The organism is Streptomyces sp. NPDC005576 (genome assembly GCF_042871745.1).
Classification (GTDB): Bacteria; Actinomycetota; Actinomycetes; order Streptomycetales; family Streptomycetaceae; genus Streptomyces.
Window position 1 is genome coordinate 312,842 of the sequence record NZ_JBIAJC010000007.1, and the last position, 56,203, is coordinate 369,044.

At 71.7% G+C, this 56,203-nt stretch carries 51 protein-coding genes and 1 tRNA gene (1 of these 52 only partly in view); 24 read left to right on the plus strand and 28 right to left on the minus strand.

The annotated features are described in order from the left end of the window. Window positions 1–272: 272 nt before the first annotated feature. The 3 genes from ACFYPN_RS15020 to arc all read right to left on the minus strand — a co-directional run bounded on the left by ACFYPN_RS15020 (window position 273) and on the right by arc (window position 4,156). A complete protein-coding gene (locus ACFYPN_RS15020) occupies window positions 273–491 on the minus strand; it encodes a ubiquitin-like protein Pup (RefSeq protein ID WP_266702617.1) in 219 nt (72 codons plus the stop codon). 128 nt (window positions 492–619) lie between these two features. Further along, window positions 620–2,131 carry a depupylase/deamidase Dop gene (gene dop / locus ACFYPN_RS15025; protein ID WP_358759129.1) on the minus strand — a complete coding sequence of 504 codons (1,512 nt, stop codon included), beginning with the start codon at window positions 2,129–2,131 and terminating at the stop codon, window positions 620–622. A gap of 258 nt (window positions 2,132–2,389) precedes the next feature. Further along, complete coding sequence (arc, locus tag ACFYPN_RS15030; RefSeq protein ID WP_358759131.1) at window positions 2,390–4,156, minus strand: proteasome ATPase; 1,767 nt, start codon at window positions 4,154–4,156, stop codon at window positions 2,390–2,392. Window positions 4,157–4,398: 242 nt separating this feature from the next. On the opposite strand from arc, the gene ACFYPN_RS15035 reads away from it, so the two are divergent. Next, a complete protein-coding gene (locus ACFYPN_RS15035; protein WP_358759133.1) occupies window positions 4,399–4,710 on the plus strand; it encodes a ferredoxin in 312 nt (103 codons plus the stop codon). Between the two features lie 20 nt (window positions 4,711–4,730). On the opposite strand, the gene ACFYPN_RS15040 is transcribed toward ACFYPN_RS15035, so the two are convergent. The 3 genes from ACFYPN_RS15040 to ACFYPN_RS15050 form a co-directional block, all read right to left on the minus strand. Continuing rightward, window positions 4,731–5,315, minus strand: coding sequence for a hypothetical protein (locus ACFYPN_RS15040; protein WP_358759135.1), 585 nt, complete (start codon window positions 5,313–5,315; stop codon window positions 4,731–4,733). Window positions 5,316–5,603: 288 nt separating this feature from the next. Beyond that, window positions 5,604–6,545 carry a tRNA (adenine-N1)-methyltransferase gene (locus ACFYPN_RS15045; RefSeq protein ID WP_358759137.1) on the minus strand — a complete coding sequence of 314 codons (942 nt, stop codon included), beginning with the start codon at window positions 6,543–6,545 and terminating at the stop codon, window positions 5,604–5,606. A 69-nt stretch (window positions 6,546–6,614) separates the two neighbouring features. Next, window positions 6,615–7,859, minus strand: a complete 1,245-nt coding sequence (locus ACFYPN_RS15050; RefSeq protein ID WP_358759139.1) for a site-2 protease family protein — start codon at window positions 7,857–7,859, stop codon at window positions 6,615–6,617. A 104-nt stretch (window positions 7,860–7,963) separates the two neighbouring features. On the opposite strand from ACFYPN_RS15050, the gene ACFYPN_RS15055 reads away from it, so the two are divergent. Beyond that, on the plus strand, window positions 7,964–8,875 hold the full coding sequence (locus ACFYPN_RS15055) for a RecB family exonuclease (RefSeq protein WP_358759141.1): 912 nt from the start codon (window positions 7,964–7,966) through the stop codon (window positions 8,873–8,875). A 10-nt stretch (window positions 8,876–8,885) separates the two neighbouring features. Further along, window positions 8,886–9,560 carry a response regulator transcription factor gene (locus ACFYPN_RS15060; protein ID WP_358759143.1) on the plus strand — a complete coding sequence of 225 codons (675 nt, stop codon included), beginning with the start codon at window positions 8,886–8,888 and terminating at the stop codon, window positions 9,558–9,560. A 103-nt stretch (window positions 9,561–9,663) separates the two neighbouring features. Here the strand turns inward: ACFYPN_RS15060 and ACFYPN_RS15065 are convergent, their stop codons facing one another. Then, on the minus strand, window positions 9,664–10,365 hold the full coding sequence (locus ACFYPN_RS15065) for an HAD family phosphatase (RefSeq protein ID WP_358759151.1): 702 nt from the start codon (window positions 10,363–10,365) through the stop codon (window positions 9,664–9,666). Window positions 10,366–10,542: 177 nt separating this feature from the next. Further along, window positions 10,543–14,067, minus strand: a complete 3,525-nt coding sequence (metH, locus tag ACFYPN_RS15070; RefSeq protein ID WP_358762049.1) for a methionine synthase — start codon at window positions 14,065–14,067, stop codon at window positions 10,543–10,545. 248 nt (window positions 14,068–14,315) lie between these two features. Here metH and ACFYPN_RS15075 point away from each other — a divergent pair, with 248 nt between their 5' ends. The 6 genes from ACFYPN_RS15075 to ACFYPN_RS15100 all read left to right on the plus strand — a co-directional run bounded on the left by ACFYPN_RS15075 (window position 14,316) and on the right by ACFYPN_RS15100 (window position 21,343). Then, window positions 14,316–15,080 carry an IclR family transcriptional regulator gene (locus ACFYPN_RS15075; RefSeq protein ID WP_358762047.1) on the plus strand — a complete coding sequence of 255 codons (765 nt, stop codon included), beginning with the start codon at window positions 14,316–14,318 and terminating at the stop codon, window positions 15,078–15,080. Between the two features lie 355 nt (window positions 15,081–15,435). Next, window positions 15,436–16,227, plus strand: coding sequence for an MIP/aquaporin family protein (locus ACFYPN_RS15080; protein WP_358762046.1), 792 nt, complete (start codon window positions 15,436–15,438; stop codon window positions 16,225–16,227). A gap of 58 nt (window positions 16,228–16,285) precedes the next feature. Continuing rightward, window positions 16,286–17,818, plus strand: coding sequence for a glycerol kinase GlpK (gene glpK, locus ACFYPN_RS15085; RefSeq protein WP_358762044.1), 1,533 nt, complete (start codon window positions 16,286–16,288; stop codon window positions 17,816–17,818). Window positions 17,819–17,822: 4 nt separating this feature from the next. Next, window positions 17,823–19,430: a glycerol-3-phosphate dehydrogenase/oxidase gene (locus tag ACFYPN_RS15090; protein ID WP_358762042.1), complete on the plus strand. Its 1,608-nt coding sequence runs from the start codon at window positions 17,823–17,825 to the stop codon at window positions 19,428–19,430. Window positions 19,431–19,517: 87 nt separating this feature from the next. Continuing rightward, a complete protein-coding gene (locus ACFYPN_RS15095; RefSeq protein ID WP_358762040.1) occupies window positions 19,518–20,576 on the plus strand; it encodes an LLM class flavin-dependent oxidoreductase in 1,059 nt (352 codons plus the stop codon). Window positions 20,577–20,671: 95 nt separating this feature from the next. Next, entirely contained in the window at window positions 20,672–21,343 is a 672-nt protein-coding gene (locus tag ACFYPN_RS15100; RefSeq protein ID WP_358762038.1) for a FadR/GntR family transcriptional regulator, read from the plus strand. A gap of 52 nt (window positions 21,344–21,395) precedes the next feature. Here ACFYPN_RS15100 and ACFYPN_RS15105 read toward each other — a convergent pair whose 3' ends face one another. Together ACFYPN_RS15105 and ACFYPN_RS15110 are read right to left on the minus strand one after the other, a co-directional pair. Next, window positions 21,396–22,175: an SDR family oxidoreductase gene (locus ACFYPN_RS15105; RefSeq protein ID WP_358762036.1), complete on the minus strand. Its 780-nt coding sequence runs from the start codon at window positions 22,173–22,175 to the stop codon at window positions 21,396–21,398. Then, a complete protein-coding gene (locus ACFYPN_RS15110; RefSeq protein ID WP_358762035.1) occupies window positions 22,172–23,512 on the minus strand; it encodes an enolase C-terminal domain-like protein in 1,341 nt (446 codons plus the stop codon). Before ACFYPN_RS15110 ends, ACFYPN_RS15105 begins: the two co-directional genes overlap by 4 nt. Before the next feature lie 263 nt (window positions 23,513–23,775). Between ACFYPN_RS15110 and ACFYPN_RS15115 the strand changes: the two genes are divergently transcribed. Continuing rightward, window positions 23,776–24,876: a PAC2 family protein gene (locus tag ACFYPN_RS15115; RefSeq protein WP_358762033.1), complete on the plus strand. Its 1,101-nt coding sequence runs from the start codon at window positions 23,776–23,778 to the stop codon at window positions 24,874–24,876. Between the two features lie 99 nt (window positions 24,877–24,975). Here the strand turns inward: ACFYPN_RS15115 and mshC are convergent, their stop codons facing one another. From mshC to ACFYPN_RS15135, 4 genes are all read right to left on the minus strand, one after another. After that, a complete protein-coding gene (gene mshC / locus ACFYPN_RS15120) occupies window positions 24,976–26,205 on the minus strand; it encodes a cysteine--1-D-myo-inosityl 2-amino-2-deoxy-alpha-D-glucopyranoside ligase (protein ID WP_358762031.1) in 1,230 nt (409 codons plus the stop codon). A 192-nt stretch (window positions 26,206–26,397) separates the two neighbouring features. Next, a complete protein-coding gene (locus tag ACFYPN_RS15125) occupies window positions 26,398–27,231 on the minus strand; it encodes an SCO1664 family protein (RefSeq protein ID WP_358762029.1) in 834 nt (277 codons plus the stop codon). Further along, complete coding sequence (locus ACFYPN_RS15130) at window positions 27,195–27,785, minus strand: DUF3090 domain-containing protein (RefSeq protein WP_358762027.1); 591 nt, start codon at window positions 27,783–27,785, stop codon at window positions 27,195–27,197. Before ACFYPN_RS15130 ends, ACFYPN_RS15125 begins: the two co-directional genes overlap by 37 nt. Before the next feature lie 121 nt (window positions 27,786–27,906). Then, window positions 27,907–28,629 (minus strand): histidine phosphatase family protein, encoded by a 723-nt coding sequence (locus ACFYPN_RS15135; RefSeq protein ID WP_358762025.1) that lies wholly within the window; start codon window positions 28,627–28,629, stop codon window positions 27,907–27,909. A 75-nt stretch (window positions 28,630–28,704) separates the two neighbouring features. Here ACFYPN_RS15135 and ACFYPN_RS15140 point away from each other — a divergent pair, with 75 nt between their 5' ends. Then, window positions 28,705–29,700, plus strand: coding sequence for a magnesium and cobalt transport protein CorA (locus tag ACFYPN_RS15140; protein ID WP_358762023.1), 996 nt, complete (start codon window positions 28,705–28,707; stop codon window positions 29,698–29,700). A 48-nt stretch (window positions 29,701–29,748) separates the two neighbouring features. Here ACFYPN_RS15140 and ACFYPN_RS15145 read toward each other — a convergent pair whose 3' ends face one another. Both ACFYPN_RS15145 and ACFYPN_RS15150 read right to left on the minus strand, forming a co-directional pair. Continuing rightward, window positions 29,749–30,537 (minus strand): ferritin-like domain-containing protein, encoded by a 789-nt coding sequence (locus ACFYPN_RS15145; RefSeq protein ID WP_358762021.1) that lies wholly within the window; start codon window positions 30,535–30,537, stop codon window positions 29,749–29,751. A 236-nt stretch (window positions 30,538–30,773) separates the two neighbouring features. Then, window positions 30,774–31,826 carry an LLM class F420-dependent oxidoreductase gene (locus tag ACFYPN_RS15150; protein ID WP_358762019.1) on the minus strand — a complete coding sequence of 351 codons (1,053 nt, stop codon included), beginning with the start codon at window positions 31,824–31,826 and terminating at the stop codon, window positions 30,774–30,776. A 140-nt stretch (window positions 31,827–31,966) separates the two neighbouring features. Between ACFYPN_RS15150 and ACFYPN_RS15155 the strand changes: the two genes are divergently transcribed. Then, window positions 31,967–32,950, plus strand: a complete 984-nt coding sequence (locus tag ACFYPN_RS15155; RefSeq protein ID WP_358762017.1) for an aldo/keto reductase — start codon at window positions 31,967–31,969, stop codon at window positions 32,948–32,950. Further along, the gene (locus tag ACFYPN_RS15160; protein WP_389298477.1) at window positions 32,947–35,331 is read left to right on the plus strand and encodes a helix-hairpin-helix domain-containing protein; all 2,385 of its coding nucleotides are present in this window, start codon (window positions 32,947–32,949) and stop codon (window positions 35,329–35,331) included. Before ACFYPN_RS15155 ends, ACFYPN_RS15160 begins: the two co-directional genes overlap by 4 nt. Window positions 35,332–35,494: 163 nt before the next feature. On the opposite strand, the gene ACFYPN_RS15165 is transcribed toward ACFYPN_RS15160, so the two are convergent. Continuing rightward, complete coding sequence (locus ACFYPN_RS15165) at window positions 35,495–36,187, minus strand: hypothetical protein (protein ID WP_389298479.1); 693 nt, start codon at window positions 36,185–36,187, stop codon at window positions 35,495–35,497. Window positions 36,188–36,234: 47 nt separating this feature from the next. Here ACFYPN_RS15165 and ACFYPN_RS15170 point away from each other — a divergent pair, with 47 nt between their 5' ends. Beyond that, the gene (locus tag ACFYPN_RS15170) at window positions 36,235–36,423 is read left to right on the plus strand and encodes a DUF5703 family protein (protein ID WP_266702672.1); all 189 of its coding nucleotides are present in this window, start codon (window positions 36,235–36,237) and stop codon (window positions 36,421–36,423) included. Window positions 36,424–36,627: 204 nt separating this feature from the next. Here the strand turns inward: ACFYPN_RS15170 and ACFYPN_RS15175 are convergent, their stop codons facing one another. The 3 genes from ACFYPN_RS15175 to ACFYPN_RS15185 form a co-directional block, all read right to left on the minus strand. Further along, window positions 36,628–37,395, minus strand: a complete 768-nt coding sequence (locus ACFYPN_RS15175) for a chaplin (protein ID WP_358762011.1) — start codon at window positions 37,393–37,395, stop codon at window positions 36,628–36,630. 138 nt (window positions 37,396–37,533) lie between these two features. Further along, window positions 37,534–37,767 carry a chaplin gene (locus ACFYPN_RS15180; protein WP_358762009.1) on the minus strand — a complete coding sequence of 78 codons (234 nt, stop codon included), beginning with the start codon at window positions 37,765–37,767 and terminating at the stop codon, window positions 37,534–37,536. 165 nt (window positions 37,768–37,932) lie between these two features. Beyond that, window positions 37,933–39,276, minus strand: a complete 1,344-nt coding sequence (locus ACFYPN_RS15185; RefSeq protein ID WP_389298482.1) for a M20/M25/M40 family metallo-hydrolase — start codon at window positions 39,274–39,276, stop codon at window positions 37,933–37,935. Between the two features lie 258 nt (window positions 39,277–39,534). Here ACFYPN_RS15185 and ACFYPN_RS15190 point away from each other — a divergent pair. After that, window positions 39,535–39,622: transfer RNA gene (locus tag ACFYPN_RS15190), tRNA-Leu, on the plus strand. An 85-nt stretch (window positions 39,623–39,707) separates the two neighbouring features. On the opposite strand, the gene ACFYPN_RS15195 is transcribed toward ACFYPN_RS15190, so the two are convergent. Next, a complete protein-coding gene (locus ACFYPN_RS15195) occupies window positions 39,708–40,598 on the minus strand; it encodes a helix-turn-helix domain-containing protein (protein ID WP_389298484.1) in 891 nt (296 codons plus the stop codon). Between the two features lie 341 nt (window positions 40,599–40,939). On the opposite strand from ACFYPN_RS15195, the gene ACFYPN_RS15200 reads away from it, so the two are divergent. After that, window positions 40,940–41,878 (plus strand): pseudouridine synthase, encoded by a 939-nt coding sequence (locus ACFYPN_RS15200; protein ID WP_389298486.1) that lies wholly within the window; start codon window positions 40,940–40,942, stop codon window positions 41,876–41,878. Window positions 41,879–41,894: 16 nt separating this feature from the next. On the opposite strand, the gene ACFYPN_RS15205 is transcribed toward ACFYPN_RS15200, so the two are convergent. The 3 genes from ACFYPN_RS15205 to ACFYPN_RS15215 all read right to left on the minus strand — a co-directional run bounded on the left by ACFYPN_RS15205 (window position 41,895) and on the right by ACFYPN_RS15215 (window position 44,429). Next, window positions 41,895–42,524 (minus strand): MBL fold metallo-hydrolase, encoded by a 630-nt coding sequence (locus ACFYPN_RS15205; protein WP_358762001.1) that lies wholly within the window; start codon window positions 42,522–42,524, stop codon window positions 41,895–41,897. Further along, window positions 42,524–43,609, minus strand: a complete 1,086-nt coding sequence (locus ACFYPN_RS15210; protein WP_389298488.1) for an S-(hydroxymethyl)mycothiol dehydrogenase — start codon at window positions 43,607–43,609, stop codon at window positions 42,524–42,526. The genes ACFYPN_RS15205 and ACFYPN_RS15210 overlap by 1 nt, the downstream gene beginning before the upstream one ends. 118 nt (window positions 43,610–43,727) lie before the next feature. Beyond that, a complete protein-coding gene (locus ACFYPN_RS15215; RefSeq protein ID WP_358761997.1) occupies window positions 43,728–44,429 on the minus strand; it encodes an FCD domain-containing protein in 702 nt (233 codons plus the stop codon). Window positions 44,430–44,667: 238 nt separating this feature from the next. Here ACFYPN_RS15215 and ACFYPN_RS15220 point away from each other — a divergent pair, with 238 nt between their 5' ends. Together ACFYPN_RS15220 and ACFYPN_RS15225 are read left to right on the plus strand one after the other, a co-directional pair. Beyond that, complete coding sequence (locus ACFYPN_RS15220) at window positions 44,668–45,177, plus strand: gluconokinase (protein ID WP_389298491.1); 510 nt, start codon at window positions 44,668–44,670, stop codon at window positions 45,175–45,177. A 12-nt stretch (window positions 45,178–45,189) separates the two neighbouring features. Beyond that, window positions 45,190–46,587 (plus strand): gluconate:H+ symporter, encoded by a 1,398-nt coding sequence (locus tag ACFYPN_RS15225; RefSeq protein WP_358761994.1) that lies wholly within the window; start codon window positions 45,190–45,192, stop codon window positions 46,585–46,587. Window positions 46,588–46,844: 257 nt separating this feature from the next. On the opposite strand, the gene ACFYPN_RS15230 is transcribed toward ACFYPN_RS15225, so the two are convergent. Next, window positions 46,845–48,500, minus strand: a complete 1,656-nt coding sequence (locus ACFYPN_RS15230) for an FAD-binding dehydrogenase (RefSeq protein WP_358761992.1) — start codon at window positions 48,498–48,500, stop codon at window positions 46,845–46,847. 240 nt (window positions 48,501–48,740) lie between these two features. On the opposite strand from ACFYPN_RS15230, the gene ACFYPN_RS15235 reads away from it, so the two are divergent. From ACFYPN_RS15235 to ACFYPN_RS15250, 4 genes are all read left to right on the plus strand, one after another. Next, a complete protein-coding gene (locus ACFYPN_RS15235; RefSeq protein ID WP_358761990.1) occupies window positions 48,741–49,649 on the plus strand; it encodes a DMT family transporter in 909 nt (302 codons plus the stop codon). Between the two features lie 115 nt (window positions 49,650–49,764). After that, window positions 49,765–50,325 carry an NUDIX domain-containing protein gene (locus ACFYPN_RS15240; protein WP_389298493.1) on the plus strand — a complete coding sequence of 187 codons (561 nt, stop codon included), beginning with the start codon at window positions 49,765–49,767 and terminating at the stop codon, window positions 50,323–50,325. Between the two features lie 56 nt (window positions 50,326–50,381). Continuing rightward, window positions 50,382–50,777, plus strand: coding sequence for a DUF202 domain-containing protein (locus ACFYPN_RS15245; protein WP_358761986.1), 396 nt, complete (start codon window positions 50,382–50,384; stop codon window positions 50,775–50,777). Then, the gene (locus tag ACFYPN_RS15250; RefSeq protein ID WP_358761984.1) at window positions 50,774–51,109 is read left to right on the plus strand and encodes a DUF202 domain-containing protein; all 336 of its coding nucleotides are present in this window, start codon (window positions 50,774–50,776) and stop codon (window positions 51,107–51,109) included. The genes ACFYPN_RS15245 and ACFYPN_RS15250 overlap by 4 nt, the downstream gene beginning before the upstream one ends. Window positions 51,110–51,506: 397 nt before the next feature. On the opposite strand, the gene ACFYPN_RS15255 is transcribed toward ACFYPN_RS15250, so the two are convergent. From ACFYPN_RS15255 to ACFYPN_RS15265, 3 genes are all read right to left on the minus strand, one after another. Beyond that, window positions 51,507–52,004 (minus strand): DUF3291 domain-containing protein, encoded by a 498-nt coding sequence (locus ACFYPN_RS15255; protein WP_358761982.1) that lies wholly within the window; start codon window positions 52,002–52,004, stop codon window positions 51,507–51,509. A gap of 32 nt (window positions 52,005–52,036) precedes the next feature. Continuing rightward, window positions 52,037–52,726 carry a helix-turn-helix domain-containing protein gene (locus ACFYPN_RS15260; protein WP_358761980.1) on the minus strand — a complete coding sequence of 230 codons (690 nt, stop codon included), beginning with the start codon at window positions 52,724–52,726 and terminating at the stop codon, window positions 52,037–52,039. A gap of 178 nt (window positions 52,727–52,904) precedes the next feature. After that, entirely contained in the window at window positions 52,905–54,203 is a 1,299-nt protein-coding gene (locus tag ACFYPN_RS15265; RefSeq protein WP_358761978.1) for a glucarate dehydratase family protein, read from the minus strand. 186 nt (window positions 54,204–54,389) lie between these two features. Here ACFYPN_RS15265 and ACFYPN_RS15270 point away from each other — a divergent pair, with 186 nt between their 5' ends. Beyond that, entirely contained in the window at window positions 54,390–55,412 is a 1,023-nt protein-coding gene (locus ACFYPN_RS15270; RefSeq protein ID WP_358761976.1) for a phosphotransferase family protein, read from the plus strand. Window positions 55,413–55,420: 8 nt separating this feature from the next. Next, window positions 55,421–56,203 carry the 5' portion of an acyl-CoA dehydrogenase family protein gene (locus ACFYPN_RS15275; protein WP_358761974.1) on the plus strand. Its footprint extends 432 nt past the window's final position, so the window shows 783 of its 1,215 coding nt (coding positions 1–783); the start codon lies at window positions 55,421–55,423; its stop codon lies off the right edge, out of view.

Sequence of the window (56,203 nt, forward strand, 5' to 3'; positions counted from 1 at the left end):
CGGGGTCGGGGTGGACGCCCGATGCGCCGATGGCCGGTGTGCGGTTGAAGCACGGTACGTCACGGACCCTACCCGCCCGGTGGCGGTGATCCACCTGTCCGGGTGAAGCGGCCGGCGGAGGTATCCGTCGCCCGGCCGCTCCCCCCGCGACGGCCTCGCCGCCGCCGGTGACCTCCCGGTCAGCGGCGGCGAGCGTGCGGCAAGCCGGTCCGGTGGTTCAGGGCGCCGGGCGCCCGTTCACCGCCGGTGGCCGGAGCCGGTGTGCGCGCGGACTACTCCCCGCCCTTCTGCACGAAGCTCCGGACGAAGTCCTCGGCGTTCTCCTCCAGGACGTCGTCGATCTCGTCCAGGACCGAGTCGACGTCGTCGCTCAGCTTCTCCTGGCGCTCCTTGAGGTCCTCCGAAGCCTGCGCCTCCTGCGCCTGCTCCTCGGTCTCCTCGGTGGAGCGCGTCGCCTTCTGCTGTCCGCCGCCGGTGTCCTTGGTCGCCATCTAGCTCACCCCGCTCGGTTCGAAGCATTCGAAGCTCTTGATCAGACCCTACCCACGGGGTCCGACATCGGCCCGGTACTTTTCCAACGTCCGGGCCCTGTCCCGATCATTCCCCTCCGGCGGCCCGTTCAGCCGCCGGAAAGCACCCGGACCAGCTCCTCCGCCGTGCGGCACCGGTCCAGGAGGCTCTCGACGTGCTCCCGCGTCCCGCGCAGCGGCTCCATGGTGGGCACCCGTTGCAGAGAGTCATGGCCCGGCAGGTCGAAGATGACCGAGTCCCAGGAGGCGGCGGCCACGTCGTCCGCGTACTGGTCCAGGCAGCGGCCCCGGAAATAGGCCCGGGTGTCCTCCGGAGGCTTCGTACGGGCACGGGAGACGTCGTCCTCGTCCAGCAGGCGCTTCATCCGCCCGCCGGCCACGAGCCGGTTGTAGAGCCCCTTGTCGGGCCGTACGTCCGCGTACTGGAGGTCCACCAGGTGCAGGCGGGGGGCGTCCCACTCCAGGGCGTCCCGGCGGCGGTAGCCGTCCATGAGGGCCCGCTTGGCCACCCAGTCCAGCTCCCCCGACAGGCTCATCGGGTCGTTCTCCAGACGGTTGAGCGTGTCCTCCCAGCGCAGCAGGACGTCCCGGGTCTGCTCGTCGGCGTCGGCGCCGTACCGCTCCTCGACGTACTTGCGCGCCAGCTCGAAGTACTCCATCTGAAGCTGCACCGCGGTGAGTGTCCGGCCGCTGCGGAGCGTGATCAGGCGCTGGAGGGACGGGTCGTGCGAGACCTGGTGCAGGGTCCGCACGGGCTGGTCGACGCCGAGGTCCACGTTGATGAACCCGTCCTCGATCATGGAGAGGACCAGGGAGGTGGTGCCGAGCTTCAGATAGGTCGAGATCTCGGAGAGGTTGGCGTCGCCGATGATGACGTGGAGCCTGCGGTACTTCTCCGCGTCGGAGTGCGGTTCGTCGCGGGTGTTGATGATGGGGCGCTTGAGCGTCGTCTCCAGCCCCACCTCCACCTCGAAGTAGTCGGCGCGCTGGCTGAGCTGGAAGCCGTGGTCGCGGCCGTCCTGCCCGATGCCGACCCGTCCCGCCCCGGTGACGACCTGGCGGCTGACGAAGAACGGGGTCAGGTGGCGCACGATGTCCGAGAAGGGGGTGTCCCTCCTCATCAGGTAGTTCTCGTGCGTGCCGTAGGAAGCGCCCTTGTTGTCGGTGTTGTTCTTGTAGAGGTGGATCGGCTGGGCGCCGGGAATGGCGGCGGCCAGTTCGGCGGCCTCGGCCATGATCCGCTCGCCGGCCTTGTCCCAGAGGACGGCGTCCCGGGGATTGGTGATCTCCGGGGAGCTGTACTCGGGGTGCGCGTGGTCGACGTAGAGGCGGGCGCCGTTGGTCAGGATGACGTTGGCCAGGCCGATGTCCTCGTCGGTGAGCTGGCTGGAGTCGGCGGTCTCGCGGGCGAGGTCGAAGCCTCGCGCGTCCCGCAGCGGATTCTCCTCCTCGAAGTCCCAGCGGGCACGGCGCGCCCGGTGCATCGCCGCCGCGTAGGCGTTGACGATCTGGGACGAGGTGAGCATGGCATTGGCGTTGGGGTGGCCGGGGACGGAGATTCCGTACTCCGTCTCGATGCCCATTACTCGCCGTACGGTCATGCGGCCCTCCTTGCCCGGCGTCGTCCCCTGCGGGAACGACGCTCAAGTACCGCTGCTTCTCCGGTGGCGTGCGCGGTCGTCCGGCCCCGCACTGCGCGGTCGGCGGTACGTCAGAGCCTAGAGCGCCTCCGCCCCGGTGGGGAGATCCATTACGTCATTGTTCGGATGCGGCGCGAATGAGGCGCGGATACGGCGGTCACTCCGGGAAAAACAGCCGGCTGCGAATGCCCGGTGGGGCAGCCGCAGCCGGTCCGCTCGTTACAGGTACTGCCCGGTGTTCGCGACCGTGTCGATGGACCGGCCGGTGTCCGCGCCCTGCTTTCCGGTGACGAGCGTGCGGATGAAGACGATCCGCTCGCCCTTCTTTCCGGAGATCCTGGCCCAGTCGTCCGGGTTGGTGGTGTTGGGCAGGTCCTCGTTCTCCTTGAACTCGTCCACGCATGCCTGGAGGAGGTGGGAGACGCGAATGCCCTTCTGGCCTTCTTCGAGGAATGCCTTGATTGCCATTTTCTTCGCCCGGTCGACGATGTTCTGGATCATCGCGCCGGAGTTGAAGTCCTTGAAATAGAGGACTTCCTTGTCACCGTTGGCGTAGGTGACTTCGAGGAAGCGGTTCTCCTCGGACTCCGTGTACATCCGCTCCACCACGGACTGGATCATGGCGTGGGCGGCGGCCGGCTTGGAGTCGGCGTGCTCGGCCAGGTCGTCCGCGTGCAGCGGGAGCGTCGCGGTGAGGTATTTCGCGAAGATGTCCTTCGCGGCCTCCGCGTCCGGACGCTCGATCTTGATCTTCACATCGAGACGGCCGGGCCGGAGAATGGCCGGGTCGATCATGTCCTCGCGGTTGGAGGCGCCGATGACGATGACGTTCTCCAGCCCTTCCACACCGTCGATCTCGGCGAGCAGCTGCGGGACGATGGTGTTCTCCACGTCCGAGCTGACGCCGCTGCCGCGGGTGCGGAAGAGGGATTCCATCTCGTCGAAGAAGACGATGACGGGGGTACCCTCGCTCGCCTTCTCCCGGGCACGCTGGAAGACGAGGCGGATGTGCCGCTCGGTCTCACCGACGTACTTGTTGAGGAGTTCGGGGCCCTTGATATTGAGGAAGTAGCTCTTCCCCGTGGGCTGGCCGGTGACCTCGGCGACCTTCTTGGCGAGCGAGTTGGCGACGGCCTTGGCGATGAGCGTCTTGCCGCAGCCGGGCGGACCGTAGAGCAGGATGCCCTTCGGCGGACGGAGTTCGTGTTCCTTGAAGAGGTCGGGGTGGAGGTACGGGAGCTCGACCGCGTCGCGGATCAGTTCGATCTGGTCGCCCAGGCCGCCGATCTTGTCGTAGTCGATGTCCGGGACCTCTTCGAGGACGAGTTCCTCGACCTCGCTCTTGGGCACCACTTCGTAGACGTAGCCGGACCTGGGTTCCAGCAGGAGGGCGTCGCCGGGGCGGATGGTGATGTCGAGCAGCGGCTCGGCGAGTCGCACCACCCGTTCCTCGTCGGTGTGCCCGACCACCAGGGCGCGCTCGCCGTCCTCAAGGATCTCCTTGAGGGTGACGATGTCCCCGGCCCGCTCGAACTCCATGGCCTCGACCACGTTGAGCGCTTCGTTGAGCATGACTTCCTGGCCTCGACGGAGACCTTCGAGCTCAACGCTGGGACTGACGTTCACCCGGAGCTTGCGGCCCCCGGTGAAGATGTCGCAGGTACCGTCCTCAATGGCCTGCAGGAACACGCCGAAACCGGCGGGCGGCTGCGCGAGCCTGTCGACCTCCTCCTTGAGGGCCACGATCTGGTCGCGGGCCTCGCGGAGCGTATGGGCGAGCCGTTCGTTCTGTGCGGTTACACCGGACAGACTGGTCTGCAACTCGACGACCCGCTCTTCGAGAATTCTCGAATGACGCGGAGAGTCGGCGAGCTTGCGTCGCAGGACGGCGATTTCCTGCTCAAGATAGGCGACCTGGCCCGACGGGTCTTCTGACCCCCGCCCGGGCCGGATGCCGCGGTTGATGTCGTCGTCGTGGGCTGCCACGGTCCTCACCTCCTCCAAGGGGAGCTGGACGCTTCCTGACCCTACCTGCGTGGGTGGTGATTGAAACCCCTAGATCACAAAGACCGCGGGGTGTGTCCGATCTTCACCCTTGCTCTCCCCCTCGTGCCCAAGGGAATACCCACCCTTGGGCACCCGAAAGCAGCCAGTTGTATCGTCGAACCGTTCAACACCCGTCAGGGCCGGCTTCAATTGGTTGAGATACGCAGGGATCGGCAGGACATATGACCGTGCAGCAGGACTCGCCGGGCGCGAGCGACACCGAGGATCTGGAGGTCTGGATCGACCAGGACCTGTGCACCGGCGACGGGATCTGCGTCCAGTACGCCCCCGAAGTGTTCGAGCTGGACATCGACGGGCTGGCCTACGTGAAGAGCGCCGACGACGAGCTGCTCCAGGACCCGGGCGCCACCACACGGGTCCCGCTGCCCCTGCTGACGGACGTGGTGGATTCGGCCAAGGAGTGCCCCGGCGACTGCATCCACGTGCGGCGGGTTTCGGACAGCGTCGAGGTCTACGGCCCGGACGCCGCCTGACGGCTGCGGCGCGGGACTTGTCAGGTGCCGGCGTCGGGCCGCGCGACGGACCGTACGAAGGCTCCGCCCGACCAATGCCAGGTGGTCTCCTCCCGCTGGTCGGGGCAGCACTGGGGCACCTCGTCCGAGGAGTAGCCGAGCGTGGTCGCGGAGACGACGGCGTTCCGCACGGCGAGCGCACCGACCGTCATGCGCAGAGCGGGGTCCACCAGGGTCGCCACGACCCGGGGTGCGGCCCCGCTTCCGTGTGTCAGGACGTAGACGCCGTCCGGCGGCGTGCCCGAGCCGGCCGCGCAGTGCACGGCCACCACGGTCTCGGGTTTCCCGTCGCCGTCCAGGTCGCCGCGGGCCTGCCGTCCGACGGTCTGGCCCACGCTCCCGCAGACGAGCGGGAAGACCACACCGGCCGGGTCGGGGGCCTCGGCGGTGACCCGGGGGACCCCGGCGCCGCCCGGTGCGGCGGACGCGATCGAGGTCGCGGCCGGATCGCCGGGCTGCAGCACGCCGGCGACGGCGACGGTCGCGAACACCGCCGCGGCGGTGGCGAGCCAGTGCATCGTCCTGGAGTCGTTGTGCGCGAGGTCCGGGAGCGCGGAGGGCTGCACGCGGTCTGTCTCCTGATGTTTCCGGGGAGCGTGTGGAACGTCCCCGCCGGGCATCGGCGGCAGGGGGTGGCCAGCATCGTGCCACACCTCACACGGGCGGGGAACAGCGGGGTGCGCGGTGGCCACCGCGCACAACCGGCGGACGCGGACGCCGGTTTCCCGCGGGGACACGCGATGGGCGCCGCCGCCCCGCCTGCCCGGGTCGGTCCGGGAGGGCGGGGCGGCGGCGCCCATCGCTGCACCGCGAGCGGTTCGTGGTGGTCGGTCACCACGGGCCGGACGCGGTCGTCAGTCGCGCACTTCGGCGCTGTCCTCGGTCCCGGCCGTGCGGTCGGCGGAGGTCTTCCGGCCGCCGGGGCCGTCGTAGTCGTCGCCGTAGGCGCCCTTGGAGGGGCGGCGGCGGCGCATCGGGGGCTCGACGCCGTCGGCCAGACGGCGGGCGGTCACCAGGAAGCCGGTGTGCCCGATCATCCGGTGGTCGGGGCGGACCGCGAGACCCTCGACGTGCCAGTTGCGGATCATGGATTCCCACGGCTGCGGCTCGGCGAAGCAGCCGATCTCGCGGAGGGACTCGACCGTCCGCGAGAGCTGGGTGGTGGTGGCGACGTACGCGCAGAGGATGCCGCCGGGCACCAGCGCCTTGGAGACGGCCTCCAGGCACTCCCACGGGGCGAGCATGTCCAGGACGACCCGGTCCACCTCGGTGTCCGAGAGGTTGTCCTGGAGGTCGCCGACGGTGAGCTGCCAGGCCGGGTGCGGGCTGCCGAAGTAGCGCTCGACGTTCTGCTGGGCGATCTCGGCGAAGTCCTCGCGGCGCTCGTAGGAGTGCAGCATGCCCTGCTCACCGATGGCGCGCAGCAGGAAGGTCGAGAGCGCGCCCGATCCGACGCCGGCTTCCACGACGCGGGCGCCGGGGAAGATGTCGGCGAAGGCCAGGATCTGCCCCGCGTCCTTGGGGTAGACCACGGCGGCGCCGCGGGGCATGGAGAGGACGTAGTCGGGGAGCAGGGGGCGCAGCGCGAGATAGGCGACGTTTCCCGTGGTACGGACAACACTGCCCTCGGGAGCACCGATCAGCTCGTCGTGCGGGAAAGAACCCTTGTGGGTGTGGAAATTCTTTCCGGCTTCGAGCGTGAAGGTGTGGTGGCGTCCCTTGGGATCGGTGAGCTGTACTTGGTCCCCGACCTTGAAGGGCCCACGTCGGCGGGCGGCACCGGTCGGTTCAGACATGTGACCAGGGTACCGGTGTTTCCCGGGCCGGCTTCCGCCGGTGGGAGGCCGTCGCTCCTCGCGCGGTCCTCAGGAGCCGGGGCGCGTCATGGCGGCGAGGAAGGCGCGTTCGACGTCGGTCGTGGAGAGGACGCCGTAGACCGCGCCGGTCTCCTCCACGACGAGGTACTCGGTCGCGGGGGTGGCGCGCAGCCGGTCGAGCAGTTCCTCGCCGGCGAGTTCGGCGGGGACCCGCATGCCCTCGTTGAGGTCCTGGGCGAGGCCGCCGACGGCGATCCAGGGACGGCGGTGCTCGGGCACCTGGCCGATGGCGGACTCCCGGACGACGCCCTTCGGCGTGCCCTCGGGGTCGACGACGACGAGGGCGCGGGCCCCCGCCTCGTTGGCCCGGCGCAGCGCCTCGGAGAGGGGGGTGGCGGACTCCACCGGCACCGCGCGGCGGGTGAGGGTGCGGGCCCGGAGCTCGGGGAGGTGTTCGCGCAGGCGCGCCATGCGCAGGCTGTTGCCGGCGCCCGTCCAGATGATGCCCGCGAGGATGGCGGCGAGCAGGGCGTCGGTGACCGTCTCCATGCCGCCGGTCTCGGCCGCGGAGTCACCGGTGCGCGTCAGCAGCGGCAGGCCGATGAGCACGGCGACGGCGAGGCCGCGGCCGACCCAGGCGGCGACGACGGTGCCGCTCATCGGCTTTCCGGTGATCTTCCAGACGACGGCGCGCAGCATGCGCCCGCCGTCGAGGGGCAGGCCGGGCAGCAGATTGAAGACGGCGACGATGAGGTTGGAGATCATCAGTCCGGCGAGCAGGACGCCGGGGACGGTACCGGGCTCCACGAACTGCATGGAGAGATAGAACACGCCGGCCAGGACGAGGGAGAGGAGCGGCCCCACGAAGGCGAGGACGAACTCGCGGCCCGGGGTCTCGGTCTCCTTCTCGATCTCCGAGACGCCGCCGAAGAACTGCAGCTGGATGCGGCGCACGGGCAGCTTGTACCGCAGGGCCACGACCGTGTGCGCGAGTTCGTGCACCAGGACGGAGGCGTAGAAGACGACGGCGAAGAAGAGGGCGACGAGGTAGCGGACCGCGCCCAGCTCGGGCAGTACGCGGTCGAGCTGTCCTCCGAAGACCCAGGTGATGAGCGCCGCGACGACGAACCAGCTGGGGGCCACGTACACGGGCACGCCGAACGGGCGGCCCATCAGCAGGCCGCCACCGGGTCCGGCGGGGCGACGCCGACGGTCCTTTCCCGGTCCGGGGTCCGTTCCCCCCGCACCGGGCTGCGGGCGCCCGCTGTCGCCGCTGTCGTCGCTCTCGTCCACTGGGTCCTTCCGTCCGGGGCGTCTGAGTCGATCATGCAGTGCCCGAGGCTTTGCCGTCGATGGTATGCCGCCCGCTGTCGGTGGCGGGTCGTAGGGTCTGGGGCATGACCTCCGCACCTCGGCCCCCCGCGCCGCCGTCCTCCCTGTCGCCGTCGCGGGCGAACGACTTCATGCAGTGCCCTCTGCTCTACCGCTTCCGGGTCATCGACAAACTGCCGGAGAAGCCGAGCGAGGCGGCCACCCGGGGGACCCTGGTGCACGCGGTGCTGGAACGGCTCTTCGACGCGCCCGCGGCGGAGCGGACGGCGCCGAGGGCGCGGGCCCTGGTGCCCGGGCAGTGGGACCGGCTGCTGGAGTCGAAGCCGGAGCTGACGGAGCTCTTCGCCGAGGACACCGGGGGCGAGCGGCTGGCCGGCTGGCTCGGCGAGGCGGAGCGGCTGGTGGAGCGGTGGTTCTCGCTGGAGGACCCGACGCGGCTGGAGCCGGTCGAGCGCGAGATGTTCGTGGAGACGGAGCTGGAGTCGGGGCTGCGGCTGCGCGGGGTGATCGACCGCGTCGACGTCGCGCCGACGGGCGAGGTCCGGATCGTCGACTACAAGACGGGGAAGGCACCGCGTCCGGAGTACGCGGAGGGCGCGCTCTTCCAGATGAAGTTCTACGCGCTGGTGGTCTGGCGGCTCAAGGGTGTGGTGCCCCGCCGGCTCCAGCTGGTCTATCTCGGCAGCGGCGACGTCATGACGTACGACCCGGTCGTCGCGGACCTCGAGCGGGTGGAGCGGAAGCTGCACGCGCTCTGGGACGCGATCCGGCTGGCGACGGAGACCGGCGAGTGGCGGCCGAGGCCGACGAAGCTCTGCGGTTGGTGCGACCACCGGGCGGTCTGTCCGGAATTCGGCGGGACTCCCCCGGTCTATCCGCTCCCCGTTGTGCTGCCGGAACCCCGCGAGGATGGGGCGGGCAGAATGGGCCAGGTGGGGGCCGACGCCGGTCGGTCCCTGTCCCCGGACGGTTCCTGAGGAGTTCTTCGTGGCAATCCGCGTCCTGCTGGTCGACGACCAGCCACTGCTGCGCACCGGCTTCCGGATGATCCTGGAGGCCGAGGGCGATCTCGCGGTGGTCGGTGAAGCCGGTGACGGGCTCCAGGCCATCGACCAGGTCCGGGCGCTCCAGCCGGACGTGGTGCTGATGGACATCCGGATGCCGCGGATGGACGGTGTGGAGGCGACCCGTCAGATCACCGGACCCGACCGGGACGGTCCGGCGAAGGTGCTGGTGCTGACCACGTTCGACCTCGACGAGTACGTCGTGGAGGCGCTGCGCGCGGGTGCCAGCGGCTTTCTGCTCAAGGACGCCCCGGCGAACGAGCTGGTGCAGGCGATCCGGGTGGTGGCCGCGGGCGAGGCGATGCTCGCGCCGAGCATCACCCGGCGGCTGCTCGACAAGTACGCCGACCACCTCCCGTCCGGCGAGGAGCCGGTCCCGGACGCGCTGCACCGTTTGACCGAGCGCGAGCTGGAGGTGCTGAAGCTGGTGGCGCGCGGTCTGTCGAACGCGGAGATCGCGGCGGACCTCTTCGTCAGCGAGACGACGGTCAAGACGCATGTCGGCCATGTGCTGACCAAGCTACAGCTGCGCGACCGGGTGCAGGCCGCGGTGTACGCCTACGAGAGCGGGCTGGTCCGGCCGGGGGCGCAGCAGTAGCTGACGGGGCGTCCGCCCGGCCCGTCGGTGCGGGTCCGGGACGTCCGTGCGGTGTCCGGGACGTCCGTGCGGTGTCCGGGACGTCCGTGCGGTGTCCGGGACGTCAGTGCGGGTCCAGGACCAGTCTGCGCAGGAATGCCAGGTCGACGTCCTCCAGCGAGCCGACGACCACGCGTCCGGCGGCCGGTGCGATGGGCGCCACCGAGGGGACGGCCACGACCCGGCAGCCGGCGGCTTCCGCCGAGGCGACACCGGTGGCGGTGTCCTCGATGACGGCGCAGCGGGCGGGGTCCGCTCCGAATCCGGCGGCGGCGGCGAGGTAGGGGTCGGGGTGCGGCTTGGTGCGCGCGACCTCGTCACCGGCGATGGTCAGCGCGAAGTGGTGGTGGCCCACCGAGTCGAGTACCCGGTCGATGATCCTGCGGTGCGAGGCGGAGACGAGGGCGGTCGGCACCGCGTGTGCGGAGAGTTCGGCGAGCAGCCGGGCGGCGCCGGGCATGAGGGGCACACCCCGTCCGATGCGCTTCTCGAAGCGGTCGTTCAGCAGGACGGTGAGCTCCTCCAGCGCGATGTCCGCGCCGGTCACGTCGATGAGGTAGCCGGCACTGCGGGTCATCGGCCCGCCGACGACCACCTCGCGCCAGGAGTCGTCCAGCCGGTGGCCGAGGTCGGCGAACACCTCCACCTCGGTGTCCCACCAGAAGCCCTCCGAGTCCACCAGGGTGCCGTCCATGTCGAGAAGGACGGCCTGCAGGGTGGCGCCGTCGGCCGTGCGGGTCAGGGACGCGGGGACCGTACTGGTCATGCGGCACACCTTCCGGGAGGGACGAGAAGGCCGGTCGCCCTTCCGGAGAAGGGCGACCGGCCTGCACTGGACCGACAAGTCTACGACTCGTCCGGCGTTCGCGCGGTGAACGGGTTCCGGCGTTTTCCCGGCCGGTGGACGTCGGGCCGGGGTGCCGCGACCCGCGGGTGACGTGCCTCAGCGCGCGTTGAAGTACTTCGCCTCGGGGTGGTGGATGACGATCGCGTCGGTGGACTGCTCCGGGTGGAGCTGGAACTCCTCGGAGAGGTGGACGCCGATGCGCTCCGGCCGGAGCAGCTCGGCGATCTTCGCGCGGTCCTCCAGGTCGGGGCAGGCGCCGTAGCCGAGGGAGAAGCGCGCGCCGCGGTACTTGAGCGCGAACATGTCCTCGACGTGGTCCGGGTCCTCGCCGGAGTAGCCGAGTTCGGAGCGGACCCGGGCGTGCCAGTACTCGGCGAGGGCTTCGGCGAGCTGGACGGAGAGGCCGTGCAGTTCCAGGTAGTCCCGGTAGGCGTTGGCCTCGAAGAGCTTGGCGGTCTCGGTGCCGATCTTGGAGCCCACGGTGACGACCTGGAGGCCGACGACGTCCCTCTCGCCGGAGTCCTCGGGGCGGAAGAAGTCGGCGAGGCAGAGGCGGCGGCCCCGGCGCTGGCGGGGGAAGGTGAAGCGGGTGCGCTCCGAGCCGTCCTCGTTCAGCAGGATCAGGTCGTCGCCCTTGGAGACGCAGGGGAAGTAGCCGTACACCACGGCGGCTTCCAGCAGGTTCTCGGTCTGGAGCTTGTCGAGCCAGCCGCGCAGGTGCGGGCGGCCCTCGGTCTCCACGAGCTCCTCGTACGTCGGTCCGTCGCCGGCGCGGGCCTGCTTGAGGCCCCACTGCCCCTTGAAGAGCGCGCCCTCGTCGAGCCAGGAGGCGTACTCCTTGAGCTGGATGCCCTTGACGACGCGGGTGCCCCAGAACGGCGGGGTGGGCACCGGGTTGTCGGTGGCGACGTCGGACCGGACGCCGGTCTCGGGCTCGGTGACCTCCAGGACGGCGGTGTCGCGCTTGGGCACCCGGCGCTGCTTGAGTTCGGGGAGGACGGCTCCGGGGACACCGCGCTTGACCCCGATGAGGGCGTCCATCAGCCGCAGGCCCTCGAACGCGTCGCGGGCGTAGCGGACTTCGCCCTCGTAGATCTCGTGCAGGTCCTGCTCGACGTAGGCCCGGGTGAGGGCTGCGCCGCCGAGGATCACCGGGTAGCGGGCGGCCAGCTTGCGCTGGTTCAGCTCCTCCAGGTTCTCCTTCATGATCACGGTGGATTTCACCAGGAGACCGGACATGCCGATGACGTCGGCGCGGTGTTCCTCGGCGGCTTCCAGGATCGCGGAGACCGGCTGCTTGATGCCGATGTTGACGACGTTGAAGCCGTTGTTGGAGAGGATGATGTCGACGAGGTTCTTGCCGATGTCGTGGACGTCGCCGCGGACGGTGGCCAGCACGATGGTGCCCTTGCCCTCCGCGTCGGACTTCTCCATGTGCGGTTCCAGGTGGGCGACCGCTGTCTTCATGACCTCGGCGGACTGGAGCACGAACGGCAGCTGCATCTGGCCGGAGCCGAACAGTTCGCCGACCACCTTCATGCCTTCGAGCAGGGTGTCGTTGACGATGTCGAGGGCGGGGCGGGAGGTCAGTGCCTCGTCGAGGTCGGCCTCCAGACCGTTCTTCTCGCCGTCGATGATGCGGCGCTGGAGGCGCTCGTCGAGGGGCAGGGCGAGGAGTTCCTCGGCCTTGCCGGCCTTCATCGACTTCATGTTGACGCCCTCGAACAGCTCCATCAGCCGCTGCAGCGGGTCGTAGCCTTCGGCACGGCGGTCGTAGATGAGGTCGAGCGCGACCTTGACCTGCTCTTCCTCCAGGCGGGCGATCGGCAGGATCTTCGACGCGTGCACGATGGCGGAGTCGAGTCCGGCCTTGACGCACTCGTCGAGGAAGACGGAGTTCAGCACGACGCGGGCGGCCGGGTTGAGTCCGAAGGAGATGTTGGAGAGGCCGAGCGTGGTCTGGACGTCGGGGTGCCGCTTCTTCAGCTCGCGGATGGCGCCGATGGTGGCGATGCCGTCCTTGCGGGACTCCTCCTGACCGGTGCAGATGGTGAAGGTCAGGGTGTCGATGAGGATGTCCGACTCGTGGATGCCCCAGTTGCCGGTGAGGTCCTCGATCAGGCGCTCGGCGATGGCGACCTTGTGCTCGACGGTCCGGGCCTGGCCCTCCTCGTCGATGGTGAGGGCGATCAGCGCGGCGCCGTGCTCGGAGGCGAGCCGGGTGACCTTGGCGAACCGCGACTCGGGGCCGTCGCCGTCCTCGTAGTTGACGGAGTTGAGGACGGCCCGGCCGCCGAGCTTCTCCAGGCCGGCCCGCAGCACGGGCACCTCGGTGGAGTCCAGCACGATCGGCAGGGTGGAGGCGGTGGCGAAGCGTCCGGCCAGCTCCTCCATGTCGGCGACCCCGTCGCGGCCGACGTAGTCGACGCAGAGGTCGAGCATGTGCGCGCCCTCGCGGATCTGGTCGCGCGCCATCTCCACGCAGTCGTCCCAGCGGGCCTCCAGCATGGCCTCGCGGAACTTCTTGGACCCGTTGGCGTTCGTACGCTCACCGATGGCGAGGTACGAGGTGTCCTGGCGGAACGGGACGGTCTGGTAGAGCGAGGCGGCGCCGGGCTCGGGATGGGGGTCGCGGACGGTGGGGACGACGCCGCGCACCCGCTCGACGACCTGGCGCAGGTGTTCCGGGGTCGTCCCGCAACAGCCGCCGACCAGGGAGAGGCCGTACTCCTGGACGAAGGTCTCCTGTGCGTCGGCGAGACCCTCGGGATCGAGCGGGAAGTGCGCGCCGTCCTTGGTGAGGACGGGCAGACCGGCGTTGGGCATGCAGAGCAGCGGGATGCGGGAGTGCCGGGTGAGGTAGCGCAGGTGCTCGCTCATCTCCGCGGGGCCGGTGGAGCAGTTCAGGCCGATCATGTCGACGCCGAGTGGTTCGAGCGCGGTGAGCGCGGCCCCGATCTCGGAGCCGAGCAGCATGGTTCCGGTCGTCTCGAACGCGAGCGAGACCAGCAGCGGGAGGTCGCTGCCCAGCGCCTCCAGCGCCCGGCGGGCTCCCAGGATCGCGGCCTTGGTCTGGAGGAGGTCCTGCGTGGTCTCGACGATGAGCGCGTCCGCGCCACCGGAGATCAGCCCTTCGGCGTTCTGCTGGAAGCCTTCGCGGAGCTGGAGGTACGGGGCGTGGCCCAGGGTCGGCAGCTTGGTGCCGGGGCCCATCGAACCGAGCACCCAGCGCTGCTGCCCGGTGGAGGCGGTGAACTCGTCGGCGACCTCACGGGCGATGCGCGCGCCGGACTCGGAGAGTTCGTGGATGCGCTCGGGGATGTCGTACTCGCCCAGGGCGGAGGAGTTGGCCCCGAACGTATTGGTCTCCACACAGTCCACTCCGACCGCGAAGTACTCCTCGTGGACGGAGCGCACGATGTCGGGGCGGGTGACGTTGAGGATCTCGTTGCAGCCCTCGAGGTCCTGGAAGTCTTCGAGCGTGGGGTCCTGGGCCTGGAGCATGGTGCCCATGGCTCCGTCGGCCACGACCACACGGGTGGCGAGTGCTTCGCGGAGTGCGTCGGCCCTGCTCGGGCTGGCGGCGGAAGGGGTCGGCGAAGGGGTCGGCAACGAGGCCATGGATGATCTCCCAGGGATGCGACGGCTGTCGGCTTTGCGCACTTCCGGCAGAAGGCGCACCGGGCCAGCGTAGCCCGCCGGCAGCTACCCCTGTGTGAGCGTCCCACCGACCGGACTGCATGCTGTGGCGGAAAAGACGCGGCGGAAGCTCCGGCGGAACACCGCCCCACACCCCGCGCGGAGGTCGGCATCGGCCGATAGTGTTCAGCATTGTCGAACCGAGCGGACGAGTGGAGGAGAACGGCGCGATGGCCAAGAACATCCAGTCGCTGGAGCGGGCGGCGGCGATGCTGCGCCTGCTGGCGGGCGGCGAGCGCCGGCTCGGCCTCTCCGACATCGCCTCCTCCCTGGGGCTCGCCAAGGGTACGGCCCACGGCATCCTGCGCACCCTCCAGCTGGAGGGCTTCGTCGAGCAGGAACCGGCATCCGGCCGTTACCAGCTGGGCGCGGAACTGCTGCGCCTGGGCAACAGCTATCTGGACGTGCACGAGCTGCGCGCCCGGGCCCTCGTGTGGACCGACGACCTGGCCCGGTCGAGCGGCGAGAGCGTCCATCTCGGCGTGCTGCACCAGCACGGGGTCCTGATCGTGCACCACGTCTTCCGGCCGGACGACAGCCGCCAGGTGCTGGAGGTCGGCGCGATGCAGCCGCTGCACTCCACGGCCCTGGGCAAGGTGCTCGCCGCGTTCGACCCGGTGGCGCACAGCGAGGCGCTCGACGGCGAGCGGCGCCCCTTCACCGCGCGCACGGTCACCGCGCAGGACGCGTTCGAGGAGACGCTGTCGCTCACCAGGGCGCGCGGCTGGGCCGACGACACCGAGGAGACCTGGGAGGGGGTGGCGGCGGTCGCGGCCCCCATCCACGACGGCCGCCGGATGCCGGTCGGCGCGGTGGCGGTGACGGGCGCGGTGGAGCGGCTGCGCCCGGGGGGCGAGTTGCGGCCGGAGCTGATCGCCGCGGTACGCGACTGCGCCCGGGCCGTCTCCCGCGACCTGGGGGCCGGCCGCTTCTGACCCGGGGTGCCCCCGACCCCGGGCAGGGCGGGGGCGTACCGGCGTGACGCCCGCACCGCCGAGCCCGCCCGCGTCCCCCTGACCGGGCGGGCTTTCGCGTGCCCGATTGCGACACGGGGTCCGAGTCGTAGGCCACACCCTCTTGACGCCCGCCTCCGTCGGGCGAAACACTGCCGTTCACCGGTCGGCATTGTCGAACGCTCAACGACGATAGGCGTTAGGGTGTGGCAATGCCGAGGGCCGGTCAAGCCCTTGCAGGTGACGCCTCCTCCCGGAGGAGGCGTCACCTGGGGCGTGTACTCCCGGAGGGACCCGGGGGTATGCATTCCCCTGGACGAAGGACAAAGGAGTCACGGTGTCCAGCTCCGACATCTTCATCGGCGAGACCATCGGTACCGCCGTACTCATCCTGCTGGGCGGTGGAGTCTGTGCCGCCGTCACGCTCAAACGCTCCAAGGCCAAGGACGCGGGCTGGGTCGCCATCACCTTCGGCTGGGGCTTCGCGGTGCTCACCGGCGCGTACCTGGCGGGCGGTGTGTCCGGGGCCCATCTCAACCCGGCCGTCACCATCGGCCTCGCCATCCAGGGCGGTACCCCGTGGAGCGAGGTGCCCCTCTACCTCGGATCGCAGCTGCTCGGTGCCGCCATCGGAGCGGTGCTGGTCTGGGCCGTGTACTACGGGCAGTTCCGGGCCCACCTGACCGACCCGGAGATCATCGGCACCGCGAACCCCGCCGAGGGCATGGTCGACCAGACCTCCGCCCCCGACGCGGGACCGGTGCTCGGAATCTTCTGCACCAGCCCGGAGATCCGCAACGCCGTGCAGAACGTGGTCACCGAGGTCATCGCCACCGTCGTGCTGGTGCTGGCGATCCTGACCCAGGGCCTCAACGACGACGGCAACGGACTCGGCACGCTGGGCGCGCTCGTCACCGCCCTGGTCGTGGTCGGCATCGGACTCTCGCTCGGCGGTCCGACGGGTTACGCCATCAACCCGGTCCGCGACCTCGGCCCGCGTATCGTGCACGCACTGCTGCCGCTGCCGAACAAGGGCGGCTCCGACTGGGGCTACGCCTGGGTACCCGTCGTGGGACCGCTCATCGGCGGCGCCCTCGCCGGACTCCTCTACAACGTCGCCTTCGCCTGATGCGAAGCGCCCGGCAGACGCCTCCACCCACACCACCACAGATCCCGGGGAGCACACCGTGAACGACGCACACACCGCCGGCCCGTTCATCGCGGCCATCGACCAGGGCACCACCTCGACCCGTTGCATCGTCTTCGACAAGGACGGCCGGATCGTCTCCGTCGAGCAGAAGGAGCACGAGCAGATCTTCCCGAAGCCCGGCTGGGTCGAGCACGACGCCACCGAGATCTGGGAGAACGTGCAGGAGGTGGTGGCCGGAGCCGTCGTCAAGGCCGGTGTCACGGCCGACGACGTGAAGGCCATCGGCATCACCAACCAGCGCGAGACCACACTGATGTGGGACCGGCACACCGGTGAGCCCGTCCACAACGCCCTCGTCTGGCAGGACACCCGTACCGACGCGCTCTGCAAGGAGCTGGGCCGCAACGTCGGCCAGGACCGCTTCCGGCGCGAGACCGGCCTGCCGCTCGCCTCCTACTTCGCGGGTCCCAAGATCCGCTGGCTGCTCGACAACGTCGAGGGGCTGCGCGAGCGCGCCGAACGCGGGGACATCCTCTTCGGCACGATGGACTCCTGGGTCATCTGGAACCTCACCGGGGGCACCGACGGCGGCGTGCACGTCACCGACGTCACCAACGCCTCGCGCACCCTGCTGATGAACCTGCACAACCTCACGTGGGACGAGCGCATCCTGCGGTCCATGGACATCCCGGCCGCCGTCCTGCCGGAGATCCGCTCGTCCGCCGAGGTCTACGGCCTCGCCGCCGACGGGGTGCTCGCCGGGGTCCCGGTGGCCTCCGCGCTGGGCGACCAGCAGGCGGCGCTCTTCGGCCAGACCTGTTTCGCGGAGGGCGAGGCCAAGTCCACGTACGGCACCGGCACCTTCATGCTCATCAACACCGGCTCGACCCCGGTCAACTCCTACAACGGGCTGCTGACCACCGTGGGCTACCGGATCGGCGACGAGCCGGCCGTGTACGCGCTGGAGGGGTCCATCGCGGTCACCGGTTCGCTGGTGCAGTGGATGCGCGACCAGATGGGGCTCATCAACTCGGCCGCCGAGATCGAGACCCTCGCCTCCTCGGTGGACGACAACGGCGGCGCGTACTTCGTGCCCGCCTTCTCCGGCCTCTTCGCCCCGTACTGGCGGCCCGACGCCCGCGGCATCATCGCCGGGCTCACCCGCTACGTCACCAAGGCTCACCTCGCCCGGGCCGTACTCGAGGCGACCGCCTGGCAGACCCGCGAGATCAGCGACGCCATGACGAAGGACTCGGGCGTCGAGCTGACCGCGCTCAAGGTCGACGGCGGCATGACCTCCAACAACCTGCTGATGCAGATGCTCTCCGACTGTCTGGACGCACCCGTGGTGCGCCCGATGGTCGCCGAGACCACCTGTCTCGGCGCCGCCTACGCCGCCGGCCTCGCCGTCGGCTTCTGGCCGGACACCGACGCGCTGCGCGCCAACTGGCGCCGGGCCGCCGAGTGGACACCCCGCATGGACGCGGCCACCCGTGACCGCGAGTACAAGAGCTGGCTCAAGGCGGTGCAGCGCTCCATGGGCTGGCTCGACGACACCACCGAGGAGTAGAGACATGACCACCCCGCAGAGCGTCCCCGCCCCCGGGACGCACCCGGCCGCCGGCTCCCGTCCGGGCCGCGCCGAGACCAGGGAGCGGCTCTCCCGCACGACGTACGACCTCCTGGTGATCGGCGGCGGCATCCTGGGCATCTCCACCGCCTGGCATGCCGCGCAGTCCGGGCTGCGGGTGGCCCTGGTGGACGCCGGCGACTTCGCGGGTGCCACCTCCTCCGCCTCGTCCAAGCTGCTCCACGGGGGGTTGCGCTACCTCCAGACCGGCGCGGTGAAGCTGGTGGCCGAGAACCACTTCGAGCGGCGGGCCGTCTCCCGCCAGGTCGCCCCGCACCTCGCCAACCCGCTCACCTTCTACCTGCCGGTCTACAAGGGCGGCCCGCACGGGGCGGCCAAGCTCGGCGCGGGCGTCTTCGCCTACTCGGCACTGTCCGCCTTCGGCGACGGCGTCGGCCATGTGATCAGCCCGCAGCGAGCCCGCCGGGACGTGCCCGAGCTGCGTACGGACGGGCTGAAGGCCGTCGCGGTCTACGGCGACGACCAGATGAACGACGCGCGGATGGCCCTGATGACCGTGCGCGCGGCAGCCGCGGCCGGCGCGGACGTGCTCAACCACGCGGCGGTGACCGGACTCCGGTTCACCCGAGGCCGCGTCACCGGCGCGGAGCTGACCGACCGGGCCGACGGTACGGAGTTCGGGGTGGACGCCCGCCTCGTGCTGAACGCCACCGGCCCGTGGGTGGACCGGCTGCGGAGGATGGAGGACCCGGCCGCCGCCCCCTCCGTGCGGCTGTCGAAGGGCGCGCACCTGGTGCTCCGGCGCACCGCCCCCTGGCGGGCCGCGCTGGCGACGCCGATCGACAAGTACCGCATCACCTTCGCCCTCCCCTGGGAGGACATGCTGCTGCTCGGCACCACGGACGAGGTGTACGAGGGCGAGCCCGAGGACCTGGCGGTGACGGAGAAGGACACCGCGCAGATCCTCGACGAGGCGGCCTTCTCGGTCCGGGACCAGCAGCTGTCACCCGATCTGATCACCTACTCGTTCGCCGGACTGCGGGTGCTGCCGGGCGGTCCGGGCGACACCTCGAAGGCCAAGCGCGAGACGGTCGTGACGGAGGGGCGCGGCGGGATGCTGTCGGTGGCGGGCGGCAAGTGGACGACCTTCCGTCACATCGGCCGCACCGTGATGAACAAGCTGGCCGCACTGCCGGGGCATCCGCTGACCGGTGCGATGGAACCGATGGGCCGGCTGCCCAAGCGGCTGGCGCTGCCCGGGATCGCCAGTCCCCAGGCGGTGACGCACCGGCTGCTGGCGGACGGTGCCGGGTCGGGCCCGGAGCTGGCGGAGGACACCGCCCGTCACCTGGCCACCCACTACGGTTCGCTCGCCTTCGACATCACCCGGCTCGCGGAGGAGGACCCGGCCCTCGCCCGCCGCATCCACCCCGACGCTCCCGAGATATGGGCGCAGGTGGCGTACGCGCGGGACCACGAGTGGGCGGAGACCGCCGACGACGTGCTGCGGCGACGGACGACGCTGACGATCCGCGGACTCGCCACCGACGAGGTGCGGGCCGGGGTGGAGTCGATGCTCGGCCACGGCTGACTCACAGGGAGGGGGCTGCGGGCCGGCCCGGTCACCTGCCATGTTGCCGCCACACCGCGGCAACGGAACGCGGGAACAGTGGAGGGCATGAAATTCTCCGTGCTCTCCCTGATCGGGCATGCCCCGCACCCGCTGACCGGCGAACTCCCCTCCCCCGCCGACCGTTTCGCCGAAGTCATCGAGACCGCCTCGGACGCCGAGCGGCTCGGCTTCGACGCGTACGCAGTCGGCGAGCGGCACGCAGGCGCCTTCCTCTCGTCGAGCCCCACCGTGGTGCTGGGCGCGGTGGCCGCCCGGACGTCCTCGATCCGGCTGCTCACGGGCGTCACCGTCGTCGCGATCCTCGACCCGGTCCGGGTCGCCGAGGATTACGCCACCCTCGACCAGATAGCGCGCGGGCGGCTCGAACTGGTCGTCGGGAAGGGGGCGGAGGCCGGTCACTTCGCGCTCTTCGGTCTCGACGAGGACCGGCAGTGGGACCTCCAGCAGGAGAAGTACGAGTTGCTGCGCCGGCTGTGGACCGAGGAGGGGGTGGACTGGGAGGGAGAGTTCCGCCCGCCCCTGAAGAACACCACCACCGTGCCGCGTCCGTACGACGGAGCTCCGCGCGTCTGGCACGGCTCGGCGACCAGCCTGCACTCCACCGAACTGGCCGCCAAGCACGGCGACCCCCTGTTCACAGCCAACGCCGTCCAGCCGAAGGCGGCGTACGCGCGGCTGATCGCGCACTACCGCGAGCGGTTCGAGGCGTACGGACACGATCCGGCGGACGCCCGGGTGGCGGCCGGCTCCGGTGGGCTCCTGATCGCGGACAGCTCGCAGCAGGCGGTGGAGCGGTACAAGGAGCTGTACGAGGCGCGGGTACGGCAGTCCTTCAAGCCGCACCTGGAGGGGCAGGCCGGCTACAACACCCCGTACCGGACGATCGAGGACGCCATCGCGGGCGGCCCGCAGCTGATCGGCAGTCCTCAGCAGATCATCGACAAGATCCTCGGCTATTACGAGGAGTACCACCACGACCTCCAGTCGATCACCGTGGACGGCCTCGGTCTGAGCCGTCCCGAACAGCTGGAGACCTTGCAGCGGTTCGCGGAGGAGATCGTTCCGGTGGTCCGCCGGGAGGCTCCGACGGATCTGTGGCGGTGATCCCAGCTCTGGACGGCGGATGCGGGCGGGGCGGACCCGCATAATGGAGTGAGACATCGGATGTCTGATTTCCGTCCGTATCCAGGAGGACCGTCATGGCTGTCACCGACGAGGCGATCGAAAAGATCAAGGACATGATCGTCTCGGGTGCGCTCCGCCCCGGCGACCGGCTGCCCAAGGAGAGCGAACTCGCCGCGGACCTCGGGCTGTCCCGCAACTCCCTGCGCGAGGCGGTGCGGGCCCTGTCGCTCATCCGCATCCTGGACGTACGGCAGGGCGACGGCACCTACGTCACCAGCCTGGACCCCCAACTCCTGCTGGAGGCTCTGAGCTTTGTGGTGGATTTCCACCGCGACGACACGGTGCTGGAGTTCCTCGCGGTCCGGCGCATCCTGGAGCCGGCGGCCACGGCCATGGCCGCCTCCCGGATCGAGGACGCCGAGCTGGACGCGCTCGCTGCGCAGCTCGACGCGCTGGGCAGCGAGCCCTCGGTGGAGGAACTGGTCGCCGCGGACCTGGACTTCCACCGGGGGATCGTCCAGGCCTCGGGCAACACCGTCCTCTGCTCGCTGCTGGACGGCTTGTCGGGGCCGACCACCAGGGCGCGGGTCTGGCGCGGACTGACCCAGGAGGACGCGCTCAGCCGCACCCTCCAGGAGCACCGGGCGATCCTGGCCGCGTTGCGCGACCGGGACCCGGAGGCGGCGCGGGCCTGGGCGACGGTCCACGTGGCGAGCGTGGAGCAGTGGCTGCGCTCCACCCTGTGAACGCCGGGCGGACCGGTGAACACCGGGCGAATTGGCGGTGTCCGGCGGCCGGTCACTCCGCCGCGGGGCGCAGCCTGAGGCCCTGCATCCCGCCGTCGACGGCGAGGGCGGTGCCGGTGACGGAGGCGGCGGCGGGGCTCGCCAGGTAGACGATCGCGGCGGCCACCTCGGCGGCCGAGACCAGCCGGCCGAGCGGTTGACGGGCGCTGAGCGCGGCCCGTTCGGCTCCGGGGTCTTCGGCCTGGCCGAGCAGCCGTCCGATCCACGGGGTGTCCGCGGTCCCGGGATTGACGCAGTTGACGCGGATTCCTTCGCGGACGTGGTCGGCGGCCATGGCGAGGGTGAGGGAGAGGACCGCGCCCTTGCTCGCGCTGTAGAGGGCGCGCTGGGGCAGTCCGGCGGTGGCAGCGATGGAGCAGGTCTGGGTGATGGAGACGGCGCCCGGGCGCCCGGCGGCCGCGGTGCGCAGATGCGGCAGGGCGTGCCGGGCGGTGCGGACCATGCCGAGGACGTTGACGTCCAGCACCCGGGTCCACTCCTCGTCGGAGTTCTCCTCGACCGTGCCGATGGAGCCGATCCCGGCGTTGGAGACCAGGGTGTGCAGCCCGCCGAGTTCGGCGGCGGCGCGGTCGACGGCCGCGCGGACCTGGGCGTCGTCGGTCACGTCCGCCCGCACGGCGAACGTCCCCCCGGGCGCTCCGGCGGTGTCCCGGTCCAGCACCGCGACCCGGGCGCCGCGTTCCAGCAGCAGCGTGGCGACGGCAGCGCCGATGCCGGACGCGCCTCCGGTCACCAGGGCGGACAGTCCGTCGAAATCCTTCGTGCCGGTCATCGGTGGGCCTCCTGGAGGACGGGGAGGGCCGCCCAGACGGGGCCCTCCGGGTAGCGGTGCGCGGCGATCGAGGCGGGGAGCATCCGGGCCGAGAACCCGGGTCCGCGCGGGGTGACGTACCGTCCGCCCGTCACGACGGCGGGCTCGGCGAAGTGCTCGTGCAGGTGGTCGACGTACTCGACGACCCGGTCCTCCCAGGTGCCGGAGACGGCCACGTAGTCGAACATGGCGAGGTGCTGGACCAGTTCGCAGAGCCCGACCCCGCCGGCGTGCGGGCAGACGGGCACCCGGAACTTCGCCGCGAGCAGCAGGATCGCGAGGTTCTCGTTGACCCCGGCGACCCGGGCCGCGTCGATCTGCACGAAGTCGACGGCTCCGGCCTGGAGCAGTTGCTTGAACACGACCCGGTTCGCCGCGTGTTCGCCGGTGGCGACCTTGACTGGCTGGGCCGCCCGGATGGCGGCGTGCCCGAGTACGTCGTCGGGGCTGGTGGGCTCCTCGATCCAGTGCGGGTCGTAGGGGGCGAGGGCGTTCATCCACTCCACCGCCTCGGCCACGTCCCAGCGCTGGTTGGCGTCCACGGCGATCCGGATTCCGGGGCCGACCGCCCCGCGGGCGAGTCCGAGGCGGCGGACGTCGTCGTCGCGGTCCCCGCCGACCTTCAGCTTGATCTGGGTGAAGCCGTCGGCGACGGCCTCCTTCGCCAGGCGGACGAGCTTGTCGTCGTCGTACCCGAGCCAGCCGGGAGAGGTGGTGTAGGCGGGATACCCCTCGGCCAGCAGCCGTCCGGTCCGCTCGGCGCGGCCCGGCTCGGCGTCGCGCAGGATCGCCAGCGCCTCCTCGGGGGTGAGGGCGTCGGTGAGGTAGCGGAAGTCCACCAGGGAGACGAGCTCCTCGGGGGTCATGGTCGCGAGGAACTGCCAGACGGGCAGGCCGGCCGCCTTCGCCGCGAGGTCCCAGGCGGCGTTGAGGACGGCCCCGGCCGCCATGTGTGCGACCCCCTTCTCCGGTCCCAGCCAGCGCAGTTGCGAGTCGTGCGTCAGCTCGCGGTACAGGTCCCCGAGGTGCGCCGCGGTGCGCGGGAGGGGCCGGCCCAGCAGGTACGGCTTCAGGGCGGTGATCGCGGCGGCCATGACATCGTTGCCGCGGCCGATGGTGAAACAGAACCCGTGTCCTTCGAGGGGTCCGCCGTCCGGGAGGCCCGGGGCGTCGGTACGGAGCACCACGTAGGCGGCGGAGTAGTCGGGGTCGGGGTTCATCGCGTCCGAGCCGTCCAGCTCCTGGGACGTCGGGAAGCGGATGTCGTGGACCTCGACGTCCGTGACGGTCTGACTCATGCGCGGCCCCCAGAGAAGTAACATCGGATCTCTCTACTGATCATCCGATGTATAGCGCCATACGAACCCCTTCGTCCAGCGTCGGGAGAAACCCGAGGACACACAGCTCGGATGATTCCGGAGGGAGATGGACCGATTCGATCAGTGCCGCACTTCGGCGGAAAGGGTTCACCCGCCCGTGCAAAGGGGCTTCGGATGGGAATGCTCCACCCCGTAAGGTTGGTGCGTACGTATACGCGAGGGAACTTCGGAAGGAGGCCTGGGTGATCGAGCTCGAGGGTGTACCCGAGCTGATCGACCCGGTCATGGTGGCCGCGTTCGAGGGCTGGAACGACGCCGGTGACGCCGCCTCCACCGCGGTCGCACATCTGGACCGGGAATGGAAGGGCGAGGTCTTCGCGGCACTGGACGCCGAGGACTACTACGACTTCCAGGTCAACCGTCCCACCGTGTGGCTGGACGGCGGTGTCCGCAAGGTCACCTGGCCGACGACGCGTCTTTCGGTGGTCCGCGTCGGGGGTGACAAGCCCCGCGACCTGGTGCTGATCCGCGGCATCGAACCGTCCATGCGCTGGCGCTCGTTCTGCAACGAACTGCTCGGTTTCGCCCACGAGCTGGGCGTCGAAATGGTGGTCATCCTCGGCGCGCTGCTCGGCGACACCCCGCACACCCGGCCGGTGCCGGTCAGCGGGGTCACCTCGGATCCGGACCTGGCGACGACCATGGACCTGGAGGAGACCCGGTACGAGGGCCCGACCGGCATCGTCGGCATCCTCCAGGAGGCGTGCACCCACGCGGGCGTTCCGGCGGTGAGCCTGTGGGCCGCCGTACCGCACTACGTCTCGCAGCCGCCCAATCCGAAGGCCACCCTGGCCCTGCTGAACCGGCTGGAGGACCTGCTCGGACTCCGCATCCCGTTGGGCGAGCTGCCCGAGGACGCGCGCGCCTGGCAGATCGGGGTGGACCAGCTGGCCGCCGAGGACAGCGAGGTCGCCGAGTACGTCCAGACGCTGGAGGAGGCCCGGGACACTGCCGAGCTGCCCGAGGCTTCCGGAGAGGCGATCGCCCGCGAGTTCGAGCGCTATCTCCGTCGCCGCGATCCCGGCCCGGGGCCGGGTCAGGCGGCCGGCGGGCACGCCACGGAGAGCGGGGACGTGCCGTATCTGCGGGACCCGGCGAGCGGCCGCACCCGCCCGCCCAAGCCGCAGCGCCCCGCGGACCCCGGCACCGCCGGCGGACGGCCCGAGGGCAGGAAGCCGTCGGACGACGGCGGTCAGGACTCCGGCACGGGCCCCGGCTCCGGCACGGGCCCCGACTCCGGCTCGGATTCCGGCTCCCCCGACGGGGAGAAGCCGGACGACTGACGCCCCGCCCCGCGCAAGGCGGCCCCCGTACGGAACCGGCCCCGGTCCTCTCCTGGAAGAGAGGACCGGGGCCGTCGTGTACACGGGTGCGAGCGGGTTCTACAGGGCGACACCCAGGAGGGCGTCGACCGTACGGGAGACGAGGCCGGGTGCGCCCTCGTCCGTGCCGCCCCCGGACTGCTGGCGCTCGGCCCAGCGGTCCACGGCGGCCAGCGCGGTCGCGGCGTCCAGGTCGTCGGCGAGGGCCTCGCGGACCTCTTCGACCAGGGCGTCGGCGGAGGGGCCGTCCGGGCGGGAGACCGCGGCGCGCCACCGTCCGAGCCGGGCGACGGCGTCGGCGAGGACCTGGTCGGTCCACTCCCAGTCGCTCCGGTAGTGGTGCGAGAGCAGGGCGAGGCGGATCGCCGCCGGGTCCACGCCCTCACGGCGGAGGGTGGAGACGAAGACGAGGTTGCCCCGCGACTTCGACATCTTCTCGCCGTCCAGGCCGACCATGCCGGCGTGGACGTACGCGCGGGCGAAGGGGTGCTCGCCGGTCAGGGCCTGCGCGTGCGAGGCCCCCATCTCGTGGTGCGGGAACGCCAGGTCGGATCCGCCGCCCTGCACGTCGAAGCCCATACCGAGGTGGTCCAGGGCGATGGCGACGCACTCGATGTGCCAGCCGGGCCGTCCGGCTCCGAGGCTGCCACCGTCCCAGCTGGGCTCGCCCGCGCGGGCGGCCATCCACAGCATCGGGTCGAGAGGGTTCTTCTTGCCGGGGCGCTCGGGGTCGCCACCGCGCTCGGCGGAGAGCAGCCGCATGGCCTCGGCGTCGAGGCCGGAGACCTCGCCGAAGTGCGGGTCGGCCTCGACCGAGAAGTAGACGTCGCCCTCCAGCTCGTACGCCGCACCGGCGTCACGCAGGCGCTCGACGAGGGGCACGATGCCCGGTATGGCTTCGACCGCACCGATGTAGTGCTTCGGCGGAAGCATCCGCAGGGCGGTCATGTCCTCGCGGAACAGGGCGGTCTCGCGCTCCGCGAGCACGGTCCAGTCCTCACCGTCGCGCACGGCCCGCTCCAGCAGCGGGTCGTCCACGTCGGTCACGTTCTGGACGTAGTGAACCTGCCGCTTGGTGTCGAGCCACACGCGCTGTACGAGGTCGAACGCGTTGTAGGTCGCCGCATGACCCATGTGGGTCGCGTCGTACGGCGTGATGCCGCAGACGTAGATGCGGGCGACGGGACCGGGGTCAAGGGTGATCCGTCCGCCGGTCGCGGTGTCGTGGATCCGAAGGTCGCGGCCCTTGCCAGGCAGGGCGGGGACCTCAGAAGCGGGCCAGGCATGCATGTCATGAGCGTAACCGGACGGAGGTTCCGGATACGAACCGGATGGCGAATCGTGTCCGAAGACGCCTTCTTGACGGAAGTGGTCGGCACCAGTCGGCACGGGGCACGCCCGGCTGGGCGAGGTCGCGGGCCCGCACAGGTCCGGCCAGGTCGGGTGCGGTGAGGTCCGGTGAAGTCGCTCTCACCGGGTCCGTCAGACCGGTGGCCACGGGATGGCGGGCCACTGCCCGCTCGGCGCCGGGTGCAGACCGGTCCCCCGCAGCGCCTCGACACGGTCCCGTACGGCGTCCAGCTCGGCCGGGGTGATGAGCCCGCCCAGCCGGATAGCCAGCCCCGCCGTGGGCGCCAGCTCGGCGGCGAGCCGGTCCAGCACCAGCACCGCCTCGGCAGTGAGTGGCTCACCCGCCCAGCCCCAGAGCAGAGTGCGCAACTTGTCGTCGGCGTGGAAGGTGACACCGTGGTCGATGCCGTAGAGCCGGCCGCCCGGTGCGGGGAGCAGGTGGCCGCCCTTGCGGTCGCTGTTGTTGATCACCGCGTCGAGCACCGCGAGCCGCCGCAGCCGGGCGTCGTCCGCGTGCACCAGCAGGGCGGTCCGCCCCTCGCCCACGTCCGCGAGGCCCACGGCCTTCCAGCCGTCCTCCGGCTCCTCCCCCTCGACGAGGGCGAGCATGGGGCCGGCGTCCGGCTCCGCGTCGATCCACAGCTGGCACATGCCCTCGCCGTACGGGCCCCCGCGCAGCACCGTGGGCGGTACGAGTCCCCAGCCGGTGGTCTCCGAGACCTCCCAGGCGGCGACCTCGCGCTGGGCGAGGGTCCCGTCGGGGAAGTCCCACAGCGGTTGCTCCCCGGCCACGGGTTTGTAGACGCACTGGCGTTCCACGCCGTCGAGGGCGACCGTGCACCGCAGGACGGCGTTGGAGGCTCCGGGAACGCGGCCGAGGACGGTGAGCCGCCCCTCGGTGAGCAGGGTGACCAGGTCGGTGGCGGTCGTCATGCCCCGCGCCGGTATCCGTTCTGACGCGGGCACACGTGTCCTTCCGGGTCGAGCGGCAGGCTGCACAGCGGGCACGGCGGCCGTCCCGCGTGGACGACGTCCAGGGCGCGCTTGGCGAAGGCCCGGGCCTGGGCGCCGCTGAGGCGTACCCGGAGCATCGGCGGGCCGTTCTCCTCGTCCTGGAGAAGCCTTTCCTCGGCCGCCGCCAGGTCGTCCTCGGTCTCGACGTCGATCTCGACGAGGGCCTGCGCCTCGACGATCATGCACTGCTCGTCGCCGTCCCAGGCCAGGGCCATCGTGCCGACCCGGAACTCCTCCTCCACGGGGGCGTCGAGCGGCGCGGTGTCGGCGACCGTCATGGGGGCGACGGCGGGTACCGGCGAGTTGCCGCCGGTGCGGCGGACGACCTCGTCCAGCAGTTCGTCGATCCGCTCCGCGAGCGCGGCGACCTGGGTCTTCTCCAGGGCCACGCTGGTGACCCGGCCGCCGGCGGACGCCTGGAGGAAAAACGTACGGCGTCCAGGCAGCCCGACCGTGCCGGCCACGAATCGTTCCGGCGGGTCGTAGAGGAACACCTGACGGGACACGTCAGTTCTCCCTTGGGGAATCGACGGCGGACGGGGGCTGACCCCCGCCGCTCGGGGACGGGTGCCGCGAAAACCCTCGAACGGGCTCCCCACGGCCCGTCCACCCTATCGCCAGGAGCGATCACGGCGCCCCAGCGCCGCCCCCCACCTGGGCGTGCGATCCGTGGTCCGCTTCGTCGGCGGGGGTGGCGTCGGCGCCCATCCCGTGCTCGCGCGGGGCGAGCCCCGCCAGGTCCCCGGTGTCGCCGAGCCGCAGCAGGAAGGGGCGCAGCCGGGTGTAGCGGACGGCGGTGACCGAGCAGGGGTCGACGTGGATGCGCTGGAAGAGGTCGAGGTGCATGCCGAGCGCGTCGGCGACGACGGCCTTGATGATGTCGCCGTGCGAGCACAGCACGTAGACGGCGTCCTCGCCGTACTCGGCCTCGATGCGCGCGTTCCAGACGCGGACCGCGTCGACCGCGCGGTTCTGCATGGCGCGCATCGACTCGCCGCCCGGGAAGGCGGCGGCGGAGGGGTGCTGCTGCACGACCGACATCAGCGGCTCGTCGGAGAGTTCGGCGAGCTTGCGCCCCGACCAGTCGCCGTAGTCGCACTCGGAGAGGCCGTCCTCGACGTGCAGGGGAAGGCCGGGACGCGCGTCCATCAGCGGCTGAAGGGTCTCCCGGCAGCGCTGGAGTGGGCTGCTCACGGCGGCCACGAGGGGGAGGCCGGCGAGGCGGCCGGGGAGAGCGGCGGCCTGTTCGGCGCCGCGCTCGTCCAGTGAGACACCGGGGGTACGGCCCGCGAGCACCCCGGAGGTGTTGGCGGTGGAGCGTCCGTGGCGTACGAGGATCAGGGTGGGCATACCGGCCAGCCTAACGACCTCCGGTGGGGTCCCACGGGTGGGGCGAAGGTGTGCTTTAGGCCAGGGCAGGGAAGAATGCGCGCCGTGATTGTCGACTGTGCCATCTACCGGGACGGGCGCCGGACGGACGGCCCCGACGACTTCTCCGACGCGCTGGACCGGGCGCGGGCCGTGGGGGACGCCTTCCTCTGGATCGGGCTGCACGAGCCCACCGAGAAGGAGTTCAGCATGGTGACGAAGGAGTTCGGGCTGCATCCCCTGGCCGTGGAGGACGCCCTGTCCGCGCACCAGCGGCCCAAGCTGGAGATCTACGACGACTCGTTGTTCCTGGTGCTCAAGCCGATCGCCTACGAGCCGCACAGCGACAAGGTCAGCGCGGACGAGCTGATGGTGTTCGTGGGCGACTCGTTCGTGGTCACGGTCCGGCACGGTGAGAGCGCCCCGCTGGCGGACGTGCGCCGTCGGCTGGAGGCGGACCCCTCGGTGCTGCGGCAGGGGCCGACCGCCGTGCTGTACGCCGTCAGCGACTCGGTGGTGGACCACTACATAGACGTCGCGGGCGAACTGCAGATCGACCTGGAGGAGCTGGAGACCCAGGTGTTCGCGCCGAGCGGCAACGCCGAGTCCCAGCACACCGCGAGCCGCATCTACACCTTCAAGCGCCAGGTGATGGAGTTCCGCCGGGCCGCCGGCCCCCTGACGGCCCCGATGACCCGCCTCGCGGGTACCGGGGTGCCGTTCGTGCACGCGGAGTCGCAGCCCTTCTTCCGGGACGTCGGCGATCACCTCACCCGCGCCAACGAGCAGGTGGAGGGGCTGGACCGGTTGCTGTCCGACATCCTCTCGGCGCATCTGGCGCAGATGGGCGTCCGGCAGAACGACGACATGCGCAAGATCTCGGCCTGGGCGGCGATGGCCGCCGTGCCGACGATGGTCGCCGGCATCTACGGCATGAACTTCGACCACATGCCGGAACTCCACTGGGTGTGGTCCTATCCGGCGGTGATCGTGCTGATGGCCGGGGTGGTCTTCGGCCTGTACCGGCAGTTCAAGCGGCGCGGCTGGCTCTGACCCGGAACCCACGGCCCCCGGGGCCTCCCGCCCGGGCCGGGCGAACGATCAGGCGAACTCGGCGCCCACCACGGCGGGCGAGCCGAGGGCGTCGCGGCGCTCCGGCTCCGCGAGGCTGACCATCCGGCGCCAGCCGGCCAGCCGTTCGTACGCGTACATCGCGTGGATCCCGGCCGCCAGCGCCGCGGCCTTCGGCCGGGGCCAGCCGAGGAGGCGGCCCATGTGGGCCATGACCGCGAGGCTGACGTCGCGGTACACCCCGATCTCGGCGAGGGCGCACTCGCGCAGGACGCGATGGATCGTACGGCCGTGACCGGCGCGGGCGAGGCGGAGGAGTTCCTCGTGGCAGTAGGCGAGGTGGTTGTCCTCGTCGTGCGAGATCATCCGCACCGCGCGGCCGATGACGGGATCGTCGGCGAAGTACCTCAGCAGCAGGCGCATCTGCTCGGAGGCCCGCTGTTCGGTGACGCGGCTGTGGGCCAGATAGGTGATGATGTCCCGCTCCGCGAGCGGTTCCTCGCGCCTGAGCCGCTCATGGGCGAGGCCGATCCCCCGGCGCTCCAGCAGCATCGTGTAGTCGGTGTCGGCCGGGACCTCGGCGGCGCGCAGCCCGCGCTTCTTGAGCAGCGCGTGGAAGATGCGCCCGTGCTTGTCCTCGTCGGTACCGTGCCGGACGATCTTCGGGGCGAGAGCGCGCTGGCTCCCGGGTACGAGCGCGGCGATGCGGGCGTTCTCCCAGCCCCCCTGCGACTCACCGCCGGCGGCGATGGAGCAGAAGAGCCGGAACGACTCGTCGTCGTCGAGGATCTCCTGGAAGAGACTCTTTGCCGAGAGCATGGCTGCCACCTCCGTACCGGTGCCCGCAGATCGAGGCTGTCCCGCGGTTCCTGGTGGATCCGTGTGCGGCGTCGCACCCGCCAGGAGTCGCGGGACAGTCCCTCTCCGAAGTCAAAGGCTCCGCGGCGCTCCGGGCAACCGGAGCGGGCCGGAGCCCGCTCCGGCGGTGAGGCTCCGGCAACGCTGCGAGCGCGCGCCCAGCCCCGCGACACCGCGAGCCAACCCGGCTCAGGTCACTAGTCGGCGGCGCCGGAGCGCTCCAGTGCCTCCGTGCCGGCGCGCAGGGCGGCGATCCGCTCCTCCAGCGTGAAGCCGGCGGGGGCGAGCGTGAGGGTGGTGACGCCCGCCTCGGCGTAGGCGCGCATCCCGTCGGCGATCCGGTCGACCGGGCCGAGCAGGGTGGTCTGGTCGATCAGCCGGTGCGGAACCGCGGCTGCGGCGCCGCTCTTGTCCCCGCCGAGGTACTTGTCCTGGATCTCGGCGGCTTCCTTCTCGTACCCCATGCGCTGGGCGAGCTGGTTGTAGAAGTTCTGCTGCCTGCTGCCCATGCCACCGACGTAGAGCGCGGTGTACGGGCGGAACATGTCCGCGAGGCCCTGTACGTCGTCGCCGACCGCCAGCGGGACGGTCGGGCAGACGTCGAAGCCCTCCAGGGGGAGCCCGGCCTTCTCGCGGCCCGCCCGCAGGTGCCGCAGCGCGGTCTCCTCCAGGTGCTCGGCGGACGGGAAGATCAGCAGGGCGCCGTCCGCGATCTCGCCGGTCTGCTCCAGGTTCTTCGGGCCGATGGCGGCGATGTAGAGCGGGATGTGCTCGCGCTGCGGGTGGACCGTCAGCTTGATCGGCTTGCCGGGGCCGCCGGGCAGCGGCAGGGTCCAGTGCTGTCCTTCGTACGAGAGCCGCTCACGGGCCATCGCCTTGCGGACGATGTCGACGTATTCGCGGGTGCGGGCCAGCGGCTTGTCGAACTTGACGCCGTACCAGCCCTCGGAGACCTGCGGCCCCGAGACGCCGAGACCCAGGCGGAAGCGGCCGCCCGAGAGGGAGTCGAGGGTGGCCGCAGTCATGGCGGTCATGGCGGGCTGACGGGCCGGGATCTGCATGATCGCGGAGCCCACGTCGATGGACTCGGTCTGCGCCGCGACCCAGGTGAGCACGGTCGGCGCGTCGGAGCCGTACGCCTCCGCCGCCCAGCAGACGTCGTAGCCGAGGCGGTCAGCCTCCTGCGCGACGGCGAGGTTGTCGGCGTCCATGCCCGCGCCCCAGTAACCGAGATTGATGCCGAGCCGCATATCCGCTCCCCTTACTGATCAGTAACGTCTCTGTTCGCCGGACTCTAGCGCGGTGCGGCGCCGTCCGGCAGGGGCGGGCGGCACCCCTGCCGTCCACAGGCTTCCCCGCTCCGGGGGCCCGGACAGTAATCTCTGCGCCCATGGAGCAGAGGCATCTCGGCCGTACCGGCCTTCGTGTGTCACGGATCGGGCTCGGCACCCTAACCTGGGGCCGGGACACCGACGAGCACGACGCCGCGGACCAGTTGAAGGCCTTCTGGGACGCGGGGGGCACTCTGGTCGACACCGCGGACGCGTACGGGGGCGGGGAGGCGGAGTACCTCCTCGGGCGGCTCCTGGGCGGGCTGGTGCCCCGGGAGGACCTCGTGGTGGCCACGAAGGCGGGCAGCGTGCGCGATCCCTACCGCAGGTTCAACGGTTCGCGCGGCCACCTGCTGGCCGCGCTCGACGCGTCCCTGGAGCGGCTCGGCACGGATTACGTCGACCTGTGGCAGGTGCACGCCTTCGATCCGGTGACCCCGCTGGAGGAGACGCTCCAGGTGCTGGACCTGGCGGTCTCCTCCGGCCGGGTGCGGTACGCCGGGGTGTCCAACTTCTGCGGCTGGCAGCTGGCGAAGGCGGCCACCTGGCAGCTCGCGGCGCCCGGAGCGCGCACCCGGCTGGCGAGTACGCAGATGGAGTACTCCCTGCTGCAACGCGGCGTGGAGCGCGAGGTGCTGCCCGCCGCGCTCGACCTCGGGGTGGGACTGCTGCCCTCGTCCCCGCTGGGGCGAGGGGTCCTGACCGGTAAGTACCGCACGGGCACCCCGTCGGGTTCGCGCGGGGCCTCCGAACAGTTGGCGCCCTTCGTGGAGCCGTACCTCGACGACGCGGCGAGCCGGATCGTCGAGGCGGTCGCCACGGCGGCGGACGGGCTCGCCACCACCCCACTACAGGTCGCGCTCGCCTGGGTGCGCGACCGGCCTGGCGTGGCCGCCCCGGTCGTCGGCGCGCGCAACGCGCAGCAGCTCACCGAGGCTCTGTCGGTGGAGACGCTTACGCTTCCTGACGAGATCTGCCAGGCGCTCGACGACGTGTCGGCGCCCGTGCACCGTTATCCGGACCAGGACTGGAGCACGCTGTGACTGCGCTTCCCCGGGGGGAAACCCCGGGCCACTCGGCCGAGGACCGCTCGGACCTGCCCGTGGACCGCTCGGAGGGCTCTTCGGAGGGCTCTTCGGAGGACCGCTCAAGCCCGCCCGACGACGGCTCGGGCAGTCCGGACGACACCACCGAGGGCGCCCCCGACGTTGCGGTGAGCGGCTCCGAGGACGGTTCCGAGGACGGTTCCGAGGACGGTTCCGAGGACGGCGAGGTTCTGGAAGGGGCATCGGGCGGGTCCGCCTCCGGCGTAACCCCGGGCGAGGCGGGTGACGCCACCGCGGTCTCCGAGGCGCAGGCCGAACTCGCGGCCCAGCGTGAGCTGCGCAAGCGCATCGAGCAGCGGAAGGCCGAGAAGGCCGGTCCGATCGCCGCGGGGACCGGGCTGAGCGGCACGGCCGCGCAGCTGCTGGCCGCCGTCCGGGCGGTGGAGAGCGGCGAGAAGACCGCCTCCGGGTTCTACGAGGCGCCCGCCGCCCCGGTGACGCGCCCGGCCGCCCCTGTGGCGGACCAGCCCCGCACGCACCTCCCCCGGCCCGCCCACGCCGCCCCCGCGGTGCGGGAGGCGCCCGAGGAGGCCGTGGAGGCGGTACGCACGGTGCTCACCCGGGCGGGCGCCCCCGCCGGCCTGGCTCCCGACGCCGCCCGGACACTGGGCGAGCAGGCGGCCGAGGTGCTGCGGCAGGACCCCTGGCAGCTGCTGGCCCTCCCCGGGGTGCGCCCCGAGCAGGCGGACGGGTTCGCCCGCGCCCTGTTGGGCCCCGAGTGCGGGCCCGACGACGAACGCCGGACCGCCGCGCTGGTGGGCTGGCTGCTGGAACAGGCCGCCGTGCGCGGCCACACGGCCCTGGACGTCGTCGCGGTACGGGCCGCGCTGGCCGGACACGGGGTGACCGACCCGGCGACGGCCGTGGAGGACGCGGTGGCCGAGGGGGTCGCGCTGCTCTTCGAGGAGGGCGTGGACCCGGCCGGGACCGAGGAATTCGGCGACGAACCCGCAGAGGACGAGTCCGTCGCCGGGGACACCGATGAGGAGGCCACCGGCGCCGGCGGTGGCGCCGCCAGTGACGAGGAGGCGGGCCCGGCGCTGCTCGGGCTCGACCGGTACGCCCTGGCGGAGGAGAGCCTCGCGGACGGGCTGGGCCGACTGGCCAACGCGTGCGAGAAGGCCACCGACTGGACGGACGCGGCCTCGGCCGCCCCCTCTCCCTCGGCCGCGGAGCTGATCCGGGCGGTCGCCGGTGCGGGTCTGGTCGTCCACTCCGGAGGCGAGGCGGCCCGTGCCGAACCCGCCGCCCTGCTGGCCGCGACCCGTGGGCTGGGCCTGCGCGCGCTGGGCGCCACGCACACCGCGGACGGCCGCCGCCGACTGGCGGCCGGGGCCGGGCACCCCGACGCGGCCGTCACGCTCGCCGGGCTGCTCTCCGGTACCGAGGGACCGGGACGGGACGCGGAGGGGGCCCTGGCGCTCGACCTGCTGGTGGTTCTGGACGCCCCGCAGCTGGACGTGGAGACCGCCGCGGCGCTCGTGGAAGCCCTCGCGGACGGTACGCGGCTGGTGCTGAGCGGTGACCCCGGAGTGCTGGGTTCGGCCGGTGCGGGGCGCGTCTTCGCGGACGTGCTCGCCGCGCGCGCCTGCCCGCAGGTGATCTCCCGCACACCCGACCCCGGGCCCCTCGGTGAGCTGGTCTCCGGGATCGGCATCGGTGAGCTGAACCAGGTCGAGGCACCGGGCAAGGAAGTGGTGATCGTGCCGGTGCGGGACGCGGGCGAGGCCGTGCACCGCACCGTGCAGCTGGTCGCCGACTCCGTACCGCGCGCGTTCGGGATCGACGCGGCGGACACCCGCGTGATCACCGTGGGCCACGGTGGCTCGGCGGGCACCCGGGCGCTGAACGCAGCGCTCAAGGAGCGCCTCAACCCCGGGCCCGGTCGCTTCGGCGGCTTCGACCCGGGCGACCGGGTGGTCCACGTTCCCGCGCCGGGCCGGGCCGTTCCCGGCGTCGTGGTCTCGGCCGACGCCGAGGGGCTGCGTCTGGACTGCGAGGGCACCGCGGTGGTCGTGCCGCAGGGCCGGGTCGCTTCGGCGGTCCGGCACGGCTGGGCGCTCAGCGCCCACCAGGCGGCGGGGACGCGCTGGCCGGCCGCCGTCGTCGTGCTCCCGGGGGACGCGGCGAGAGGCCTCAGCAGGCCCTGGGTGTACACCGCGTTCAGCCGCGGCGAGCGTCACCTCTCCGTGGTGCACGGTGTGGACCAGGCGCTGCCCAGGGCCGTCGCCGAGATCCCCGCACAGGAGCGCACCACGCGCCTGCGCGCCCTCCTGGAGGCCCTGCCGGCGCCGGACGCGCCCGGCGCGCCCTCCTGAGCGCGCTGGGCGCGCCGCGAGCGCCCTGCGCGCTCGGCCTCCCTGTGGCACCCGCCTTCGGGGTCCGGACAGACCGGTGGCCCGGTGCTCCGCGCACCGGGCCACCGGGCCACCGGGCCTTCCGTTCCGTGGACCGACGGGGCCGTCCGGCCCCGGACGGCCGTCAGGCGCCGCCGGCCATGAGGTCGCCGTCGTGCACGTCGTCCACGTCGTCCACGTCGTCCACATCGGCTCCGTGCAGGTCGTCGTCGAAGACCGAGCTGACGTCGAACCGGCAGACCACCAGCTCGGGGTCCACGTCCTCGAAGGGCGACCCCAGCCACTCCCCCGGCTCGCCGGCTTCCTCCGCCGCGGCGACCCAGAGTGTCGAGTCCCCCTCGGCCAAGCCGAACTCCTTGTGCCGGGAGGCGATCTCGTCGGGTTCGTACTCGCCGAACAGCACGCCGAGCGCGGCGTGGACGCTCGCACCGACGACGGCGGCGTGACCGGTGTCGAGATCGTCCGGGTCGGCGTCCGCGAGCCGCTGCGCCTGGGCGAGCAGCCGCTGCGGTTCCACCACCGCGTAGTCGCGCCGGATCAGCACGCTGAGCGCGTTCGGCTCGGCCGGTCCGGCGTACGGGGGCAGGGAGTCGTCCGCGCCCGGGATCTCGAAGGGGGTCACCTCGTCGTGTCGTTCGTAGAGGAGTTCGTCGTAGACCTCGGCGGCGGCGGCGAGAGCGTTGAACGCTTCGTACACGGCGGGGTCCTCGTCCCCGCTACGGCGTTCGACCGCGTCGAGGTGACGGTCGATCGCGGCTTTGACCGCTTCGGCGGCGGCACGTACCTCGGCAGCGGTGGGCTGCGCAGCATCAGACATGAGGCAGACGCTATCCGTACCTGGGCTCTGCCCGCACAATAGATGCGATGCCGGAATACGAATTTGTCGACGTGTACGTGCCGCGCGGGGTCTCCCGCAAGGATGCGGCCCGACTTTTGACCGACCACGCGGAGTACGGGCACTGGGAACTGGACCGCCTGACGCTGCGCCACGACGGCAGCCGAAGGGTGCGGCTGCGGCGGAGGATCATCCGTCAGCTCAGAGCCACCTGGTGAATGCCGGGAGCGGGCCCCGCAGCCGCGGGACCCGCTCCTCTTCCTCATGCCCGGCACCCGGCCGGCAGTCCTTCCGGCCGGGTGCCGGGCGGGCTCGCACGCCCCGGACCTGCCCTGTCCGAAGGACCCTTCCGGTCCCGGCCGGGACGGGGGCCGTCCCGGCCGGCTACTGCCGTGACGGGACAGAGCCCGCCGGGAAGGCCACTACGCCGCGCTGCGCGAGCGGCGGTAGAACACCGCTCCGGCGCCGGCGAGCAGCATGCCCGCGCTGGCCGGAATCAGCATCCCGAGGTCACCGGCACCGGTCTCCGCGAGCTGCGGAGGGGTGTGCACCTCGGGGGCGGGCGGCTCGTGGGCCGGCGGGGCAACGGGCACCTCGGGCGTGACCGGGACCTCCGGCACGACGGGCGGCGGGACGTACGTGGCGTCGTTGACGCAGTCGTTGCCGAAGACCGGGTTGAGCAGTCCCACGACGTCCACGGAGTTGCCGCAGGCGTTGACCGGGATGTCGATCGGCGCCTGGACGCTGTTGCCGGAGAGGATGCCGGGAGAACCCTGCGCCACCCCCTCCGCCGTGGCGCCGGAGCCACCGCCAGCCTTCGTGGAGTCGGTGGCGCGGTGCCTGCCGGTCCCCGAGGAGGTGTCCCGCCCCTGGTGCGCCGAGGTGTCTCCGGCGCCGGCGTGCGTGCCGCCGGTCCCCGCTCCGCGGCCGCTCACGGAGTCGCCCTGCGACACGTTCGCGCAGCTGTTTCCGAATGCCGGGTTGAGCAGACCGATGACGTCGACGGAGTTTCCGCAGACATTGACCGGAACCTCGATCGGAATCTGGATGCTGTTCCCCGAAGCCACCCCCGGGGAATTCGTCGCGGCGGCCGCCGCGCCGGAGTCGGCTTGCGCGTAACCCCCGCCGAGTGCGAGCACTCCGCCCGCCGCCGCCATGGTGATCAGGCCTTTACGAGTGACCTGTCGCATAGGTTTTTCCTGCCTTCTGCACTTCCGAATTACCCCCGGACACGACCGTGCGAGGGCCGAATGCCGGTCGGCCCCGGAGCGCATGGCGCGCGCTCCGGGGCCGACCGGGCTCAAACCCTTACGGGTTGACGCTCAACGTCAGGCGTTGACGCAGGTGTTGCCGAAGGCCGGGTTCAGGAGCCCGATCACGTCGATCGTGTTGCCGCACACGTTCACCGGAACGTGGACGGGGACCTGGATGACGTTGCCCGAGATGACACCGGGGCTGCCGATGGCGGCACCCTGGGCACCCGCGTCGGCAACGGCCATGCCGGCGCCCGCGAGCACGAGTCCACCGGTGACAGCCGCAGCGGCGGCAATCTTCTTGATCATTGTTCCTCCTCGTTGGAAATGCGGTCCCAGCCGCGGACCGCATCACCTGTAACGAGGAGAAAATCAGAGGGCTACGAGCCCAACCCTCCTTTCACTCTTTCCGGTGAGGCCCGGACAGGCGGGCGAATTACGTCACCGGGGAGCGGGCAGAGGTGCGAGTGCGGCTCAGCTGTGGTCGATGAACCGGTCCAGCACCCGTACACCGAACTGCAGGCCGTCCACCGGGACGCGCTCGTCCACGCCGTGGAACATGCCGGCGAAGTCGAGCTCCGGCGGCAGCTTGAGCGGGGCGAAGCCGAATCCCCGGATGCCGAGGTCGTCGAAGGACTTGGCGTCCGTACCGGCCGACAGCATGTACGGCACGGCCCGTGCGATCGGGTCCTCGGCCACCAGGGCCTTCTGCATGGCGTCCACGAGGGCGCCGTCGAAGGTCGTCTCCAGCGCCTTGTCCGCGTGTACGTCCTCGCGCCGCACGTTCGGGCCGAGGATCCGGTCGATGTCGGCGAGGAACTCCTCCTCGTACCCGGGCAGGAAGCGGGCGTCCACGTGGGCGGTCGCCTGGCCCGGGATGACGTTGACCTTGTAGCCCGCACCGAGCTGCGTCGGATTGGCCGTGTTGCGCAGGGAGGCCCCGATGAGCTTGGCGATACCGCCCAGCTTCGCGAGGGTCTCGTCCATGTTCTCCGGGTCCAGCTCGGTTCCCAGCGCGTCGGAGAGCTCGTCCAGGAAGTGGCGCAGGGTCTTGGTGACCCGGACCGGGAACTGGTGGCGCCCCAGCCGGCCGACCGCCTCGGACAGTTCCGTGATGGCGTTGTCCTTGTGGATCATCGAACCGTGCCCGGCGGTGCCGTCCACGGTCAGCTTCATCCAGTGCATGCCCTTCTGGGCCGTCTCCACCAAGTAGAGGCGCAGCTGCTCGTTGACGGTCAGGGAGAAGCCGCCGACCTCGCTGATGGCCTCGTTGACGCCCTCGAAGAGCCCCGGGTGCTTGTCGACGAGGAAGCGGGCGCCGTACGTGCCGCCGGCCTCCTCGTCCGCGAGGAACGCCAGCACGATGTCACGCGGGGGCTTGCGCCCGCTGCGCATCCGCTCGCGGACGACCGCGAGCGTCATGGCGTCCATGTCCTTCATGTCGACCGCGCCGCGTCCCCAGACGCAGCCGTCCGCGATCTCGCCGGAGAACGGGTCGTGGGTCCAGTCCGCCGCGTTGGCCGGGACGACGTCCGTGTGTCCGTGGATGAGGAGCGCGGGCCGGGAGGGGTCCTCGCCCTCGATCCGGGCCACGGTCGACGCGCGGCCCTTGTGCGATTCGAAGATCTGTGGTTCCAGCCCGACCTCGGCGAGCTTCTCCGCGACGTACTCCGCGGCGAGCCGCTCGCCGGGGCCGGAGTGGTCCCCGTAGTTGCTGGTGTCGATCCGGATCAGCTCACGACAGAGGTCCACGACCTCGTTCTCGGCGTTGCCGGTCTTACCGGACGGACCTGCCTGGGAGGCGCTGCTCTCGCTCACACTGATTCCTTCCACTGTCACGGTGGTGCTCCCCCTCATCCTCGCGCGCCCGCCCGGCACAGCCCAAGGCCGTCCCCCCGACGTCACGCGCTCGTCACACACGCCGCTCACCGGCACTCACCGGCGGTGGGCGCGGGGACCTCGCCGGGAGCGAGCGGGGGTGAGCCGGGGGCGTGATCGAGCACCCCCGAATGTTTGCTATTGTTTTCCACGTCGGAACGGGACGGGAACAACAGCCCCGGGAACGACAGACACCTTGTCCGGGTGGCGGAATGGCAGACGCGCTAGCTTGAGGTGCTAGTGCCCTTTATCGGGCGTGGGGGTTCAAGTCCCCCCTCGGACACCAACGGAAGACCCCAGTTCATCTGGGGTCTTCCTGTTTTTCCGGCGTGCGCACCGGTCCGTGGGTCCCCCCGCCCCCCTGTCCGCGCTCAGCCGGAATCCTGCCGCGTGGGGGCCGGCACGTCCTGCGTGGCGGCCCAGGAGGCGAGCAGGCGGAGGCCCTCCTCGGAGGGGGAGCCCGGTTCCGCGGTGTAGACGGTGAGGGTCAGGCCGGGTTCGGCGGCCATCTCCAGTCCTTCGTAGGCGAGGGTCAGCGCGCCGACGACCCCGTGGTGGTAGCGCTTGGTACCGGTGCCGTGGTGGCGGACGTCGTGGGCGCCCCAGCGGGTGCGGAACTCGTCGCTGCGGGTGGAGAGCTCGCCGACGAGGTCGTGCAGGTCCTTGTCGTGGGGGTTGCGGCCGGCCTCGGTGCGCAGGATGGCCACGGTGATGTCGGCGGCGACTTCCCAGTCGGGGTAGAAGCGGTGGGACGCGGGGTCCAGGAAGGCGAAGCGGGCGAGGTTGGCCTGGTTTCCCGGCGAGGCGTGGACGTCGCCGTAGAAGGCCCGGGCCAGCGGGTTCTCGGCGAGGATGTCCATGCGGCCGTTGCGGACGAACGCGGGACCGGCGGTGATCGCGTCCAGCGTCCACCGCAGGCTGCTGTGCGGGGTCCACTGCCGTGCGGTCCGCCGTCGCCGGGGGCGGCTGAGGGCGTCGGTACCGTCTGCGGCCTGGGCCAGACGCAGCAGGTGGGCGCGCTCGGCGTCGTCGAGGCGGAGGGCCCGGGCGACGGCGGCGAGTACGGCCGGGGAGGCGCCGGCGAGGTTGCCGCGCTCCAGCTTGGCGTAGTATTCCACGCTCATGTCGGCCAGAGCCGCGACCTCGCTGCGGCGCAGCCCCGGGACGCGGCGCCGGGTGCCGGAGGGCAGCCCCGCCCGCTCGGGGCTGATCTTCGCGCGCCGCGAGGTGAGGAACTCACGGGCTTCCTTCTGAGGGTCCACTCTTCGACGGTACGTGCCCCGGTGCCGGTGTGGGATGCACTGCCGGTACACCCCTGGCGTCGGCGGCGGCCGACGTGGGGTCCGAGCGTGCACCCGGGCCTGTGGCGTACCTTGTGGGATGCCCTGAGCGCCGCGCGGTAGCGCCGGTGGCTCTCCCCGGGCGAGAGCGCCGCGCGGTAGCGCCGGTGGCTCTCCCCGGGCGCCGCCGGTGTACCGCCCCAGTAGTCCGTCCCAGCCGTCCGCCACCGGAAAGGCCGCCCGATGCCCTGCCCCGCCTCCCTGCGACCGTCGTCCGCGCCGGCGGCCGGGGTCCTCGCCGTACGGCTGCCGGGGGGCGTCCGGTGAGGGGGCGCCGGAGGTCCACCGCCTCACCGCTCCCGCAGCGGGAGGGCGTCGATCCCGTGCGGGTGCGGCTGCCGGTGGACTCCGAGGGTGCCTGGGCGACGGTGGGCGACCATCTGCGGGAGCGGTTCGGGGCCGCGGTCGGGGTGGCGCGGGTGGAGGCCATGCTGGCGGAGGGGCTGTTCGTCGGGGCGGACGGCCTGCCGGTGTCGGGGAACCGGGCGTACGAGAGCGGGCTCGGCCTCTGGTTCCACCGGGAGTTCGCGCCCGAGGAGCCGGTGCCGTTCCCCATCGGCGTGGTCCACCGCGACGAGCACGTCGTGATCGCCGACAAACCGCACTTCCTCGCCACCACCCCGCGCGGCCGGCACGTGACGCAGACGGCGGTGGCGCGGCTCCGGCACGAGCTGGGGCTGCCGCACCTCCAGCCCGCGCACCGGCTGGACCGGCTGACGGCGGGCCTGGTGCTGTTCGTCGTACGTCCCGAGGACCGGGGGGTGTACCAGACGCTCTTCCGGGACCGGTTGGTGCGCAAGGAGTACGAGGCCGTGGCCGGGTACGACCCGGAAGTGGCACTCCCCAGGACCGTGCGGAGCCGGATCGTGAAGGAGCACGGGGTGGTGGCCGCGCGCGAGGAGTCCGGCGAGCCGAACAGCGAGAGCCGGGTGGAGCTGCTGGAGCACCGGGACGGGCTGGGCCGCTACCGCCTGCGCCCGGCCACCGGGCGCACCCACCAACTGCGTCTGCACATGAGCCTGTTGGGGCTTCCGCTGGTCAACGACCCCCTCTATCCGGTGGTGGAGCCGGAGGGCGCCCCGGACGACTGGTCCCGCCCCTTGCAACTCCTGGCGCGGGCGCTGGAGTTCACCGATCCGGTCACGGGCGAGCCACGCCGCTTCAGGAGCGGGCTGCGGCTCTCCGCGTGGCCGGACCGGTGATCGGGCTGTTCGCGGGTCAGTGACCGCGTGCGATCCACTCGTCCAGGTGCGGGGCCTCCGCGCCGATGGTGGTGGAGTCGCCGTGTCCGGTACGGACGGTGGTGTCCGCCGGGAGGGCGAGCAGCCGGTCCCTGATCGAGTCGACGATCGTCGGGAAGTGCGAGAACGACCGCCCGGTGGCGCCGGGGCCGCCCTGGAAGAGGGTGTCCCCGGTGAAGACCGTGGCCAGCTCGGGGGCGTAGAGGCAGACCGCGCCCGGGGCGTGGCCCGGGGTGTGCAGGACGGTCAGCCGGATGCCCGCGACCTCGATCTCCTGGCCGTCCGTCAGCTCGCCGTCCGGCGTGCGGTCGGGGTGGGTCTGCTTCCACAGCGGCAGGTCGTCCGGGTGGAGCAGGACCGGGGCGCCGGTGGCGTCGGCGAGGGCCGGCGCCGCGTCGATGTGGTCGTTGTGCGCGTGGGTGGAGACGATGGCGCGCAGCGTCCGTCCGCCGAGGGCGGTCAGGATGGCTCGGGCGTCGTGGGCGGCGTCGATGACGATCGCCTCGTGGTCGTCGCCGACGATCCAGACGTTGTTGTCGACGTCCCACTCTCCGCCGTCGAGGGCGAACGTGCCGGAGGTGGTCAGGTGGTCGATGCGGGCGGCCATCAGAAGACCACCACCGAACGCAGCACGTCGCCGTCGTGCATCCGCTCGAAGGCGCGCTCGACGTCACCGATGCCGATGGTCTCGGTGACGAAGGCGCCGAGGTCGATCCGGCCCTGCTGGTGCAGGTCGACGAGCATCGGGAAGTCGCGGGAGGGCAGGCAGTCGCCGTACCAGGAGGACTTCAGCGAGCCGCCGCGGCCGAACACGTCGAGGAGGGGGAGTTCGAGGCGCATCCCGGGCGTGGGGACGCCGACGAGGACGACGGTACCGGCCAGGTCGCGGGCGTAGAACGCCTGCTCGTAGGTCTCGGGGCGGCCGACCGCCTCGATGACGACGTCGGCGCCGTTGCCGCCGGTGAGGGCGCGGATCGCCTCGACGGGGTCGTTGTCACGGGAGTTGACGGTGTGCGTGGCACCCATCTTCTTCGCGGTCTCCAGCTTGCGGTCGTCGATGTCCACGGCGATGATCTTCGCCGCGCCCGCGAGCCGTGCGCCCATGACGGCCGCGTCACCGACGCCGCCGCAGCCGATGACCGCGACGGAGTCGCCCCGGCCCACCTCGCCCGTGTTGATGGCCGCGCCGATTCCCGCCATGACTCCGCAGCCGAGCAGACCGGCGACGGCCGGGGAGACCGCGGGGTCGACCTTGGTGCACTGTCCGGAGGCCACCAGGGTCTTCTCCGCGAACGCGCCGATGCCCAGCGCCGGGGAGAGCTCGGTGCCGTCGAGCAGCGTCATCCTCTGCTTGGCGTTGTGGGTGTCGAAGCAGTACCAGGGGCGTCCGCGCAGACAGGCGCGGCACTGACCGCAGACGGCGCGCCAGTTCAGGATGACGAAGTCGCCGGGGGCGACGTCCGTGACGCCCTCGCCCACCGACTCCACGACGCCCGCCGCCTCGTGGCCGAGGAGGAAGGGGAACTCGTCGTTGATGCCGCCCTGCTTGTAGTGAAGGTCGGTGTGGCAGACACCGCACGCCTGGATCTTCACCACGGCCTCACCGGGTCCGGGGTCGGGGATCACGATCGTCTCGACCCGCACCGGCTCGTTCTTCCCCGGTGCGACGACCCCTTGCACCTGCTGCGGCATCCCTGGTCTCCTTCTGTGTGGCGGCCTTGAGCCCTGCGACGTCCGACCGCTGTCCGAAGATCGAACGCGGACCACGGTACGCGCTGCGGGGTGGCCCGGCGCAGACCTGGGCGGGGGATCAGGGCGCGAGTACGTCCAGTTCGTCCAGGGCGCCGTGCGCGATCTCGCGGGTGAGCCGCTCGGCGGCCTCCGTGTCCCCCTCGCGTACCGCCTCGGCGACCCTGACGTGCAGGGTCACGGCGGCCGGGTCGGGGTCCTCGAACATCACCTGGTGGTGGGTCCGGCCGGCCAGGATCTCGGCGACGACGTCCCCGAGCCGGGCGAACATCTCGTTGCCCGAGGCGTTCAGCACCACCCGGTGGAAGGCGATGTCGTGACGGAGGTACTCCTCCAGCCGCTGGCCGCGCGAGGTCTCGACCATGCCGAGGGCGCACTCGGTGAGGGCCGCGCACTGCGCGGCGGTGGCGTGCCGGGCGGCGAGGGAGGCGGCGACCGGCTCGATCGCGGACCGGAGCACGGTCAGCGAGCGGAGCTGGCGCGGGCGGTCGGCGCCGGCCAGTCGCCAGCGGATGACGCGGGGGTCGAAGACGTTCCACGCCTCGGTGGGGCGAACGGTCACGCCGACCCGGCGCCGGGACTCGACGAGGTGCATCGACTCCAGCACGCGGACCACCTCGCGGACGACGGTGCGGGAGACCTCGAACCGCTGGGCGATCTCGTCGGTGCGCAGGACGTCTCCCGGCCGGCGCTCCCCCGAGGTGATCTCCAGACCCAGGGCGTCCAGCACGTGCGTATGGAGCCCCTGGCTCGGCGTGGTCATGGGGCAAGGGTACGGGGCGATTTGGGGACACTGCGGGCGGCCTGCGGCGGGGAGCGCGCCCGGGCGGTGTGACCTTAGGGGGCCGGGGAAGGCGCCGGATGCCGGTGCGGGTGCGAAGGACTGGGCGAACCCGGAGGTCGATAAGTACGACGTTTACGTCACATCCCCTTGAATAAGTACGACCTAATGGGTTTCAGTAGCGCGACGGACCGATGTCGAAGAAGACAGCGAGGCACCAATGAGCACCCCTCACGTCGTCGTGGTGATGGGCGTGGCAGGGACCGGCAAGACAACGATCGGCCCCCTGCTCGCCACCGCACTGGGCGTCCCGTACGCCGAGGGCGACGACTTCCACCCCGAGGCGAACATCGCCAAGATGTCCGCCGGCACCCCGCTGGACGACGCGGACCGCTGGCCCTGGCTCGACTCCATCGGGCAGTGGGCGCACGGCCGGGCCGGACTGGGCGGAGTCGTCGCCTGCTCCGCGCTCAAGCGCGCCTACCGCGACCGGCTGCGGGGCGAGGCACCGGATGCCGTCTTTCTGCACCTGACCGGAGACCGCGCCCTCATCGAGGGGCGGATGTCCGCGCGCAAGGGCCATTTCATGCCGACCGCACTGCTCGACTCGCAGTTCGCCACCCTCCAGCCGCCGGAGGCGGACGAGGCGGGCGTCGAGGTCGACGTGGTCGGCACCCCTGAAGAGATCACCGAACGTGCCGTCGCCGCGCTGCGCCGGCTCGCGAGTTAAGGACCCCTCACCGTGACCAGTCTCAGCGTCGAGACGTTGGCAGCGGATGCCGTCGATCCCATCACCTCCGCGGGCAACGCGCAGTTGGGGATCGCCGTCGTCGCGGGCATCGCCGTCATCGTCCTGCTCATCACCAGGTTCAAGCTGCACGCCTTCCTGGCGCTCACCATCGGCTCGCTGGCGCTCGGCTCCTTCGCCGGGGCTCCGCTCGAGAAGACGATAGCCAGCTTCACGGCGGGGCTCGGCTCCACCGTCGCGGGCGTCGGCGTCCTCATCGCGCTCGGCGCGATACTCGGCAAGCTGCTCGCCGACTCCGGCGGCGCGGACCAGATCGTGGACACCATCCTCGCGAAGGCGAGCGGCCGGGCGATGCCCTGGGCGATGGTGCTGATCGCCTCCATCATCGGCCTGCCGCTCTTCTTCGAGGTCGGCATCGTGCTACTGATCCCGGTGGTGCTGCTCGTCGCCAAGCGCGGCAACTACTCCCTGATGCGGATCGGCATCCCGGCGCTCGCGGGTCTCTCCGTGATGCACGGGCTGATCCCCCCGCACCCCGGCCCGCTCGTCGCCATCGACGCACTCGACGCCAACCTCGGTGTCACGCTGGCCCTCGGTGTGGTGGTCGCCATTCCGACGGTGATCCTCGCCGGACCGGTCTTCTCACGGGTCGCCGCCCGCTGGGTGGACATCAAGGCGCCCGAGCGCATGGTTCCCGAGCGCGCCTCCGAGGAGCTTGAGCACCGCCCGAGCTTCGGCGCGACGCTGGCCACCGTGCTCCTGCCGGTCGTCCTCATGCTGGCGAAGGCCCTGGTCGACATCGTCGTGGACGACCCGGAGAACGGCGTCCAGAAGGTCACTGACGTCATCGGCTCCCCGCTGATCGCGCTGCTCGCCGCCGTGATCGTCGCCATGTTCACGCTGGGCCGGGCCGCCGGGTTCACCAAGGACCGGCTGTCCGGCACCGTCGAGAAGTCGCTCGCCCCGATCGCGGGCGTGCTGCTGATCGTCGGCGCGGGCGGCGGCTTCAAGCAGACTCTGATCGACGCCGGTGTGGGCCGGATGATCCTGGAGTTCTCCGAGGACTGGTCGATCCCCGCGCTGCTGCTCGGCTGGCTGATCGCGGTCGGTATCCGGCTCGCGACCGGTTCGGCGACGGTGGCGACCATTTCGGCGGCCGGCCTGGTCGCCCCGCTGGCGGCCGACATGTCGACCGCGCACGCCGCTCTGCTGGTCCTCGCGGTCGGCGCGGGCTCGCTCTTCTTCAGCCACGTCAATGACGCGGGCTTCTGGCTGGTGAAGGAGTACTTCGGGATGGACGTCGGTCAGACCGTCAAGACCTGGTCGGTGATGGAGACCATCATCTCCGTCTGCTCGCTGGTCTTCATCCTGCTCCTCTCCCTGGTGTTGTAGGGCCCCACGCGGGTTCCTGACGGCCCCCGCCCCTGCCGCCCAGGGTCCCCGCCGAGCGCTGACGCTCCCGGCGGGACCGCAGGCGCTCGACCGATCCGGTACGCATGCCCCGGCGTGCTTCCGGATCGGCGGGCGCCTTCGTGCTGTGGGCGGCCCGTGGGAACGCGGTCGTCGCGGACGCGGTCCGCACGGACCCGACCCCGATCCGCCGGAGACCACCGGGCCCGGTGAACCGCAGAGGTGCCGGGCCCGTCAGGTCAGGCCAGGGCCGCAGCGGCCGCCCGTCCCGCGGTACGCCCGGAGAAGATGCAGCCGCCGAGGAACGTGCCCTCCAGCGAGCGGTAGCCGTGCACCCCGCCGCCGCCGAAGCCGGCCGCCTCCCCTGCCGCGTACACCCCGGGGAGCGGTGAGCCGTCCGCCGTCAGCACCCGGGAGGAGAGGTCCGTCTCCAGCCCGCCGAGGGATTTGCGGGTGAGGATGTTCAGCCGGACGGCGATCAGGGGTCCGGCCTCCGGATCCAGGATGCGGTGGGGCTTCGCCGTGCGGATGAGCTTGTCCCCGAGGTACGTACGCGCCCCGCGGATCGCCGTGATCTGAAGGTCCTTGGTGAACGGGTTGGCGATCTCGCGGTCGCGCGCGGTGATCTCGCGGCGCAGCTCGTCCTCGTCGATGAGCCCGTCGCCGGTCAGGGCGTTCATGCCCCGGACGAGCGCGCCGAGGTCGTTCTCCACGACGAAGTCCACCCCGTGGTCCATGAACGCCTTGACCGGTCCGGGGACCTCGGCGCGGGCCCGGCCGATGACGTCGCGGACGGACTTGCCGGTGAGATCCGGGTTCTGTTCCGAGCCGGAGAGCGCGAACTCCTTGCCGATGATCCGCTGGTCCAGGACGAACCAGGTGTAGTCGTAACCGGACCTCATGATGTGTTCGAGGGTGCCGAGGGTGTCGAAGCCCGGGAAGAGCGGGACCGGCAGCCGCTTGCCCCGGGCGTCGAACCAGAGGGAGGACGGGCCGGGCAGGATGCGGATGGCGTGCTTGTCCCAGATCGGGTTCCAGTTCTCGATGCCCTCGGTGTAGTGCCACATCCGGTCGCGGTTGATGTGGCGGGCCCCCGCCTCTTCGGCGACCCCGAGCATCAGGCCGTCGACGTGGGCGGGCACTCCGGAGAGCATCTTCGCCGGCGGGGTGCCGAGCCGCTCGGGCCACTGGGCCCGTACGAGGTCGTGGTTGCCGCCGATCCCGCCGGAGGTGACGATCACCGCCTGGGCCCGCAGCTCGAAGGCGCCGGTGGCGGTCCGGCTGCTCGCGGTACCGCGCTCGGCCGCGCTCGGCTCCAGGACCTCGCCGGTCACCGTGTCGACGGCTCCCCCGGTGCGGCCGAGGCCCGTCACCCGGTGCCGGAAGCGGAAGTGGACGAGCCCCTTGGCGACGCCCTCGCGCACCCGCCGCTCGAAGGGGGCGACGACCCCGGGGCCGGTGCCCCAGGTGATGTGGAAGCGGGGTACGGAGTTCCCGTGGCCGGTCGCGTCGTAGCCGCCGCGCTCGGCCCAGCCGACCACCGGGAAGAGCCGCAGGCCCTGCTGCCGCAGCCAGGAGCGCTTCTCGCCGGCGGCGAAGTCCACGTACGCCTCGGCCCACTTCTTCGGCCAGTGGTCCTCCTTCCGGTCGAAGCCGGCCGTGCCGAACCAGTCCTGGAGGGCGAGCTCCCGGCTGTCCTTGATCCGGAACCGGCGCTGCTCGGGAGAGTCGACGAGGAAGAGGCCGCCGAAGGACCAGTGCGCCTGGCCCCCCAGCGACTGCTCGGGCTCCTGGTCGAGCAGGATCACGGAGCGTCCCGCCTCGGCCAGCTCCGCCGTCGCGGCCAGCCCCGCGAGGCCGGCTCCGATCACGATCACATCGGCGTCGTACGCCATGGGTTCCATCCTTCGGGCGAGGCGGTGCGGATACCGGCCGGGGCGCGGCACACGGGACCACGGGCAGGTGAGGAAGTCCCGGCGTTCAGGAGCCTGGAAGTTACTCGTGGGTCAGATCTTCGGTACGCCCCGATGCCGGAGTCAACAGGCCGGTCGGACCAATCTCACCGCTCCCCTACACCGAGAGGCATATCGTTCGGAACACACCTTTTCCGCCCGCCCGATCCGAGGAAGAAACCTGTGTCCCTGCTGGTCGTCCTCCTCTCCGTGGGCGCGGCTGCGTGCCTGGGTTTCGGCTTCGTCCTGCAGCAAGCCGCCGCCCGCCGCGCCCCGATGAGCGATTTCCTCTCCCCCAGGCTGCTGCTCGACCTGATGAAGGTACGGAGCTGGCTGGCCGGTATCGCGTTCATGGTCTGCGGGATGGTGCTCGGGGCGCTCGCCCTCGGCCAGGGCGAGCTGTCGGTGGTGGAGCCGCTGCTGGCGACCAATCTCCTCTTCGCCCTGGGACTGTCGCGCGCCCTCACCGGGCAGCCGCTCGGCCGTCAGGGGTGGGGCGGGCTGGCGCTGCTCTCCTGCGGGGTCGCCGCGTTCCTGCTCGCGGGGCAGCCGACCGGCGGGCAGGCGGACACCGACCCGCTGCGGCATTGGCTCATCATCGGCGTGGTGGCCGGGCTCGCGCTGGTCCTCTCCGCCTCCGCCCGTCACGCCCGCCCGGCGGTGGCGCCTTCGCTGCTGGCCCTGGCGGCGGGGCTGCTGTACGGACTGCAGGACGCCCTCACCCGGGAGAGCGGCCAGCTGCTGACGGACGGCGGCTGGCCCGCCCTGGTGGGCAGCTGGCAGCCGTACATCGTGCTGGTCATCGGGGTGACGGGGCTGATCCTGGTGCAGAGCGCGTTCGAGATGGCGCCGCTGCGGATGTCGCTGCCCGCGTTGACCGCCGCGCAGCCGCTGGCGGGAATCGCCTGCGGCATCGGCTTCCTCGGCGACCAGGTGCGCACGGACCCCGCGGCGCTGGCGGGCCAGGCGGCCGGGCTGGCGGCGATCGTCGCCGGGATCGTGCTGCTCGGGCTGCACCCGGCGCTCCCGGGGGGTACGGGCGGCGCCCACCCCGCCCGGGACCTGCTGCCCACGGACGGCGGCGGGGGCTGAAACGGGGCCTGCAGTGCAACGGCTCGCGGACCGAGGGCACGTCCGGGGGGCTCCGGGGGGCTCCGGGGGCGTTCGGACCGGGTGGACGCCGACGGGGTGCGGTTGGATGGCGGGCATGAATCCTGCTGACGAGATCCTGGACATCGTCGACGAGAACGACGAGGTGGTGGGGCGGGCGACGCGTGGCGAGGCGACCGCGCGGGGGCTGCGCCACCGGTGCGTCTTCATCGAGGCGCGCGACGCCGAGGGGCGGGTGTTCGTCCACCGCAGGACGGCCACCAAGACGCTCTTCCCCTCGCACTACGACATGTTCGTCGGTGGCGTGGTCGGGGCGGGCGAGTCGTACGACGAGGCCGCGCTGCGCGAGGCGGAGGAGGAGCTGGGCGTCTCCGGGTTGCCGCGCCCCGAGCCGCTGTTCGCGTTCCTGTACGAGGACGGCGGGCATTCCTGGTGGTCGCACGTCTACCAGGTGCGGTGCGAGCTGCCGGTCGATCCGCAGAAGGAAGAGATCGACTGGCACGGCTTCCTCACCGACGAGGAGGTGGCGGAGCGCATCGACGTGTGGGCGTGGACGCCCGACGGGCTGGAGGGGTACCGGCGTCTCCGGGACGTCCGGGACGTCCGGGAGCGGAGTGCCGACTCTCCTCCGCCCGGGTCGCCGGGGGCGGCCACCTGATCACCTCGACGCGATGTGATCAGAACCGCCCACAAGGGGGCGGATAGGGTTTCGACGTGAAGGAATTCGTACAGAGCCTGCGGCTGTGGTTCGCGCCGCAGCGCATCCGCGACGAGGGCGACACCCCGGACTACCGCTTCTCCCTGGCCAACGAGCGGACGTTCCTCGCCTGGATCCGTACGGCTCTGGCACTGATCGGCGGCGGCTTCGCCGTCGACCAGTTCCTGCCGGGTCTGGCGTGGGGGGTGCGCGTGACTCTCGCGTTCGGGCTGCTCGCGGCCGGGGTGCTCTGCGCGCTACGGGCCGTCAACCACTGGGTCCGCTGCGAACGGGCCATGCGGCGGGGCGAGGACCTGCCCGTCTCACGGTTCCCGACGCTGCTGGGCCTGGTGGTCGCGGTGGTGGCCGTGGCGATGGTGGTGGTCGTCCTCTTCGGCTGGGAGGGCCGGTGACCGCAGCCGTGCCCGGGCCCGCCTCCGGAGCCGCCCGTGATCCGGGCCTCCAGCCGGAACGCACCCGGCTGGCCTGGCGGCGCACCACGCTGTCGGCGACCGTGGCGGCGGTGCTCGCGGGAAAGCAGGCCCTGCAGGGGGGCGCGACCGTCGCGGCGGTGCTCGCGGCGGCCCTGGGCGCGGCCGCCTGGATCGGCTTCCTGCTGGTGGCGCACCGACGGGTACGAGCGACGGACACCGCGCGGCCGGCCCCACTCTCCTCGCGCGCCGCGTGCATGGCCGCCGCGTGCACGGTCGTCCTCGCGGTGTCCGCGGCGGCCATGGTGTTCTGAGGCGCGGGCGCGAGGCGGGGCGGGGACGCTGTGACGCGGGCCGCGCGGGGCCGGCGGGTGGCTCGCGGGTCGCGCGAGCACGCGGCGAGGTGTGCGGGGAGGCGTGCGGCTGTCGCGGGCGCCCCCTCACATCGTCACTGCGCCGGGTCTGCGGTCCGCTGGACGACAACGCGATGCTGCTCCCGGGCCACGGCCCGTCAACCGCTCTCGGCGACGCCCGACGCACCCTTCCGGTGCTGCGGGGCGCCACTGTCCGACCTCCCGTCGCGCCATCGGCCTCCTCCCCGGCCCCCTGGCGCGACGGCCGCCGCGCCCCGCCGGGCAGGACGGCGGGCGCGCGGCCGGCGTGTCCGAGCCGGCGACGGCGTGCCCCTTCCCCACGCACGTGGGAAGAGGCTCACTCGGGGAGGAGTTCACCCGCGGGCGCCCCGGTGGCCTCCTCCGCCGCGTAGGACGAGGTGAAGGTGAACGCGCGCAGGGAGGGCCCGTTGGTCCGCAGGTCCGCCAGCCGCCCGAGGGCTTCCTCGACGGTCGGGACGGACCCTGCGGGGACCCACCAGAGCACCAGGTGCGCCTCGACGTGCCGGTCGAACCAGTCGCGGCGCTGCCGCATCACCTCCAGGTGACCGCTGCGATAGGTGAAGTCCCAGAGCGCCTCGCGGGTTTCCCACACCGACATGTTGACGATGACGTTCTCGCCCGCCGGGCGCAGGTCGGTGGCGTCGGCCCCGCTGTCCCCCACGAGCCGCCACACGAAGCCGGGCGCGGCGTCGGCATCGGCGTTGACCGGGTCGAGCAGGTCGACGAAGGGCGCGATGCGCGGATCGTCGAGGGGGTGGAGGAGCGTGGCGATGTTGAGCTGGGCAAGGTGGGCGGCACGTCTGGGCGGGGTCATGGCCTCATCCCAGCACGTCCCGCTTTTCTATGTCAATGCTCATTGTTTTTAGAGAGTTCCACCACCACGCAGCACTCCCCCGGCCGGGCGTCCATCCGGGCACGGACGGAACCGTCCGCGCCGAGCAGCCCTTCCAGCAGGGCGAGGTTCATGCCGCAGACGAGTGGCGGGAACCGTTCGGAGACCGCATGGAAGGGGCAGTTGCGCATCCGGACCACAGGGGCCACCGCCTCCGTGCCCCCTTCGGACGTGCCGCTCTCGACGAGGTGGGGCTCGTAGCCGCGCGCGGCAAGCACGTCCATGGCCTCGTCGAGATCACCGCAGGGCACCGCCGCTCCGCGCAGGGCCTCACCCCGACGGCGCGCCGCCGCGCCGAGCCCGGCATCGAGGCCGGCCTCCTCGGCGGCCTCGGCGAGCAGTTCGGCGGCGGTGCGGTAGTCGCGGGCGGGCAGGGACACGGCGAACTCGGTCGGCACCCGCATGTACACCCTGGCGGGGCGCCCGGCGCCCGGTCCCGAGCGGCCGGACAGCCGGCGGCTGCCGCTCTCCAGCAGGCCCGCCTCGACCAGCCTGTCCAGATGGTGCGCGGCCAGCGTGCGCCCCACCCCGACCGCCTCGGCGGCCTCGTTTCGGCCGACCTCGCGGCCTTGGGCCGCCACGTACTCGTACAGGCGGCGGCGTACCGGGTCCTGCAGCATTGCGATCGCGTCGATGTCCTCCACCCGGCCATTCTAGGAACAACACGGGTTGGAGATAGAAACCGCCGCGGCGATGCGCCCCGGCCACCGCGAACCGCGGCCCCCGTGAGCCTCGGCCTGCGCGCGCCGCCGGCCGGTCGCGCGGTGGACAGCACCGCCCCGCTCCCGCCGCTCCGAGGTGACCGGCGGGAGCGGGGCGGTGTCACCAGCGCGGTATCGCCGGGGTCACCCACTCCGGGTCGGCCTTGCGCATGGCAGCCGCGTCGTCGCGGTCGCGCAGGGTGCCGTCGGCGTCCAGCCAGCGCCGGTGCAGGGCGGCCAGGCGGTCCCGGTCGAGTTCCACACCGAGGCCGGGCGCGTCGGAGACGGCCAGGCGCCCGTCCTCGAAGACGTGCCGGGTGGTGATGACGTCCTCGGTCTGCCAGGGGTAGTGACTGTCGCAGGCGTAGTCGAGGTTGGGCACGGTGGCGGCGACATGGGTCATCGCGGCGAGGCTGATGCCGAGGTGGGTGTTGGAGTGCATGGACAGGCCCACACCGAACGCGCGGCAGATCGCGGCCAGTTCGCGGGTGCGGTGGAGTCCGCCCCAGTAGTGGTGGTCGGAGAGGACGACCTGCACCGCATCCTCTCCGAGGGCCTCGGGCAACTCGGCCAGGGTGGTGACGCACATGTTGGTGGCGAGCGGGACGTCCGTACCGGCCGACACCTCTGCCATCGCGGGCGTTCCGCTGGTGGGGTCCTCCAGATACTCCAGGACGCCCCCCAGCTCCGCGGCGACCCGGAGCGACGTCTCCACCGACCACGCGCCGTTGGGGTCGAGCCGCAACGGCCGTCCGGGGAACCTCTCCGCGAGCGCGCGGATCGCGGCGATCTCCTCGTCGGGCGGGAAGACACCGCCCTTGAGCTTGAAGGAACCGAAGCCGTACTCCCGGGCGAAGCGTTCGGCCTGCGCGACGACCCCGGCCGGATCGACGGCTGCGCCCCAGTCGTCCGTCTCGCCGCCCTCGGGGTGGGCCGCCCAGCGGTAGAAGAGGTACGCGCTGTAGTCGACGGCGTCGCGCACCTTGCCCCCGAGCAGGGCGTGCACGGGCAGGCCGAGCGCCTTGCCGAGCGCGTCCAGGCAGGCGACCTCGAAGCCGGAGACGACGGAGAGCCGGAGCTTGTCGGCCGTACGGACGCCCCGCAGGCCCCCCGCGTCGACACCGTCCCCCTCACCCCCGGAGTCCTGGGAATCGCCGCACACCTCCTCGGCGAGGGCGAAGAGGCCGTTCAGATCGCTGACCGAACGACCCGGCAGCGCCTGGGCGAGCGGGCGGGCGAGATCCAGATAGACGGAGTCGCCGTACGTCTCCCCGATTCCGGTCACACCGCCGCGCGTGACCACTTCCACGATGAGGCGTGGAGTGTAGGGCTGGTGCACGCCCTGGGTGTTCAGCAGAGGCGGGTCCGCTATGAGAATCGGGGTGAGCCGGACATCCTCGATCAACAACGCTGTATCCATACGTGAACTCTATTCAGGGATGCATCCGAACGCCAGGGTGGGCGCCCGCGCCGGGAGCGCCGGGGACACCCCACGGAGACGGCGCCCCCTCCCACTTCGCCTCACGGATTCACGCCACTCACTGGACGACATACCGACTGGTCGGCATCATGGGCACGTTCGGTCCACCACCCGGAGGTGCGCGTCATGAGTTCAGTCCCCCCGCCAGGGCTCGACCCCGGCCGGCTGCGCGGCCATCTCGACCGTGAACGGCCGGGGCTGGTGAGCGGACCGCTCGAAGCGCGGCTCATCGAGGGTGGCCGGTCGAACCTGACGTACACCGTCACCGACTCCGTCCGCACCTGGGTGGTCCGCAGGCCACCACTGGGTCACGTGCTCGCCACCGCGCACGACATGAAGCGCGAACACCGGGTGATCGACGCCCTGCACCCGACCGCCGTACCGGTGCCGGAGGCGGTGCTGCTCTGCGAGGACGACTCCGTGATCGGGGCGCCGTTCTACGTCATGGAGTACGTGCAGGGCACCCCCTTCCGCACCACCGAGCAGCTCGCCCCGCTCGGCGCCGAGCGGACCCGACAGGTGGTCCTGGGGCTGGTGGACACCCTGGTCGACCTGCACGCCGTGGACCCGGTGGCGGTCGGACTGGGTGACTTCGGACGCCCCGAGGGCTTCCTCGACCGGCAACTGAGGCGCTGGGGCAAGCAGTTGGACGCCTCACGCAATCGCGAACTGGCCGGCATCGACGAACTGCACGCCGGTCTCGGCCGCGCGCTGCCCGACTCCCCCGCGCCGACCGTCGTGCACGGCGACTACCGGCTCGACAATGTGCTGGTCGGCGCGGACGACACCATCAAGGCCGTGCTCGACTGGGAGATGTCCACCCTCGGCGACCCTCTCACCGACCTCGGCCTGCTGGTGATGTACAGCTCCGACCTGGGACTTCCCGCGTCGCCCGTCTCCACGACGAGCGGCGCCCCGGGTCACCCCTCCCCCGCCGAACTGATCGAGCGCTACGCCGCCCGCTCCGGCCGCGACGCCTCCGCCATCTCCTGGTACACCGCGTTCGCATGGTTCAAGCTCGCCGTGATCCTGGAGGGCATCCACTACCGCTACACCCTGGGCCAGACGGTCGGCGCGGGCTTCGACCGCATCGGCGAACTCGTCCCCCTCTTCATCGAGCACGGCCTCACCACCTTCCAGGAAGGCTGATCACCCGCATGGACTTCGCATTCGACGCCCGTACCGAGGAGCTGCGCGCCAAGCTGCTCACCTTCATGGACGAGCACGTCCACCCGGCGGAGACGACCGCCGAGGAGCAGCGGGCAGGTCTCGCCTCACCGTGGGAGACCCCGCCGGTCGTGGCGGAGCTCAAGGCCGAGGCGCGCCGCCAGGGCCTGTGGAACCTCTTCCTGCCCGATCCCGAACACGGTGCGGGGCTGACCAACCTCCAGTACGCGCCGCTCGCCGAAATCAGCGGCCGTTCACCGCAGTTGGCTCCGACCGCGCTGAACTGCGCGGCGCCGGACACCGGGAACATGGAGGTGCTCCACCAGTTCGGCACGGACGCCCAGAAGAAGCAGTGGCTGGAGCCCCTGCTCGCGGGCGAGATCCGTTCGGGATTCGCCATGACGGAGCCCGAGGTGGCCTCCTCCGACGCGACCAACATCGAGACCCGGATCACGCGGGACGGTGACGAGTACGTCATCAACGGCCGCAAGTGGTACATCTCCGGGGCGATGAACCCGGACTGCGCCGTCTTCATCGTGATGGGCAAGACCGACCCGGACGGCGAGGACATCCGCCGCCAGCAGTCGATGATCCTGGTCCCGCGCGACACCCCCGGCCTCGAAGTGCGCCGCGCCATGCGGGTGTACGGGTACGAGGACCACTGGCACGGCGGCCACGCCGAACTCGTCTTCACCGACGTCCGCGTGCCGGTGGCCAACCTGATCGGCGAGGAGGGCGGCGGCTTCGGCATTGCCCAGGCGCGCCTCGGTCCG

Excerpts from the sequence above, each read along its gene's own strand:
- ACFYPN_RS15020 (WP_266702617.1), bottom strand. The coding sequence starts at position 491 with ATGGCGACCAAGGACACCGGCGGCGGACAGCAGAAGGCGACGCGCTCC.
- dop (WP_358759129.1), bottom strand. The coding sequence starts at position 2,131 with ATGACCGTACGGCGAGTAATGGGCATCGAGACGGAGTACGGAATCTCC.
- ACFYPN_RS15035 (WP_358759133.1), top strand. The coding sequence starts at position 4,399 with ATGACCGTGCAGCAGGACTCGCCGGGCGCGAGCGACACCGAGGATCTG.
- ACFYPN_RS15045 (WP_358759137.1), bottom strand. The coding sequence starts at position 6,545 with ATGTCTGAACCGACCGGTGCCGCCCGCCGACGTGGGCCCTTCAAGGTC.
- ACFYPN_RS15055 (WP_358759141.1), top strand. The coding sequence starts at position 7,964 with ATGACCTCCGCACCTCGGCCCCCCGCGCCGCCGTCCTCCCTGTCGCCG.
- ACFYPN_RS15065 (WP_358759151.1), bottom strand. The coding sequence starts at position 10,365 with ATGACCAGTACGGTCCCCGCGTCCCTGACCCGCACGGCCGACGGCGCC.
- metH (WP_358762049.1), bottom strand. The coding sequence starts at position 14,067 with ATGGCCTCGTTGCCGACCCCTTCGCCGACCCCTTCCGCCGCCAGCCCG.
- ACFYPN_RS15075 (WP_358762047.1), top strand. The coding sequence starts at position 14,316 with ATGGCCAAGAACATCCAGTCGCTGGAGCGGGCGGCGGCGATGCTGCGC.
- ACFYPN_RS15090 (WP_358762042.1), top strand. The coding sequence starts at position 17,823 with ATGACCACCCCGCAGAGCGTCCCCGCCCCCGGGACGCACCCGGCCGCC.
- ACFYPN_RS15095 (WP_358762040.1), top strand. The coding sequence starts at position 19,518 with ATGAAATTCTCCGTGCTCTCCCTGATCGGGCATGCCCCGCACCCGCTG.
- ACFYPN_RS15100 (WP_358762038.1), top strand. The coding sequence starts at position 20,672 with ATGGCTGTCACCGACGAGGCGATCGAAAAGATCAAGGACATGATCGTC.
- ACFYPN_RS15105 (WP_358762036.1), bottom strand. The coding sequence starts at position 22,175 with ATGACCGGCACGAAGGATTTCGACGGACTGTCCGCCCTGGTGACCGGA.
- ACFYPN_RS15110 (WP_358762035.1), bottom strand. The coding sequence starts at position 23,512 with ATGAGTCAGACCGTCACGGACGTCGAGGTCCACGACATCCGCTTCCCG.
- mshC (WP_358762031.1), bottom strand. The coding sequence starts at position 26,205 with ATGCATGCCTGGCCCGCTTCTGAGGTCCCCGCCCTGCCTGGCAAGGGC.
- ACFYPN_RS15135 (WP_358762025.1), bottom strand. The coding sequence starts at position 28,629 with ATGCCCACCCTGATCCTCGTACGCCACGGACGCTCCACCGCCAACACC.
- ACFYPN_RS15140 (WP_358762023.1), top strand. The coding sequence starts at position 28,705 with ATGCGCGCCGTGATTGTCGACTGTGCCATCTACCGGGACGGGCGCCGG.
- ACFYPN_RS15145 (WP_358762021.1), bottom strand. The coding sequence starts at position 30,537 with ATGCTCTCGGCAAAGAGTCTCTTCCAGGAGATCCTCGACGACGACGAG.
- ACFYPN_RS15150 (WP_358762019.1), bottom strand. The coding sequence starts at position 31,826 with ATGCGGCTCGGCATCAATCTCGGTTACTGGGGCGCGGGCATGGACGCC.
- ACFYPN_RS15155 (WP_358762017.1), top strand. The coding sequence starts at position 31,967 with ATGGAGCAGAGGCATCTCGGCCGTACCGGCCTTCGTGTGTCACGGATC.
- ACFYPN_RS15165 (WP_389298479.1), bottom strand. The coding sequence starts at position 36,187 with ATGTCTGATGCTGCGCAGCCCACCGCTGCCGAGGTACGTGCCGCCGCC.
- ACFYPN_RS15170 (WP_266702672.1), top strand. The coding sequence starts at position 36,235 with ATGCCGGAATACGAATTTGTCGACGTGTACGTGCCGCGCGGGGTCTCC.
- ACFYPN_RS15175 (WP_358762011.1), bottom strand. The coding sequence starts at position 37,395 with ATGCGACAGGTCACTCGTAAAGGCCTGATCACCATGGCGGCGGCGGGC.
- ACFYPN_RS15180 (WP_358762009.1), bottom strand. The coding sequence starts at position 37,767 with ATGATCAAGAAGATTGCCGCCGCTGCGGCTGTCACCGGTGGACTCGTG.
- ACFYPN_RS15205 (WP_358762001.1), bottom strand. The coding sequence starts at position 42,524 with ATGGCCGCCCGCATCGACCACCTGACCACCTCCGGCACGTTCGCCCTC.
- ACFYPN_RS15210 (WP_389298488.1), bottom strand. The coding sequence starts at position 43,609 with ATGCCGCAGCAGGTGCAAGGGGTCGTCGCACCGGGGAAGAACGAGCCG.
- ACFYPN_RS15215 (WP_358761997.1), bottom strand. The coding sequence starts at position 44,429 with ATGACCACGCCGAGCCAGGGGCTCCATACGCACGTGCTGGACGCCCTG.
- ACFYPN_RS15220 (WP_389298491.1), top strand. The coding sequence starts at position 44,668 with ATGAGCACCCCTCACGTCGTCGTGGTGATGGGCGTGGCAGGGACCGGC.
- ACFYPN_RS15230 (WP_358761992.1), bottom strand. The coding sequence starts at position 48,500 with ATGGCGTACGACGCCGATGTGATCGTGATCGGAGCCGGCCTCGCGGGG.
- ACFYPN_RS15240 (WP_389298493.1), top strand. The coding sequence starts at position 49,765 with ATGAATCCTGCTGACGAGATCCTGGACATCGTCGACGAGAACGACGAG.
- ACFYPN_RS15255 (WP_358761982.1), bottom strand. The coding sequence starts at position 52,004 with ATGACCCCGCCCAGACGTGCCGCCCACCTTGCCCAGCTCAACATCGCC.
- ACFYPN_RS15265 (WP_358761978.1), bottom strand. The coding sequence starts at position 54,203 with ATGGATACAGCGTTGTTGATCGAGGATGTCCGGCTCACCCCGATTCTC.
- ACFYPN_RS15270 (WP_358761976.1), top strand. The coding sequence starts at position 54,390 with ATGAGTTCAGTCCCCCCGCCAGGGCTCGACCCCGGCCGGCTGCGCGGC.